The sequence below is a fragment of the Kyrpidia sp. genome (assembly GCF_023512215.1).
GTDB classification, from domain to species: Bacteria; Bacillota; Bacilli; order Kyrpidiales; family Kyrpidiaceae; genus Kyrpidia; species Kyrpidia spormannii.
The window spans coordinates 1-40508 of the sequence record NZ_JAILZZ010000024.1 but is presented as its reverse complement, the minus strand read 5'-3'; the positions used below and the strand labels follow the sequence as shown (position 1 = coordinate 40508).

45 protein-coding genes are annotated in these 40508 nt (G+C 57.5%); 9 read left to right on the top strand and 36 right to left on the bottom strand.

The window, feature by feature from the left end; genetic code table 11:
- Positions 1 to 245, top strand: a 245-nt coding sequence (locus K6T64_RS09950) for a cytochrome d ubiquinol oxidase subunit II (RefSeq protein WP_353737807.1), incomplete at its 5' end; no start/stop codon positions are given.
- A gap of 76 nt (positions 246 to 321) precedes the next feature.
- Here the strand turns inward: K6T64_RS09950 and K6T64_RS09945 are convergent.
- Positions 322 to 1560, bottom strand: a complete 1239-nt coding sequence (locus tag K6T64_RS09945) for a multidrug effflux MFS transporter (RefSeq protein WP_288009956.1) — start codon at positions 1558 to 1560, stop codon at positions 322 to 324.
- Positions 1561 to 1798: 238 nt separating this feature from the next.
- Here K6T64_RS09945 and K6T64_RS09940 point away from each other — a divergent pair, with 238 nt between their 5' ends.
- From K6T64_RS09940 to cynS, 5 genes are all read left to right on the top strand, one after another.
- A complete protein-coding gene (locus tag K6T64_RS09940) occupies positions 1799 to 2428 on the top strand; it encodes an RNA polymerase sigma factor (protein ID WP_288009955.1) in 630 nt (209 codons plus the stop codon).
- Positions 2350 to 2865 carry an anti-sigma factor family protein gene (locus tag K6T64_RS09935; protein ID WP_288009953.1) on the top strand — a complete coding sequence of 172 codons (516 nt, stop codon included), beginning with the start codon at positions 2350 to 2352 and terminating at the stop codon, positions 2863 to 2865. The genes K6T64_RS09940 and K6T64_RS09935 overlap by 79 nt, the downstream gene beginning before the upstream one ends.
- 64 nt (positions 2866 to 2929) lie before the next feature.
- Positions 2930 to 3811, top strand: coding sequence for a DUF8173 domain-containing protein (locus K6T64_RS09930; protein WP_100667077.1), 882 nt, complete (start codon positions 2930 to 2932; stop codon positions 3809 to 3811).
- Positions 3808 to 4395: a phosphatase PAP2 family protein gene (locus K6T64_RS09925; protein ID WP_100667076.1), complete on the top strand. Its 588-nt coding sequence runs from the start codon at positions 3808 to 3810 to the stop codon at positions 4393 to 4395. Before K6T64_RS09930 ends, K6T64_RS09925 begins: the two co-directional genes overlap by 4 nt.
- Positions 4396 to 4641: 246 nt before the next feature.
- A complete protein-coding gene (gene cynS, locus K6T64_RS09920; protein WP_100667075.1) occupies positions 4642 to 5085 on the top strand; it encodes a cyanase in 444 nt (147 codons plus the stop codon).
- 68 nt (positions 5086 to 5153) lie between these two features.
- Here the strand turns inward: cynS and K6T64_RS09915 are convergent, their stop codons facing one another.
- The 33 genes from K6T64_RS09915 to K6T64_RS09755 form a co-directional block, all read right to left on the bottom strand.
- A complete protein-coding gene (locus K6T64_RS09915) occupies positions 5154 to 6263 on the bottom strand; it encodes an NAD(P)/FAD-dependent oxidoreductase (protein ID WP_288009951.1) in 1110 nt (369 codons plus the stop codon).
- Positions 6256 to 7821 (bottom strand): NAD(P)/FAD-dependent oxidoreductase, encoded by a 1566-nt coding sequence (locus K6T64_RS09910; protein WP_288009949.1) that lies wholly within the window; start codon positions 7819 to 7821, stop codon positions 6256 to 6258. The genes K6T64_RS09915 and K6T64_RS09910 overlap by 8 nt, the downstream gene beginning before the upstream one ends.
- Positions 7818 to 8123, bottom strand: a complete 306-nt coding sequence (locus K6T64_RS09905; protein ID WP_288009948.1) for a (2Fe-2S)-binding protein — start codon at positions 8121 to 8123, stop codon at positions 7818 to 7820. Before K6T64_RS09905 ends, K6T64_RS09910 begins: the two co-directional genes overlap by 4 nt.
- Positions 8110 to 8949 (bottom strand): ABC transporter permease, encoded by an 840-nt coding sequence (locus K6T64_RS09900; protein ID WP_288009946.1) that lies wholly within the window; start codon positions 8947 to 8949, stop codon positions 8110 to 8112. Before K6T64_RS09900 ends, K6T64_RS09905 begins: the two co-directional genes overlap by 14 nt.
- Positions 8946 to 9812 (bottom strand): ABC transporter permease, encoded by an 867-nt coding sequence (locus K6T64_RS09895; RefSeq protein WP_288009945.1) that lies wholly within the window; start codon positions 9810 to 9812, stop codon positions 8946 to 8948. The genes K6T64_RS09900 and K6T64_RS09895 overlap by 4 nt, the downstream gene beginning before the upstream one ends.
- Complete coding sequence (locus tag K6T64_RS09890; protein ID WP_288009943.1) at positions 9796 to 10992, bottom strand: ABC transporter ATP-binding protein; 1197 nt, start codon at positions 10990 to 10992, stop codon at positions 9796 to 9798. Before K6T64_RS09890 ends, K6T64_RS09895 begins: the two co-directional genes overlap by 17 nt.
- 19 nt (positions 10993 to 11011) lie before the next feature.
- Positions 11012 to 12091: an ABC transporter substrate-binding protein gene (locus tag K6T64_RS09885; protein ID WP_288009942.1), complete on the bottom strand. Its 1080-nt coding sequence runs from the start codon at positions 12089 to 12091 to the stop codon at positions 11012 to 11014.
- A gap of 24 nt (positions 12092 to 12115) precedes the next feature.
- Positions 12116 to 12925: a GntR family transcriptional regulator gene (locus tag K6T64_RS09880; RefSeq protein WP_288009941.1), complete on the bottom strand. Its 810-nt coding sequence runs from the start codon at positions 12923 to 12925 to the stop codon at positions 12116 to 12118.
- 280 nt (positions 12926 to 13205) lie between these two features.
- Positions 13206 to 13994, bottom strand: a complete 789-nt coding sequence (locus K6T64_RS09875) for an enoyl-CoA hydratase (RefSeq protein ID WP_100667074.1) — start codon at positions 13992 to 13994, stop codon at positions 13206 to 13208.
- A 116-nt stretch (positions 13995 to 14110) separates the two neighbouring features.
- Positions 14111 to 14968 (bottom strand): ABC transporter permease, encoded by an 858-nt coding sequence (locus K6T64_RS09870; RefSeq protein ID WP_288009938.1) that lies wholly within the window; start codon positions 14966 to 14968, stop codon positions 14111 to 14113.
- Entirely contained in the window at positions 14925 to 15905 is a 981-nt protein-coding gene (locus K6T64_RS09865) for an ABC transporter ATP-binding protein (RefSeq protein WP_100667072.1), read from the bottom strand. Before K6T64_RS09865 ends, K6T64_RS09870 begins: the two co-directional genes overlap by 44 nt.
- Complete coding sequence (locus tag K6T64_RS09860) at positions 15902 to 17194, bottom strand: hypothetical protein (protein ID WP_288009936.1); 1293 nt, start codon at positions 17192 to 17194, stop codon at positions 15902 to 15904. The genes K6T64_RS09865 and K6T64_RS09860 overlap by 4 nt, the downstream gene beginning before the upstream one ends.
- Positions 17139 to 17705 (bottom strand): sigma-70 family RNA polymerase sigma factor, encoded by a 567-nt coding sequence (locus K6T64_RS09855; protein WP_288009934.1) that lies wholly within the window; start codon positions 17703 to 17705, stop codon positions 17139 to 17141. The genes K6T64_RS09860 and K6T64_RS09855 overlap by 56 nt, the downstream gene beginning before the upstream one ends.
- Before the next feature lie 169 nt (positions 17706 to 17874).
- Positions 17875 to 19326 carry a HAMP domain-containing sensor histidine kinase gene (locus tag K6T64_RS09850; protein WP_288009931.1) on the bottom strand — a complete coding sequence of 484 codons (1452 nt, stop codon included), beginning with the start codon at positions 19324 to 19326 and terminating at the stop codon, positions 17875 to 17877.
- 26 nt (positions 19327 to 19352) lie between these two features.
- Entirely contained in the window at positions 19353 to 20048 is a 696-nt protein-coding gene (locus tag K6T64_RS09845; protein ID WP_100667068.1) for a response regulator transcription factor, read from the bottom strand.
- A gap of 27 nt (positions 20049 to 20075) precedes the next feature.
- A complete protein-coding gene (locus K6T64_RS09840) occupies positions 20076 to 20861 on the bottom strand; it encodes a lantibiotic immunity ABC transporter MutG family permease subunit (protein ID WP_288009959.1) in 786 nt (261 codons plus the stop codon).
- Positions 20861 to 21628 carry a lantibiotic immunity ABC transporter MutE/EpiE family permease subunit gene (locus tag K6T64_RS09835; RefSeq protein WP_288009929.1) on the bottom strand — a complete coding sequence of 256 codons (768 nt, stop codon included), beginning with the start codon at positions 21626 to 21628 and terminating at the stop codon, positions 20861 to 20863. The genes K6T64_RS09840 and K6T64_RS09835 overlap by 1 nt, the downstream gene beginning before the upstream one ends.
- Positions 21621 to 22322, bottom strand: coding sequence for a lantibiotic protection ABC transporter ATP-binding protein (locus K6T64_RS09830; RefSeq protein ID WP_288009928.1), 702 nt, complete (start codon positions 22320 to 22322; stop codon positions 21621 to 21623). Before K6T64_RS09830 ends, K6T64_RS09835 begins: the two co-directional genes overlap by 8 nt.
- Positions 22323 to 23049: 727 nt before the next feature.
- Positions 23050 to 23526, bottom strand: a complete 477-nt coding sequence (locus K6T64_RS09825) for a GNAT family N-acetyltransferase (protein ID WP_232070052.1) — start codon at positions 23524 to 23526, stop codon at positions 23050 to 23052.
- Positions 23523 to 25037 (bottom strand): M81 family metallopeptidase, encoded by a 1515-nt coding sequence (locus K6T64_RS09820; protein WP_288009926.1) that lies wholly within the window; start codon positions 25035 to 25037, stop codon positions 23523 to 23525. Before K6T64_RS09820 ends, K6T64_RS09825 begins: the two co-directional genes overlap by 4 nt.
- 12 nt (positions 25038 to 25049) lie before the next feature.
- Positions 25050 to 26303, bottom strand: coding sequence for an NAD(P)/FAD-dependent oxidoreductase (locus K6T64_RS09815; RefSeq protein ID WP_170085115.1), 1254 nt, complete (start codon positions 26301 to 26303; stop codon positions 25050 to 25052).
- Positions 26293 to 26601, bottom strand: a complete 309-nt coding sequence (locus K6T64_RS09810; RefSeq protein ID WP_288009923.1) for a (2Fe-2S)-binding protein — start codon at positions 26599 to 26601, stop codon at positions 26293 to 26295. Before K6T64_RS09810 ends, K6T64_RS09815 begins: the two co-directional genes overlap by 11 nt.
- On the bottom strand, positions 26598 to 26876 hold the full coding sequence (locus tag K6T64_RS09805; protein WP_170085112.1) for a (2Fe-2S)-binding protein: 279 nt from the start codon (positions 26874 to 26876) through the stop codon (positions 26598 to 26600). The genes K6T64_RS09810 and K6T64_RS09805 overlap by 4 nt, the downstream gene beginning before the upstream one ends.
- Positions 26877 to 26883: 7 nt before the next feature.
- Positions 26884 to 28164 (bottom strand): NAD(P)/FAD-dependent oxidoreductase, encoded by a 1281-nt coding sequence (locus K6T64_RS09800; RefSeq protein WP_288009921.1) that lies wholly within the window; start codon positions 28162 to 28164, stop codon positions 26884 to 26886.
- An 11-nt stretch (positions 28165 to 28175) separates the two neighbouring features.
- Positions 28176 to 29627, bottom strand: a complete 1452-nt coding sequence (locus K6T64_RS09795; RefSeq protein ID WP_288009919.1) for an aldehyde dehydrogenase family protein — start codon at positions 29625 to 29627, stop codon at positions 28176 to 28178.
- A 39-nt stretch (positions 29628 to 29666) separates the two neighbouring features.
- A complete protein-coding gene (locus K6T64_RS09790; protein ID WP_483306140.1) occupies positions 29667 to 30389 on the bottom strand; it encodes an amino acid ABC transporter ATP-binding protein in 723 nt (240 codons plus the stop codon).
- 51 nt (positions 30390 to 30440) lie between these two features.
- On the bottom strand, positions 30441 to 31094 hold the full coding sequence (locus K6T64_RS09785) for an amino acid ABC transporter permease (RefSeq protein ID WP_197945557.1): 654 nt from the start codon (positions 31092 to 31094) through the stop codon (positions 30441 to 30443).
- 15 nt (positions 31095 to 31109) lie between these two features.
- On the bottom strand, positions 31110 to 31934 hold the full coding sequence (locus K6T64_RS09780; protein WP_170085107.1) for a transporter substrate-binding domain-containing protein: 825 nt from the start codon (positions 31932 to 31934) through the stop codon (positions 31110 to 31112).
- 2 nt (positions 31935 to 31936) lie between these two features.
- Positions 31937 to 33277 (bottom strand): aspartate aminotransferase family protein, encoded by a 1341-nt coding sequence (locus K6T64_RS09775; RefSeq protein ID WP_288009916.1) that lies wholly within the window; start codon positions 33275 to 33277, stop codon positions 31937 to 31939.
- A complete protein-coding gene (locus K6T64_RS09770) occupies positions 33274 to 33927 on the bottom strand; it encodes a 3-oxoacid CoA-transferase subunit B (RefSeq protein ID WP_288009915.1) in 654 nt (217 codons plus the stop codon). The genes K6T64_RS09775 and K6T64_RS09770 overlap by 4 nt, the downstream gene beginning before the upstream one ends.
- Positions 33920 to 34585 (bottom strand): CoA transferase subunit A, encoded by a 666-nt coding sequence (locus tag K6T64_RS09765; RefSeq protein WP_170085103.1) that lies wholly within the window; start codon positions 34583 to 34585, stop codon positions 33920 to 33922. Before K6T64_RS09765 ends, K6T64_RS09770 begins: the two co-directional genes overlap by 8 nt.
- A 44-nt stretch (positions 34586 to 34629) precedes the next feature.
- Positions 34630 to 35463 (bottom strand): IclR family transcriptional regulator, encoded by an 834-nt coding sequence (locus K6T64_RS09760; RefSeq protein ID WP_170085102.1) that lies wholly within the window; start codon positions 35461 to 35463, stop codon positions 34630 to 34632.
- Positions 35464 to 35474: 11 nt separating this feature from the next.
- Positions 35475 to 36770, bottom strand: coding sequence for an aminotransferase family protein (locus K6T64_RS09755; protein WP_288009911.1), 1296 nt, complete (start codon positions 36768 to 36770; stop codon positions 35475 to 35477).
- Between the two features lie 264 nt (positions 36771 to 37034).
- Between K6T64_RS09755 and K6T64_RS09750 the strand changes: the two genes are divergently transcribed.
- The 3 genes from K6T64_RS09750 to K6T64_RS09740 all read left to right on the top strand — a co-directional run bounded on the left by K6T64_RS09750 (position 37035) and on the right by K6T64_RS09740 (position 38053).
- On the top strand, positions 37035 to 37370 hold the full coding sequence (locus K6T64_RS09750; RefSeq protein WP_288009910.1) for a DUF4004 family protein: 336 nt from the start codon (positions 37035 to 37037) through the stop codon (positions 37368 to 37370).
- Positions 37371 to 37440: 70 nt separating this feature from the next.
- Positions 37441 to 37818 (top strand): polymer-forming cytoskeletal protein, encoded by a 378-nt coding sequence (locus K6T64_RS09745; RefSeq protein WP_288009909.1) that lies wholly within the window; start codon positions 37441 to 37443, stop codon positions 37816 to 37818.
- Positions 37819 to 37873: 55 nt separating this feature from the next.
- Positions 37874 to 38053, top strand: coding sequence for a hypothetical protein (locus K6T64_RS09740; RefSeq protein WP_288009907.1), 180 nt, complete (start codon positions 37874 to 37876; stop codon positions 38051 to 38053).
- Positions 38054 to 38285: 232 nt separating this feature from the next.
- On the opposite strand, the gene K6T64_RS09735 is transcribed toward K6T64_RS09740, so the two are convergent.
- Both K6T64_RS09735 and K6T64_RS09730 read right to left on the bottom strand, forming a co-directional pair.
- Positions 38286 to 39236, bottom strand: a complete 951-nt coding sequence (locus K6T64_RS09735) for a hypothetical protein (RefSeq protein WP_288009906.1) — start codon at positions 39234 to 39236, stop codon at positions 38286 to 38288.
- A 132-nt stretch (positions 39237 to 39368) separates the two neighbouring features.
- On the bottom strand, positions 39369 to 40508 hold a 1140-nt coding region (locus K6T64_RS09730), incomplete at its 5' end, for a class I adenylate-forming enzyme family protein (protein ID WP_288009904.1).

Genomic DNA, 40508 nt, shown 5'->3' with positions numbered 1-40508 from the left:
CCGTTCTGCAGTACGCCTTTGCCCACTGGGGATACGGTCTCGCCCATCTGCCGTTTCTTCTCGCCCCCAGCCTGACGGTAGAAGGAGCCTTTGCGGGGCCCGCCATGTTTCGCACCCTTCTCGTGGTGCTTTTGGTCGGGTTGGCTCTGTTTTTCCCGGCCTTTGTGTGGTTTTGGCGCCTGTTCATGGAGCGGCCGGAGCCGGCCCCCTGGGATCCGGAAACTCCGGATCATCCGGGATTTTAATGGGGGCTGCTTCCAGGGCCTATTTGGGTAAAATTCACGATACCAACCACCTCCCGCACGTTCGAACAACCGAACATTAAGCACCCTCTTGCCCCGTTTCATCCGTCACCGCCCGCCGACTGGACAGAAGCTTGTACACCACGGCGGCGAACAGGTGACAAATCATGATCAAACCCGCCATGGTGATAGCAATGCGGCCGGGCCCCAACCCGACCAGGGGGGTAACTAAACCGCCGATCAACTGGCCGCTCACCCCAAGCCAAGCCGCCGCACTGCCGGCAACTCTCCCGTGGTTCTGCAGAGCCAGAGAACTGCACATGGTGCTGATCGCCCCCACCACTGCAATCGCCACAAACAGCGTGGGAAGCACCAACGCTAACCCCGCCCGGGCCATCACCCCGCCGAGAAGAAATAGGCTGCCCAACACCGCCACGATCAGGGAAACGCCCAGAACCCGGCGCTCCCCCCACCTGACAGCCGCCCGGGCGGCGATCTGCCCGGACAAAACAATCCCGATGCCATTGACGGCAAAAACCGCGCTGAACCCCTGGGCCGACACCCCGTATTCCTGTTGGAGAACAAAGGATGAACCGGAGATATAACTGAACATGGCCGCAAAAGCGAACCCCTGAGCCAATACGTAGCCCAGGAACTCCGCATTTTTGAGCAACTGACCCAGTGTCCCGATGGTTGCCCGGACGCCGCCCCGGACCCGCCGGTGAGGAGGATGAGTTTCCGCAAGCAACCCCCACACCGTCAACCAAAGAAGAATGCCCAGTCCCCCCAGAACCAGGAACACCCCGCGCCAGGAGGTCACCCGGAGGATCTGCCCGCCTATGACCGGGGCCAACACCGGGGCCGCCCCGTTCACCACCATCAGCAAGGCGAAAAACCGTGTCAATTCCGGCCCTTCGAAGTGGTCCCGGGCAATGGCCCGGGCGATGACGATTCCCGCCGACCCCGCCATCCCCTGCACAAACCGCAGAGCAATGAACCCCTCGATCCGCCCCACCCAAGCTGCCATCACCGACGCCAGCGCGTAGATCAACAGACCGACGAGGACCGGACCCCGGCGCCCCCGGGCATCACTGATGGGCCCTGCCACCAGTTGTCCTGAGGCCAATCCCAACAGACACGCCATGAGGCTCAACTGGACCGTCGACGCCCCCACACGAAAATCCTCCGCCAACACCGGCAGCGATGGCAGATACATGTCCACGGTGAAAGGCCCCAGCCCCGTTAAACCGCCCAAGACCAGGGCGAGAATTCCCCGACGCGGGCGAAGGATCTCTTCTTTGACGATTGATGGCTCCAACTCTAACCTATCCTCCCCCCGCTGGAAACTGGGAATCTGCCTGCCGCATCCCATATCCTATATGATTCGACGGCCTGGGTCAGATCCCTCCCGGCATGGCGGGGTGCCAAATGTGATACAACATGAAGTAAGCCTTTGTGTCGGTTCGGAAAAATTGTTGCAAAAAATCTTCATCCACGATGAACTTCTGTCCTGTCCAGACAGTCTTCTTGTATAGAGGGCAAGGGAGGAGCGCTCCTTGGACGACGACGTGCAGCTCGTTCGACTGGCCAAATCCGGGAACCGGAAGGCATTTTCCACGCTCGTGCGCCGATACCAGAATATGGTTTTCCGCACCGCCCTGGCCATCGTGCGGAACCCCGAGGAAGCGGCGGATGTCGCCCAGGAATCGTTCGTCCGGGCTTTTCTCTCCCTTCGCGCGCTGAAAGATGATGGCGCCTTCCCGGGGTGGCTGGCGAGAATCGCCACCCGACAAGCCCTGGATGCGGTGAAAAATCGCATCAGGGAGGGGGAGCAAATCCGTTCCGCCGCTGAGCAAGGAGAAGGGGGAGCCCCCGGCAACGCTTTCGCCCAGGACCCGGAGGGACGGACGGTTCTGCTCGACGCCCTGGCTCAACTGAGCCCGGAACACCGGGCAGTCCTGGTGCTGCACGAGGTTCATGGATTTCAATATCAAGAGATTGCGGACATCGTGGGCATTCCCGTGGGAACGGTTCGTTCGAGGCTCCATCACGCCCGTCTGCAGCTTCGTCGCTTGTTCATCAACGACTCACCCGAGGAGGAATGGTCGTGGAATGCCGGGAAGTCCAGGAACGCCTCTCCGCCCATCTCGACGGAGAGCTCCCAGAGGAAGAGGAGACGGCCGTAGCGACACATCTGGCCCATTGCCCGGTCTGCAAGATCCGCCTCGCGGAGTTGCGATCGGCGTCCCTAGGCGTTCACGAAGCTCTCGCCGCATGGAGCGCCCCGCCAGACTTTGAACATGCGGTAAACCGGCGCATCGCGGCTCTCCGCCGGGCTAAACAACGGTTTGACACCGGAATCGTCGCCTTGGTGACCACCGGGCTTCTCGCCCTCCTGGCGGTCGCAGCCCCGGTGGTCGCTTATCCAATCGACCACTCCTTCATCCGGCTGGCCGGCCACCTTCTGCGGGGTATGAGGATTTTGCTAGGGCTGTGGTGGAGTTCCGCGACAATCGGGGCCCCGGTGATGACAGCTATGGGAATCGGGATTGCCCTCCTGTCCTGGATCGCAGCCCGGGAGATCATCCGCCGAACCTGGCGGTCCTCGTCCACACCCGGGTAAGAATTCGGCCGAAGACGGTACGACCGGCGGGGAGGGCTACGAGACAATGTTGGGAGGCTGCAGGATGCAGCACATGGAAGTCAAACAGAAAACGCTTCTGTCGGCGGTGCTCCTTTCCGCCTTGGTGACCTTTTTCTTCGCAGGTTCGGCTCCCCAGCGCCTGCTGGCCGCCGTCCCGGATCGGTCCATCGTCGCCCAGAACCCGGTCACCATCCCGTACGGAGATACGGCGGAAGTCGTACTCGTGGTAGGAAACCCGGCAGACGTGGCCGGCACCGTTCGAGATCTTTTGGTCGTCACCCGGGGCGACCTGCATCTGCGATCGACGGCCCGGGCGGGGATCGTGGTCACTTGGGGAGGCCAGACGGTCATCGACCCCGGGGCCCAGGTCGAGGCCTTGTACCATATTCCCGCCGGCGCCAGATGGTTGGACAGCGTCGCCCTTGGAGCCGCCCTCGCCGCCGGCCTCTGGGCTTTGCGCCTGGCCGGGAGTGTGCTCTTGGTCGTTCTTCCCACCTTGGCGGTTCTGATTTTGCGCCGCCACCTGGACGGAACCGTGTCCTACATCGAAGACTCCTTTGGACGCACCACCCTGGTGGGAGTGCTGGGGTCCTTGGCGGTCGTCGCCCTGAGCGCCGTCCTGGCGGTGACGGTGATTGGCGCCCCCATTGCGGCGTTGATTTTGGTCGCCTACGGGATCGCCGGGCTCATCGGCCTGGGGGCAGTGTCGGTCTGGGCCACTCGACTGCTGCAACCCACAGGTGACGGTCCCGCCCTTTCTTCGCCGGGCCTTCAAGGACTGATCGGCGCGGTTCTCGTCATGGCATTCGCCAATATTCCCGCTGCGGGGCCGGTGCTGCTCGCCCTGGCGTGGTGCGCCGGGATCGGCGCCGTTCTCGCAACGATGACCAACCGCCGGGTCGGTTGGATAAGGAGGAACCCATGAATACCTTTGATGCTGCGTTGTTTCACATCGTGAACAGCCAGGCGGGACATCACACCTGGCTGGACGGTTTGATGAGTTCCGTCGCCCAGTACTCCGTCGAGATCTATGCCATCGCCTTTATCGCCCTGTGGCTGCTCTTGCCCAAACGGGAGGAAGGGCCCCGGCACGCCTTGGTGGTGGCAGTTTTCGCCGGCATCCTGGCCTTGCTGGTGAACCTTGTCATCTCCCACATATGGTTTCGCCCGCGTCCGTTCACGGTCCTGGCGGCGGGCACCTTCACCGAGCTCATCCCCCACGCACCGGACGCCTCGTTCCCCAGCGACCACGCATCGGGCAGCTTTGCTCTGGCTTCTGCAACTTGGGGGAAAATCAACCGCTGGGTGGCTGCGGGATTGACAGCCCTGGCGGTCCTGACGATGATCGCCCGGGTGTACACCGGGGTACACTGGCCGACGGACGTGTTGGCCGGAATGGTGATCGGCGTGTTCGCCGGCCGCGTCATTTGGAAAATCGGTGCACCCATTCTTTCTTTGACCCGCATTGGACTGCGGATGTTCCATTTTGGCCGCTATGCCCGGGGTTAAATCCCGGGCGGCCCCGGCCGGGCCGGATACACCGGTCACCGTCTATTTACCAGAACTTTCGAATCTTTTCATACGCGTCGCACTTCGTTCTCACACATGTCACCTATTGTTTACGTGTGCCCATTGATTTCGGCGATCTGTGTCGTATAATTTAACGCGAATCTGGTATTTGTCCCGGTGCAACTTCTGTATGTTAACGTTTACTTCACATTTTCTTCACACACATTCGGGAAAGGAGTCAAAAATATGGAAAAAGCCGAGGTCACCCGGCAGGTGATCGAAGCGAAACAGCGGTTGGGCCTAAAATGGAAGGATATTGCCGGCGCGATTGGCCGCTCGGAGGCGTGGACAGCCACCGCATTGCTCGGTCAGGCACCGCTTTCCCCGGAAGAAGCACAAAAGGTGGGCAGTTTGCTGGAGCTCCCGGAAGACGCGGTGCAGGCGCTGACGGTCATCCCGTACCGCGGAACAACGGTTCCCATGCCCCCCACGGATCCCGTTCTTTATCGATTTTACGAGATTTTGCTAGTCTACGGGCCGGCGCTCAAAGAGTTGATCCACGAAAAATTCGGCGACGGCATCATGTCCGCCATCGATTTTGAAATGAGCGTGCGCCGGGTCGAAGATCCCAAAGGGGACCGGGTACAAGTCGTGATGAACGGCAAATTCCTTCCGTATCGAAAATGGTAACAGCTTCCTCCCCCAAAAGATCCCTCCCTGGTGGCTTTAGCCAGGGAGGGGTTTGCGTAGACGGCTACTCAAGCATCAAATCGCTTCAGGCTGTACGCGTCAATGGGGATCGACGTCTCTCCGTCCACGATCAATTCTGCCATCAGCGTACCGAGTAAGGGCGATAACGTGTACCCGCTGTGGGTAGCAGCCACATAGAGACCTTCGTGGCCCGGGACCCGCCCGAGGATGGGAAGCTCGTCCCGAGGCATAACCCGCAGGCCAGAGAAGGTTCGGACTACTTGCGCCTTGGCTAACTTCGGTACATATTGCAAGGCCATGTTCACCGTCTGGCGTATCACCGGCAGCCGGGTTCGCCGGTCAAACCCGACATTTTCTTTAGAATAGCCAATCAGGATCTCTCCATTTTGAGTCTGGCGCATCCCACTCATCGTATAACGTAGAAGCGGTTGCAAAGGCTCGGTCACAACGATCTGCCCTCGCACGGGGTCCACGGGGATCGATACACCTAACAGGCGCCCCACTTGGGCCGACCATGGCCCAGCCGCCAACACCAATTTTTTCGATCGCACCCGGGCACGCTCGGTCCGGATAACGAACCCACCCGTTAGCTCCTCGATCTCCAGCACAGGGTTGTAGAAACTGTACCTCGCCCCGTGCCGCACCGCCGCCCGCCGGTAGCCATCCACCAGTCGAAACGGGTTGACGTTCCCGTCCACCCGGCTGAAGGTGGCTCCCACCACGTGCGGTGAGAGGTGAGGTTCTTTATCCAACACCTCATCCCGGTCGAGCAGCTCTACAGGAATACCGTGGGTGCGATAGGTCTCGACAAACCGCTTGGCCCGTTGCAGGTCCTTCGGGTCGAAAATCGGAGCAATCCCGCCTGTTGCCTGGTACTCCACGTCCCCGATCCGCTTCTTGAGATAGGGATAGAGTTCGGCGCTCAGGAGGCTGAACTCCGCGTAAGAAGCCGGAGATTTCGTGTGCACCCATACCCAGGCCTGGGTCGATCCCGACGTACCGGACAGGGGATAGTTCTTATCGATCACCAGCACATCCCGCCCACGTTCGGCCAGGTGAAAAGCAATGGAATTCCCCACCACCCCTGCCCCGATCACGGCAATTTCAGCATCTAAGGCACTTGGCGTATCTTCCACCAGAATTCGCCCTTCAGTCATCTTCTTTCACCTCACTCAGCACCGACCGAACGGTCCCATCCCCTGCATCTGCCCCGGCCAGGAATTCCAGGAGGACTGGGCGCACAGGAAATCGCACATTGGGAAGTGGAATTTCGTCCACGGGTTTCCCCAAAGCCTGAGACATCACCTCCGCCACGAGGCTCCGGCATTCCCGTGCTTGGCAAAGCCCCATGCCGCAACGGGTGAGCCGCTTCACATCATCCGGGCTGCGGGCCCCTTGCTCCACCGCCGTGACAACATCCCCCACCGTCACATCTTCACAGCGACACACCACGGTCCAAGGTTCCACGCTACGCTTGCCAAAGCTGTACACCCCTGCCCTGCCATTCGCAGACAGCCCCTCTTCGCTCCAAACATTGCTAAGAGGGGCGCTGTCGGGACACTCCGAGGCAGTGGCCAATCGTAATCTCGCCCCTGCCCGAACCGGACCAGACGCTCGGCTCCACGCGACGATCAACCGCTCGACGCTGTCGTCATCAACACCTTTTTCCGGCCTCAGCCGACGAGCCACCGCAGTCCCCGCAAGTCGGCCGGAAAGCCACTCCGCCGTCGTGGTGTCCGCCCCCGCGGTCCCCCCCGCCACATAGAGTCCCGGCTGGGTCGTCTGCATGTCCGGACCGCAGATCGGTACCCAACCACCCAAAGCTTCCGCATACCCAAATCGCACCCCGGCCAGCTGAACCAGCTCCACAGCAGGAATCCGACCATGGGCCAAGACCACAAGATCCGCTTGTAGCGTGCGTACCTGCCCAGTAGCTTGGTTCACGAGGGTTACGGTCTCCACCCCCGAAGTTCCTGTGGCCGCTCCCATCACCCAATCGATCTCCACATGGATGTCCCCCGGAATTTCCGACAGAGACCGTTCGCTCAAGGCGTCCCGAGTACCCTCCGGCCACCTTTCTGCATACCCCTTCAATAACTCGGCCACTCCTTCGATCTCCTCGACGGGGTGGTCTGCACGCACCACCGTTACCTCAGTGGCACCGGCAAGTTTTAGTTCCCGAGCGGTCCACAAGGCTTCGTCCACCGCACCAACCACCACCGCCTGCCTCCCAGGCAGTACCCGGTCTCGAAAGATCATCCGCCGGGCGGCATCCGCTGTGATCACTCCCGGTTTCGCCCAGCCGGGAAATAACAGCCCCTGACCCCGGGCTCCGGCAGCTACAATGACCGACTGGGCCGACACCTCCTCCACGTCGCCCCCCATCAGCACCGCTAGCCGCCAACCTTCTGGACCTTCTTCCAGCCCCAGTACCGGCGTATCCGCATACAACCGGCCGCCCGCGGATCGCACCCCTTGTTCCAGCCGTGACACCCATCTCCACCAACGGTCCGGACCTTCCGGTGTCTGCACCCACTCCGTGCGGTTTGCCGCTTTGCCGCCGAACACCGCCGACTCCTCGAACACAGCTACCGTGAGCCCGGCTTCCAACAATTCCTTCGCCGCAGCCAAACCGGCGATACCGCCGCCCACTACCGCCACATCCAACACGTCTGCTGTCCCGTGCTCTTCCCCCACTGCCATTTCCTGCCTCACCCCAAATCCGGATCTCCTAACTGCATCTCCACCCGCATCCCTTCCCTAACCCGGGTGCTGCAGGCCCTCACGCGATGCCGGCCATCCACGACAACAAAACAGTTTCCACACCAACCGTCCCCGCAAAAGAGCCCCCTCGGCTCCGCCTTACTTCTACTGGTCCCCAATTGCCGATATCCGGCCGCCCACAAAGCTGCCGCCAAGCTTTGATGCGCGTTGGCGACCACCATTTCGCCATTGAAGGTAAAAGTCACCCGTTCCCCAGAAATCGCGGGTATCCGTACATCCTCATTCGTAGACACGCTGCTTCCCTCTCTTCCCTGCCTGTTGACCGGACACTCCGAACACCTGGCCAATTCCCATGGCCCGTTCCATGACGACCATCATGACCACACTTAGTAAAACCATGAGAGAGGAGATTGCCGTCACCACAGGGTCGTAATTGTATTGCATGTAGTTAAACAGGCGTACCGGCAAAGTCTGAACGTCGGTGCTTACCACAAACAGGGCAACCGTTAAGTCGTCAAAGGATGTAACAAAGGCGAACACCGCTCCAGCAATGATCCCAGATCGAATCATCGGCAGGGTGATTTTCCAAAAGACCTGCCACGGTGTGGCGCCAAGATTGGCGGCAGCCCTCTCGACATGGCTTTCACGAAAATCGATCAACTTCGCCGTCACTAGCCGTACGACATACGGAAAGGCGATGATAAAATGACCAATGATCAACGACAGAATACTGGTAGCGATCCCAAGGGCCGAATACCACTGCAGGAGGGCCACCCCCAGCACCACCGACGGGATCACGAGGGGCGATCCAAACAGCTCCTGGAGCGCCCTGCGACCAGGCACCGGGTACCGCTCCAGGGCCAGGGCCGCTAAAGTGCCCAGCGCCGTCGCCCCGAGGGCCGTACCCAAGCCGACGGCAATGCTTACCCCAAGGGACGCTAGAAACTCCGGGTGGTTCTGAACGAGTTCCCCGTACCAACGCACCGTAAATCCCTTGGGAGGAAAAACGATATAATTGGTCCGGGTAAAGGAAGAGGCCACCACCACAATGATGGGGGCAAGAATAAACAGGTATAGCAGGCCGAGATATACCCCCCGAAGTACCTTGCCGATTGTCATCGCACCGGCACCGCCCCTCCCCGACCGCCGACGATCCGGCTATACAGAAGCAAGAGCGCCAGCGTCACTGCAATGAGAATATACCCCACCGCCGATCCGTACGGCCAGTTGAGAAGCACCGCCGTCTGATCGTAGGCCAAATCCGACATCACCGGTACCCGGGGGCCTCCGAGAATCATCGGTGTAACAAAGGAACTGGCAGTGAGACTGAATACCATCACCGACCCCGCCGAAATTCCAGGCAGAGAGAGGGGAAGCAGAATGCTGCGAAAAGTCCTCCATCGCCCGGCGCCAAGACTCTGCGCCGCTCGCACCACCGATGGATCGATGCTCTCTAGACTACCAAGGATCGGTAGCACCATGTAGGCCAAAAATACATGTACCATCCCGAGCTCCACAGCAAATTCGTTATAGAGCATAGATGGCGGGTGAATCCCGACAAGGCCGAGCAAATCCGCCACAGGCCCCCGGTTGCCAAGAATAATCACCCATCCGTAAGCGCGGATGACCATACTGATCAACAAGGGTGACAACAGAAACAGTACGAGGTAGTTCCTCGTCCGCCCCCGGGTACTCATCAGGATCATCGCCAATGGATACCCGAGGAGGAGGGTCACCACCGTGGTCACCACGCTAATTCGCATCGTTCGCCAGAGAATCCCGAGATAATATGGATCCCCTAGGAACTTACTGTAATTCTCCAAGGTCCAACGCGTGCCAATCCCCGTCGTCTGGCTATAGTTGTGAAAGCTGGTTATCAAGACATTCACAAGGGGAATCACAAAAAACACGACAAACACAGCTAGGGCGGGTAGCACCAACAGAACGCCCACGCGGCCGCGGGCCTCACCCGGACGCTTCAACGGGACCACCTTCTTTCCCCATTCGAGCCGCCCCCCCGGGGAACTCCTGCTTCGGAATCACAAAGGCCCGGTCCGGATCCCACTGCACCACCACCGCACTTCCAGTCTCGAGCCCCACCGGTGGCTCTGCAGTTTGTACGGTGATCACCCCGGCCGGTGTATCCACCACGTACCGAGTCCTGACCCCGAGAAACACAATTCTGTCCACCCTTCCCCTCAAAAGCCCGGCACCCGGATGTTCGGCGAGGCCAGACCCGCTTGACGTACCCGACCCTCCACCATCCCCCGAGTCCAGAAACGCCCTCTCCCCCTGGATTCGCATGTGTTCCGGACGCACGTACAACGTCACCTCAGCGCCCACCGGAAGCTCGGCCCCTGAACTCCGACCTGAAAACCGCTCCCCGAAATCTGTCGCCACCGACACCCAACCACCTGACTCATTCCCGGCCACGCGCCCGGACAGGGCATTCACCTCTCCGATAAAGGTGGCAACAAAATCTGTACGAGGCTCTTCATAAATCTCCCGGGGTGCGCCAACCTGCTCGATCACCCCATTGTGGATCACGGCGATCCGATCAGAGATCGCCATGGCCTCCTCCTGATCATGGGTGACGAAAATCGTCGTGATGCCAATCCGCCGCTGAATTTCGAACACTTCTTCCCGCATCTCCTGGCGCAGCTTCGCATCCAGGTTGCTAAAAGGCTCATCCAGCAGAAGAACGTCCGGGCGAATGACTAGCGCCCTGGCCATGGCCACCCGCTGTTGCTGTCCGCCGGATAATTGGCGCGGGTAGTGATCTTCGTAACCCGTTAACCGAGTTAATTCCAACACCCGGCCCACCTGCTCCCGAATCGCGGCCTTGTCCACTTTTCGCAATTTCAGCCCGAAGGCGATGTTCTCAAACACCGTCATGTGAGGAAAAAGAGCGTAATTTTGAAACACCATGCCCATGTTACGCTTGTGAGGAGGCCGTTTTTCCACTGATACTCCATCCAGCCGAATCTCCCCGGCGTCCACCGCTAAAAAACCGGCAATCATATTGAGGATTGTGGTCTTCCCGCATCCCGAGGGACCGAGGAAACACATGAGCTCTCCTCGCTCTACACTGAGGTGAACCCCGTGAATCACCTCGCGGTCATGAAATCGCTTGACGACACCGTCGAGAACCAAATGCGACACGTTCCGTCACCCTTCCCGACTAGTGCTGGGTATCGATCTCTTTGTTCCACCGGTCTGTCCATGCGGCACGGTTGGCGTTGATCGTTGGCCAGTCCATTTTGACGAGCTTGTCGATCTCCGAGGTCCCGTAGATTACATTTTTCGCGGCGTCCTCCGGAAGCTTTGTGGTCTTGTTCGTCGGTCCTAAAAACGCGCTCTGAGCAATAGCGACCTCGGTTTTAGGATCCAGCAAATAGTTGATGAATTCCTGAGCCAGTTGCGGATGTGGCGCGTTTTTTACCACGCTTCCCATACTTAGCAACGCCACGGCGCCCTCTTTCGGAAAAACGAACTCGATGGGAAAGCCTTGGGATTTCAACGTGTTCACCCGGCCCTGCCCCCAAGCGGAGGCCACTGCGGTTCCCTGCAGGAAATAATTCGATACGTCCGCGGTTTTATCGAAGGTCACTGAACTGGGCGCAATGGCTTTCATAGCCGTAAATCCCGGTTCAATGTTCTTCTCGCTCCCCCCGTTTGCTTTGGCTTCCATAACCAACATGTGCACCCCATAGGTATTCACGATGGCTGGCAATACCAACTTTCCTTTCAATTTTGGGTCGGCCAAATCTTTCCACGACGTCGGCGGTGTCCAATGATTGTCGGCGTATACTTTTGTGTTGTAGGCCAACCCTGTGGCGGTCACGCCCACCCCCACTCCGATATTGTCCGGATCCTTGGCGATGTCGTACACATTCTTAAGATTCGTGACCACCGAGGGATCCAGAGGCGCGAGTAACCCCAGTGTCTTCGCCTGGGCCTGGGGCCCGTCGTCCATGATCGCCACATCAATCTCTGGATGGGCCTTTTGCGCCTGTAGCTTGGACAAGGTGTCCGTGGAGGCTCCGGCGACATAGGTGACCTTACAATGAAATTGTTTCTCAAAATCCGGAATTACTGAACTGGTGATCGCCTTCTGAAACGACCCCCCATATCCGGCTACCACCAGCTGCTGTTCCCCGCCCGCTGTGGAGCCTCCGGATCCCTGGCTTCCACATCCCGCCATCGCCGTCGCCAGGGCTGTCACCACTCCCAGCGCGGTCCACCTTTTCCATCTGATCACTCCAACCACCCTTTCGCTCCATTTCTACTCTTCCAGGGAAAATTCCACGAAAAACCGCCGCGTGTCACTGCGAAGGATAAACCGCGTCAATTCCACCAGGCTGCGGTCCTGGGTGAAGGAGGCGCGCTCCCACAAGAACACGGGCATGCCTGATGGCATCTCCAGAAGATTCGCCTCCTGATCGGTCAAGGCGTGAGGCTTGACGTACATCTTGGCATAGGCCAGGCGGATTCCCCGTTCTCGAAAAAACGGATAAAGAATCAAGTTTTCCAGATCAGCCTCTGGAATCCCCGTTGCATAGCGCATAGGGATCAGGGAGATCTCCAAGGCAAAGGGCCGATCATCCACGATCTTGAGGCGCTCCAGCCGGAGAATCTCTTCCCCTTCCCTGAGCCCGGCCCACTCGGCGTCCGGATCCTTCCACTTTTCCGGTGTTACTGCAATCAGTCGGTGTGGACCCTCTACCGCCGGTCGGCGCTTGGCGAAATTGATAAACTGACTGAGATCATCTTCCGCCACCGCATCGGTCACAAAGGTTCCTTTGCCGGCCCTTCGGACCACCAGTCCCCGTTTCACCAGCTCATTGACCGCCCTCTGGGCGGTAATTCGACTGACTCCATAAAGGCGCTGCAACTCGTCTTCGGTGGCAATTTGATCCCCGGGTTTCCACTCCCCGGAATAAATGCGCCTCTCCAATTCATCTCGGATTTGAATGTAGAGCGGCCTCCCCGAATGCCTGTCCAGCAATTGTGTCGACCCCCGAGTCTTCAGCAGGTTCGTTGAAGATTTCGACTTACAAACGCGGTGACTCCCCTCCTCCCCCTGCACTGGCACTGCGTCCCCCTTCTCGCAAAACACCTGCGATTAAAAACTTACGGCTCGGCAACCACCCTCTCCCACATCGACGTCAGGCCAGAGCGATGTATTTCGATTCTGAACCTTTATATCGATCATGTGGGATTGATATATTGATATCACATTTAGAGTTGGTAATCAAGATAAAAATAGGCCTGTCACAGCCGCTACACCGTGACCAGGCCTCAAAACCCAAGAACATCTTTCTCCATCGCCCATGGTCTTGCACATCTTAGGTAATTTAATATCCCATAAAACGTCAGGATTGTTTCACGCCTTCCTCTGCACGCCAACTCGGCGGGCGTTTCTCGAAAAAGGCGCGAATGCCTTCCACAGCGTCGGGATGGGCGCTGTTGAGCGTGATGACTCCGCTGGCATACTCCAGGGCCGACGCGTCGTCCATGGAAAGCTGCTTATAAAACATTCGCTTGCCAATCTCCAGGGTGGACAAGCTGTGCCGGGCGACCCGGTCAGCCAACTCCTCCACCGCCGCATCCAATTCCTCGGGCGGAACCACCCGATTGACCAGCCCGTGAAGCAGCGCCTCTTCGGCCGAGATAAAATCCCCGGTGAACAACATCTCCGCCGCTTTTTTACGTCCCACGTTCCGGCTTACAAATACCGCCGGCGTACTGCAAAACAGGCCGATGTTGACCCCCGGGGTTGCGAACTTGGCGTCCCTGCTGGCCACCGCCAGATCGCAGGCCGCCACCAACTGGCACCCCGCCGCCGTGGCCACCCCGTGCACCTTCGCCAGGGTCACCTGGGGCAGGCGCTGCAGACCCAGCATAAAGGTCTGGCAGACATTGAACAACTCCAGCACCTCATCCGATGGCTGACCGCCGATCTCCCGCAGATTGTGTCCGGAACTGAACACTTTGCCTTCCGCCTGAATGATCACCACATTCAGATCCCGCCGCGGCCGGATCTCCCCGAGCACCTGGTTGAACTCTTCCAGAACCGCCCGGGACAACGCATTGCGCTGACGGTCGTTGTTCAGCGTCACATAGGCTTTCTTGCCCGATTCCCGATAGGTGATATATCCCATCCTCCCCGCTCCCCCTTCTCGACACAAACTGGATCCGTCCCCGAGCACCCGCATCGGGGCCGCGCTCTATGATCCACTATAAACGAATTGGGCCAATTCCGCCAAATGCAAAAGAATTAAATATCCCGCCAAGTAAACCGAAGGCATCCCCAGAGGAGCACCGCGACAATATAAACGCCTACGTACACCAGAAAGGCATCGCTCGGCGCGTTGAGACTGGCAAAGGGCCCCAGCATCCGGGCGGCGCTGTCACCGACGGGAATGCCACTTCCCGCCGTCACCTCGTACACCATCCGGCGATACAGCGCATCCGAGGGCATGAGAAGACTGGTGACCAGGCCAATTCTCTCCCCCGCCGAGCTGGAGGACCCGACACTCATGAACTGCTCCATAAGCCCTCCCAGCAGCGCCAGACCATACAAAAGGGTCACGGCCACGCCATTTCCCAAAGTCGGCAAATACGCGGACCCCAGCAGCGTCACGGCGCTGAGCACCAAGGGCATCAACTCCAAGGCGACGAAAGCGCGGAGAAGGGAAGTCATGTCAAGAGGAAAGTCCAGGAAGAGATGGACCATCCACACCAAAGCCCAGAATAGCACGCCGGCGTACAACAGCCCCCAGATCGCAAGCCCGGCCCATTTTCCCAAATACACCTGCCACCGCTCCACCGGCCTGGGGAGTATCGAATAGAGAATGCCGCTCTCAATCTCGCCAGAGATCGTCCCGGCCGACGAAAAAATGACCAAAAAGGCCACCATGAAGTTTGCGAAAAACACCCCGGCGACGAGAAGACCCGCCCCTTGCAGATATTGATCCAGCAAATTGCTCACAGACGGCGCCCGTTCGCCCACCCGGGCCACATAGGAAAGCCCCCACCCATACAGAATCAGGAACACGGCGGTCAGCAGCACCGTCACCAGGAACACGCGTCTACGCAGGATCTCTCGCCAAGTCAGCAACATCACGGGAACCACGGGTCTCTCCCCCCTCTCCTTCCGCCAAGGCGAGAAACCACTGCTCCAGGTGGGTCTGCACGGGGCCCGACGCATATACAGTGATCCCCTGCTCCACCAGCAGGGCGTTGATCCACCCCGCCTGCTCCCGATCTGTCACAACGGCCTGAAGGCGGGCAAAGCCACGGTCATCCGCCTCCACCACCTGGATAGAAATCCCCGCGGGATCGGTGAATCCCTCAAGGATTCCCGGTTCCCACCCTCCCACTTCAAACTCCCACCTGAGTTCGGGGTGCAACAGCGCTTCCACGGTCCCTTGGGCTCGGATCCGCCCGTTCACGAGAAAAGCCACCTCGTCGCACACCGACTCCACATCTTCTAATAAATGGGTGTTTAGGAAAATAGTCTTTCCCTCCTGCCGCAGCCGCAGCAACAACTGGCGCATGTCGTGGCGGCCCATGGGGTCCAAGGCCGAGGAGGGCTCGTCAAGAAACAGGAGCGGCGGATCGAGGAGAAGGGCGCAGGCCCATCCCAGGCGTTGCTGCATTCCCTTGGAAAAATGGCGCACCCGTTCCTTTGTCCTCCCCGCCAACCCCACGTCGTTGAGCACCCGGCGGATTCGCTTCTCACGCCTTTCACCACCCAGTCCCCCGAGTTGGGCGTGAAAGCGCAGGACCTCCTCCGCCGTCAGCCAATCCTGGTACCGGAATAACTCCGGCAGATAACCGATCTGGCGCCGGATCTCCCGGTGGCCGAGGGGCAGGCCGAGAATCTCCGCCCGCCCCGCATCCGGCCGGATGAGGCCCACGAGCATCTTCACAAAAGTGCTCTTACCCGCCCCGTTCGGGCCGAGGAAACCGAAGATCTGGCCGGACTTTACCGACAGGGTGATCCCCCGGCACCCGGATCCGGGCCCGTACAGTTTTGTCAGCCGATCGGTCTGGATCGCCACACTCATCGATCGATCGCCTCAGCCATCTGTATCAAGGAGGCATCGGTGGGAAAATCGGCCGCCGTGCCGCCCAGATTGTAGAGGACCCCGTTGTTATACCACAAAATCGACCGGAATTTGCCAATTGTATCCCGCACCAGCACCGCCTCATGCCCGTTCACCGTCGTATTTTCCGCACTTCCGGGGCCCGACGGCACGAACAGAGTGTTTTTCCAATCCTCGGACTGACTCAGCCGCTGGCGCATGTCCTGGGGCAAAATGGGCAGGTCGAGCAAGACTTGGCGCACCTCTTCCATGTTCACCCCTTGGGGAATGTCGATCCGGGGCGACTGAATTTGCGTAAAGAAGATCGTTCCCTGGCCCGGCTTGAGACTCTGGCTCACCACGGCGGGAAAGTGAATCACGATGGCCTGACCTTCCAACTCGGCCGGGAGAGAGCTTTTGCCCCCAAGCCGGTGGATGAGCTCGTTGATCGTCGCCACGTGGGGCCGCAGGGTGATGTCTTGGGCACCCTGTACGTGGACCTGATCGCTCGGCGATGTGCCCGGGAGCGCTTTCAGCGGGTAACCGGCCAATTTCTGCGCCTCGGCGAAGGACACGTCCTGATAGGTCCCGCCCCCTTTGCGGTCCAACTGCCCATACTGTTTCAGATCAATATGCGTCACCCCGGCCTGTTCAAGAGCATTTTGAAGCTGGGTGAAGTCGTTGGGCTGCAGAGCCACCAGGTGTTCGATCCGAAAGGTCTGCAGCATCGCCGCCCACGCCTTCCCCGCCCAGGGAGCTTGGGCGCCCACCACGAGGACGGCGACGGCCGCAGCGGACACCGCCGCGCCGATCCATTTCCTGCGCTTCTTTGCAGCGCGCCACCGGGACGGGTCTGTTTCAACGGGCGGTTCCTGAGAGAAGGCTTGCCTCATGATCATCGGCTCAGTTACGACAGTCTGAACCTGCGCCGACGGGCCCGGGACGCGGGACGGGCGATCTGCCACGGCCATCCCGGCAATACCAGCAGGTTCGTCTTGGACCCGCTTTTGAAATCTTTTCCAGGCCTCATCGATGTCTAGAGACGGGGTCTGGGGTTTGCCGCCGGACTCGGTCGCCAAGGGAAGGGGGGCTTCCAAGAACCCCAGGCGATTTTCCACAAAACGGGTGAGGTCGATGGCTTCCCGGAGCTGTTGCCGGCAATCGGGACACTGGATGACATGCTCCAACCACCGCAGGCGTTGTTCCCTCGTCCCCTCACGGTCGATCAGCGCCTGAACTGCGGATGGATCGCACGGACGATTCTTCTCCATGGACGGAACCTCCTTCTTGGTATAATTTTTTGAAACGGGCGGCCGCACGGATCAACAACGTCCCGACCTGCTCTTTCGGCACCTGTAAATAATCCGCGATCTCCTGATAGCTGTAACCCGAGTGGCGAAGCCAAAGGGCCTTGCGATCCCGCTCCGACATCTGGCGCAACACCCCTTGCACCCGGGCCCGCTCCCAATCTTGAAGAACCACATGCTCGCTGGAGGGGGTTTGCTCCTCGGTCCGCTCGACGTGCTCCATTTGCTCCAAGGCCCGCTTGCGCCGGCGCGTGGCGCGCAGGTAATCATAGGCCATGCGGGTGCAAGTCCGATGCAGCCACGGCCCCACTTTGGACATATCATCCGGGGGATGCCGATAGAGACGAACGAACACCTCCTGGGCCAAATCCTCCACCACATCCGGGGCGGAGATCAGGAAGCGGAGGGTGCGCACCACCCGGGGATAATGACGCCGGAAAAGTTCCTGAAAATCGGCGGGGATTTCGTCAGTCAAACTGCCACCTCCTTCCCCGTGTCTATCGGGAGAACTTCATTTAGGAAGACGTCCAACAAGGGTTAAATGTATCATATCTCGGCGAAGCCTTTGTACAGGAGCTGGGAAAATGTGGCCTGTCGAAAGGGGAAAGGGGGTGTTGTCCACCTTTAGCCGGCAGCACATGTAATCAAGGGAAAAGTTTCAAAAGAAATTCGATGCACGCCCCGCCGTCCTTTGCATTGTAGGCCTGAATCCTTCCACCGTGCATTTCCACCAGTTTTTTTGCGATATAGAGGCCGAGTCCGGCATGGCCGTCTTTGGTTGGACGTGACTCATCCCCTCGGTAGAATTTGTGGAAAACATGGGCCAGATCCTTGCCGGTGAAACCCTTTCCCGAATCACATACCGTGATCCGGATGTTGTCACGGGAAACGCCGGCATCGATGGCGATTGTCCCGTGTTCCGGCGTATAACGAATGCTGTTCGAGAGAATGTTGTCAAGGATGCGCTCCAGTTTTCCCACATCAACCGACAGGATCTTCTGTTCTCGGTTCTCATATGTGACCTGCACTTTGATGCTGACCTTTTTTTCCCTTCCCATCAGCTCATAGTTTTCTTTTTTCTGTGTTAAAAAAGCGGAGAGATCAACCGGGACGAGCTCAAGCGCCCCGCCGGCATTTTCAAGTTCTGCGGCATAAAGCATGTCTTTGATGAGCTTGGAACCCTTATGTGCATTTTCCTTAATAGTTTGTAAATACTTTTCGATCTTCCGCTTGTCATCTTTTCCTTCCTGAAGCGCTTCAGCGTATCCCGCGATGGTGGAAAGAGGGGTTTGCAGGTCATGGGCAAGCGCCGCCACCATGTCCTGTCTTTCCCGCTCTGCTTTCCACTGGGACAGCAAAGACTCCCGCAGTTGGTTTTTCATCTCGTTAAAAGCTTGGCAAAGCCTCCCCAGTTCATTGTCTGCCTCATAAGCGAGATGAAAATCAAGATTTTTCTCCTTAATCTTTCTCGCCGCGTCGGCAAGCATATTCAGCGGTTCGCCGATATTGCCGGCAAACTTCTTCGCAAAAAGCCATGTAAAGAATACGACATACACAAACGGGGAAAAGAGGATTGCCGTAAACAATGGCACCACCCATATTTTATCCGTTATGTTCCTGTAATGAAGCGTCAATGGCGTCAATTTATATGCCAGCGCGACGCCGCCTTCGATTTTCCCGCCCGCATCGATCAACGGAACGAGTTTAACATATTTACCGTTTGTTGTAAAAGTAGCATTGATCTTGCGGAACAACTCTTCCTGATTTTGTATGGTCCTTTGGTCCATCGACCCATAGATCGGCGTGCCATGCACATCCATCACCTGGTATGAGATCCCTTCCAAAGGAATGAACTGCTCCAGTTCCTTTCTTTCTGAAGGATGAAGCAGGTCCGCTCCTTTGCCCCTCACATAGGCTTCAATTTCCGGTATTTTCTTTTCATAATAATTGGCGGGATAGATTTTTTGGTGTTCGATCATCTTGATAAGAATCATATATCCCACACCATACGAAGCGATCGTCGCCATCACGCTCAATGTGAGGATGAGAACAAACATGAGGACAAATTGGGATTTGAGAGGCTTTTTTGCCAGCATGTAAACAACCTCGCCATCATTTCGTTTCAGATGATTTTATTAAAGCGATAGCCGATCCCCCATACGGTTGAAATATACTCTGTATCGGGATCCCGCGCTGAAATCTTGGCCCTGATGTTTTTCACATGTTCGGTCACGGTCGCCGCATCTCCCTCCGCATCATACCCCCAGACCTTTTCATAAATCTGCTCTCTGGAAAAGACCTGTCCGGCATGAAGGGAAAGCAACTCCACAATATCGAATTCCTTTTTTGTCAAAGGGATGAGATGGCCATCGATCTTCATCTGTCTCGCCCTTAAATCGATCGCCATTCTGCCCGAGCGAATCCATACGCGCTGAAGGGATTCATTCAGGAAAGCAGCCCTTTTCTCCCTCCGCAGATGCGCGTCGATTCTGGCAAGCAGTTCTCTCAGGCCAAATGGCTTGACGATATAATCATCCCCGCCCAGGGCGAGCCCCCTGATTTTGTCCGTTTCCGACTGTTTGGCGCTGAGAAAGAGAATAGGGCAGTGAACCGCATCCCGGATTCTTCGGCACAGTTCATATCCGCTCATGCCGGGCATCATGATGTCCAGAATGATGAGATCCGGCTGTTCGTGAGCCATTTTCAAACCGTTGTCCCCATCGTAAGCCACGGACACAACATGGCCCCTGCTCTCCAGGGAGTCTTTCAAAAGTGCAACCAAATCTTCCTCGTCATCAATGATCAGAATCTTGCTCATCCTGTCACATACCCCTCGCTTCTTTCCCTATTCATGGATTGTCCTGCCTTCCCACCTGTTGAACCAGATCATCCCCCCAACCAGCATGATCACAAATAACACGGCGGCCGGAATCAGCCCTCTGATAATTTGACCGATCACGAAACCTGAGGATACGATTTCGGGCGGGAAATCCATGCCGGGCAAATCGAGCAAATACGCTCCCGCCAACATGGACAAACGCACGGGCCACGCCCACGGCACAAATGGCCACACCTGATCGCCGAGACCGGTGGCCATCAGGGCGGCGATCAATAAGCCGACGCCGCCAATCCCGATTGAGGCGCCAAATCCCCAGGCGAAGCTGATCCAATAATGAAAGGCGAGTAGCGGAAGCGCCCCGATCATGGCCAGGATGGCTGCCGTCACAAAAATCGGCCAAGCAATCGCCACACCGGACATGCAATCGAATCCGACGATCAGTGCCAGTGTAGCCATGAACGTACTGGTCGATGCCAGGAAAACGAGAATGGAGAATTTACCCAAAAACAAATGGCGTCGCGGCCATTGACTTCCGAGAAAACCGTGAAAGCTGCCGGCAAGTGCCTCCTGATGGATCATGAAGCCCGAAAGGATACCGGCTCCCAACGGAATCGCCAGGACCGTCCATGTTTCAAAAAATACCTCGAATATGGAAATTTGAACATTTGCCGCCTGCGCCTTCAATGAAAAATACCCCATCATCAGCGCCACAAACAGGAAGGGTGTGAAAAACGTCAGCCAACGTATCGGCGTGCGCTTCGTTTTCAGCCATTCGGCTCTGAATAGGTTCATCATTGTCCCTGGTTGGCCTCCCTTCTCTCAAACCATAAGGATGTTATCCACGTAAACAGGACGAATGCGGTGATGGCGAGGACGATCCCGATGGGAATGACGGCGGGATCCTTAAGGGGAACCGATGCTTCCAACAAAACCCCGTTGGGGTGCACGCCGACAACAGGGCACATGAGCCTGGTCGGCCAGCTCCACGGTACACACATCCAGTAGGGTCCAGGTGCTGCTGCCACGCCGACAATCATCCCCAGAAAACCAACGGCCATACTAAAAATCGTCCCTTTCCACACCGCTGCGCAAAGCTGAAGCGGGATCAATGAAAGGGAGGTTAACCAGATGAGGAGACCGCCTGGGAGAATGATTGACCACGGGATCGTTCCGCCCGCTGTGATCAGGCCGGATACGACGATGGCGATGATAAGAACCAATGTGGAAAGCAGGGAATAATAGGCCATTAAGATGATTTTACCGGTCCATATGGCCGCTGTCGAAACAGGGTGAACCCGTAAATTGCGATAATTGCCCGCCTTCTTTTCCTGCAATGCCACCAATGAAGCAAATAAAGCCGTGCCGAGTGGCATGAAGATGACCGGCCACCAATTGTACACTTGAGAAAGCAGAAGCCGCCAAGGCCTGACATAATCAGGCGGCATGAAGAGTTTTTGCGGCAAGGCGATCAGGATAAAAAAGAGCGGTGCAAGCAAGATCAGCCTTCTGGTCAATGTCCGCTTATATTTGAGATGCTCAGATTGAATGATATTAAGCATTCGTGCGCCCCCTGACCGTTTCCATGAACAATTCCTCCAGATCCTGATCATGACTGATTTCGCCCTGAAACTTGAGCTCTCCATCGCTGATGATGCCGATATGGTCAACCAACCGGGACACTTCTGTTAAAATATGGCTGGACAAAATGACGGTCATCCCTCTTTCTGGCAATGAATGGATGAATTCCCGAAACGCCTGAATTCCCAACGGGTCGAGTCCGTTTGTCGGTTCGTCAAGAATCAATAATTCCGGATACCCGAGGAGCGCAATGGCAATGCCGAGCCTTTGCTTCATTCCCATCGAAAATTGCGATGCCGGCTTTTTGCCCGTATGTTTAAGATCGACTTGTTCAAGCACTTCATCAATCCGTCCTTTCGGAAGCCCCAGCAATGTGGCGTGAACCAGAAGATTCTCAAATGCCGTCAGGTTGCCATACAAGGCCGGCGTTTCGATCAACGCCCCGATTCGCTCAAGGTGCTTCCGCCGCCATGGTTCGCCAAAAACAAGGATATCGCCGGCCGATGGACGCAAAAGTCCTGTGAGCAGCTTCAATGTCGTGGATTTTCCCGCGCCGTTCGGCCCAAGCAGTCCGTATACCGAACCTTTGGGGATTTGGAGCGAAACGTTTTTGACTGCAAGTCTCCTCCCGTAAGCTTTCGTTAAATTTTTCGTTTCCAGGATATATTCCTTCATCCCCGCTCCATCCTTTCAGGAATCCATTTGCCCTTCGGGGTAAACCTTAACAGGAAATGATCAAGAATTGATAAAGCTTCATGTTGTGGGGCTGTGATATGGTCGGGGTGTCACGGGTCCGAGAAAATGACGGTATGAGCAAGGAGCAGATTACCTTTATCTTTACGAAGTGAACGCGTACGGAGAGAGGTGAAACCTGGATATGCGTATTTTAGGGACGACCCGTCCATCGGTTCGATCACCCAGAAAATTGAAAGCAAACCCGCCCAGTACTCAGTCACACAGAGGGCTTTAAAAGAATGGGCAGAGGCTTGCTTAGCGAGCATTCACGAAATCATGGAGATTCTTGCAGGCTTGCGATTGCCTATCTCGGAGGAAGGGGTGAACATCTTACCTTGGGAGATCGACAAGACCTATCGCGAAGCCATCAGCCGCAAACATGTCCGATGTGCGTGCAACTGAATGCGAGGCTCCTGCCCGGCGTTTCCCCCGCCGGGAGTGTTCGATCCCCGGACCGCGGCGCCGGGTCCTGCCTTTGCAGGTACTGACAGTCCTCTTCCGTCCGCGGCTCCGGCGGTTCCTGCCTGGATCGCCGGGGATCGTCCCGATATATCGACTCCCAGTACTCCAGGTCTCTTGCCTCCGGCTGACTGAGAAAATAGGGCAGATGGTGTTGGTGGGGCTCGATGGGTACGAGGTGGATGACCGAGTCGTCTCCCGTGGAAGCCTAGTCGCCGACCAGCGATTTCACCATATAATACCGGTCGGATCCGACCCCATATTCATCTTTCCGAATCTCAGCGACACGGAACCCCATCCGTTCGTATAGTTTTACCGCCGCGACATTAGAGGGTTTTACCGTCAAACTGATCTCTGAAAACTGATCTTGTCGTACAAGATCAAACACATGGTTCATAAGGATCCGTCCGTAACCGCGCCCCTGTTTGTCGGAGCGCACATAGAATCCAAAGATATAAGCCAGGTCACATTGTTTGTAGTCGCGCATCAGTTCACAGACGGCAACGGGGCGGTTGTCCCCTTCTTCACGAAGCCAAATCAAACGTCCGTTCCTGACAATGGCAATGATCCCGTACTCATCCACCGAGCCGTCTGAACCGAAAGCGTCGATCTCGAGTTCGCACATCATTTTCAACTGCTCCGGGGATAAGCACTCCGGTACTTCTATATACAAGTTGGGATTCACGCAGTATGGCCTCCCTTTCTCCACGGAAGATCGCCTTTCCAATCATCAATCGGCCATATCGGGCGCGGAATGTGACGATACAGAAAATTACGCAGTTTATTGGAGGCAAGTCCCGGGGCGTCCACATTGATGATCCGCCCAACCAAGGGTTTAAAAGCGGCCCGAAAATGGTTTTTGACCTTTAAGGCGAGGATCCGTTTCTCCGTGGGCTCAATCCCGATGTGCCGAAACAACTCCGGATCATTCGCCGACAGAGCTCTGCCGGTGATGAGAAGATCAATCCCTTCAACGCGGATATGGGCGGCACCGTTCGTATCCACCAGAAGCCCCGTGTTCATAGGCCCTTGATTCCGGAACCGCCCGTCCGACAACCGGATAACCTTGGCCGGGACTTCCACCGGAGCGCCGAATTCGGGGGAATGTTTCCCGCCCAACCACAACGTCAGCTCCGCCCCTTCCCCCGCCCGCCTGCAGGCATCCAGGGTTTCCGGATCATAGAGCGCCCCGAACAATGCGTTTCGAACCCGCCGGGACAACAGTTCCGAGAGTAACCCGGTCGTATCCCCAGTTCCCCCGCTCAGGGGGTTGTCCGACACATCGGCCAGCACAATCGGCCGATCCCCTTCCCATCGCAACGCCTCATCAACGGCCTCTTGAATGCCCGGGAGGGACAGGAGAAACCGCTCGCGCTGATCCCACATCTTGTCGGCCAGGAAGCGGGCCACCCGGTCGCCGGCCGGCTTGTCAGCAGCAATCACAAGGATACTGGCGCCGACGTCCGGAATATCCGAATACGGGAAACCGCCGAACACAGAGACATTGACGATCCCTTCCCGCTCCTCCGCCGCCCGGGCCAACTCTACCAAATCGTGCATCGGACCTTCTTGGGTCAGCATGTTGATACTTGGGGGCATCATCGGCAACTTGATAAACGAAGCGTGATATACCTGCTTCGCGGCAAGGCTGTGCAACAGCAGGGACGCCGCACGAACCCCCTGTTCGTACATGTCCACATGGGGATAGGTCTTGAACCCGAATTGCATGGGAGTCTGCTCGACCATTTGCCGAGTCACATTGGCATGAAGGTCCAAGGTTGTGGCGATCGGCAGGTCGGCGCCGACGATAGCCCGGATTCGGGACAATAACCGGCCCTCCGGGTCGGCCAAGCCCTCAACTACCATGGCTCCGTGCAAAGCAAGCAAGATGCCGTCTAAAGGTTGGGCCCTGCCGATGGCCGCCAGCATCCGTTCCTCAATCGTTTCGTAAGCCGAAGCCGTAACAGTTCCGGAAGGGATGGCGGCGGCGCAAACCAACGGCACGACGGCAGCGCCGTTCTGCTCTAAAACATCGATGAATCCTCCCACTTCCGTGCGGGTGCCGCGAAATGTGGAAAGGATGTCGTCTCCTTCCACGAGGCACTCCTGCTCAAAAGCGCGGATGTCGGTTTTTACCGGGCTAAACGTATGCGACTCATGGTAAAAAAAAGCGATCCCGATCCGATGGTTGGTCATGAGGTAGCCCCCTTACACCGTCCGTGGTACAAACTCTTCGCCCTTCGCCTTGTCCCACAATTCATTCAACACCCGTCGACCTTCTCTGATCCTGGGGTGAAATTGAATGTCGGCACGATCGCGTATGGACGCCAGTTTTTCCTGGGCCTCGCCAACCTCCTGTTCCGTGACGCCCCCAATCCCCAATCTGCGACAAATACTTATCCCGGCGAGTTCTCCTTGAGCCATCGCCACCTTGGCACCTTCGATCCCCGTAATATTCCCCGCCACAAAGATTCCGGGAACTGTGGTTTCGAGTTCGGGCCCGTGTAACGGGACGGCTCCGTTCAAACCCTCCACCCGGACAAACTCGCATCCGACGGTGGCGGCCAACTCCCCCAAAGGCGTCAGACCGCCGGACAAGCAAACGGCGTCCACCGCCAGGACTTCCGAGGTACCCGGAACGATCCTGCCCCGGGAATCGATGTCTGCGATTTCGGCCCCGGTGACCTGTTCTCGTCCATGGATCGCGACCAAGGCTTTTCGCAATTGAATGGGAATGCCCCACACCTTCAGACCTTCCGCCGGATAAAAGCGAGCGGCCAGTTCGACACCCAGCGGGTGTTCGAGCATCAACCTGCCCATCCGCAGCAACGCGCTCGGAGCAAGGTGCGCCACCGCCCGCAAATCGGTCAGAATGCGGCGAGGATCGCCCTTTCCCCAGGCCAAGCGATTCGCCGCAGGCAAGACAATCCCCAGGACGTCGACACCGGCCATGGCCATGGCCCGACCGATGGTCAACGACAACACGTCCACCCCGGCAATGAGCACTCTCCGCCCCGGTTTGACTCGATATACATTGGTCAACACCTGTGCGGCTCCGATGGTCATCACGCCCGGCAGGGTCCATCCCGGGAGCGGCAAAGGCCGTTCTACGGCTCCGGTGGCCAGCAGCACGGCCCCGGCCCGAATTTCCCGTTCTGTACCACCGGTTCGATTGGCCGCGTCCGCCGTATAAACGGTCCAGCCGCTCTCGATCGCCCATACCTGGGTTCGGGTCAGCAGGACAGCCCCAGCCTCGGCGGCTTCTCCCGCCAATGTTTGGGCCACCTCATAACCTTTCCACCACCAGTTTCCCGATGGTTCTTCATGCAATTGTCCGAGCAACTTGCCGCCAAGGCGGGGGTTTTCGTCGATCACAACCGCCCTGCCGCCGTTTTTCGCAATTTCTTTTGCGGCGGACAAACCGGCCGGACCTCCCCCGATCACAGCGACATCAACGTTCATGACCTGGGTCCCCTCCCTGCGTCCTCAAGCGCATACCGTCCTCAACCGGCGTCAGGCAGGCACGAACTTCCCCGACTCCTTCCCAATAAACCCGACACTCGTAACAATGTCCGATGCCACAGTAAAGGCCCCTCGATTCTCCATTTTTTTCGGTTCGACGCAACACCCTGACCCCGTTGGCGAGCAGAGCGGACGCAATGCTGTCGCCGTCGATCGCCTCGTAGGTCACACCGTCGAACTGGAAGGTGATCATCGCTCCCCTCGGATCAGGCAGAATGGGGTGGTTGTGGATTCTCATTGCGTCTCCCTCTCGGCAACCTGACCTAGATGCACCGGGCGAACAGGCTTGTGATAGGTGAGCCGACTCGGCAGAACCGGGAAAGTCTCCAAGTCTTCCTGAGTCAACGTCTCCAAAAGGGCCCGGCACACTCGCCCCTGACAAGGCCCCATACCCGCGCGGGTCATCATTTTGATCTCCTGGGACGTACCGGCGCCTTCCCGAACCGCACGCTCCACTTCCCGAAGCTCCACCTCTTCGCATCGACAGACGATGATACGGTCGGACCTGTCCACAGGACCATCAACTCCTTTCTACCGCGGCCGGGGAGTCAGAAAACCGGGACGGGTCGACCAGGCGGGTCAGTTGTCGGATCTTCTTCGGCGCCTGCGCCCCGTGGCGGTCGTCATCAATCATGCGAGCGAGCAACTTGCCGGCGACGGCCGACATCCCGTAGCCGTGCCCGTTATAACCCGCGGAAACATATACATTGTCCAGCCCCGGCACGGCACCGAGCAGCGGCAAATGATCCGGAGTCAGTTCCACCGTTCCGGCGAAGGCGCGGATCAACTGTCGTTCGCGGTAAGAAGGGAACATTTCGACCAAACGTGTCGACAACCGCCTGATCGCCGCGACCGTATTGGAGGTATCATACCCGGTCACTTCCCAAGGTCCGCCTCCGCCGTACAACAGGTTTCCGGCGTGGGTCTGTCGCAGATAAAGCCCGTTGCCCGAGACAAAGGGGTGAATGCGCCTCGACCCCAGTTTTTGGGTGGCCAAAATCTGCGAGCGCCTGGGTTGGACCGGGAGAAACACGCCGAGCCTGTTCCCGAGCTCCGAGGTCCACGGCCCGGCACAGAGCACCACCGCGTCCGCCTCGATGAAACCCTGAGCACAATGAACTCCCGTCACCCGCGCTCCGGCAAGCTCAAAACCGGTGACAACACAGTGGTCCACTGCCTTGACCCCATCCCGGCGAAGTAAGGAAACCATGTCGTTCGCCGCAGAGAACGGATAGCCCTGGGCACAAGACGGGCTGAACAAGCCGCCTTGGTTATCGCGGTTTAGATCGGGCACGTGCTCGGTCAACTCTTGGGGGGACAGGTAGCGGACATCCAATCCGGCCAAGGCATAAAGACGCATGGCTTTCTGGAGCTTGTGCGCCTCCGCCTCGTTCATAGCCACCATCAAATGTCCGGAACGGCATATTTTTGCATCAACCCCGAGCTCGGAGATCTGCTGCCACAGGTCGATGGAAACCCGGACAAACGGAATCTCCGGCAAATCGCGGCCCAGCGCCAGGATTCCTCCCCCATTGCGGCCGGATGCAGCACCCACGAAAGACTCTCTCTCCAGTATGGTTACTTCGTACCGCATGCACCTCAGATAAAAAGCGGTCATGATGCCGACGATACCACCGCCGACGATCACAATGCTCACTGCCTTGGTCGTTTTGCGTTTCGGTGTGGCAAGCAGATAGTTGCGGAGATCCTCGTAAGCACCTGCCATCGATTCGGCCGTGTGTGCCGGTGTACGGTCCGGATCCAGACTCAACATGGTTAACCGCTCGGTTGAGTTTCGCATGCTCTTGACCCCTAATAGCTGGTGTAGATCGTTTTCCATTCCGTCATCACGTCGAAAGCGTGATATGAAACTTCTCGGTGGCCGTTCCCCGAATCCTTGAACCCTCCGAATGCCGCGCCCATTTCCGCATTGGACGTCCCGCTGTTGATATAGACGAGCCCCGACTCGCATTCCCGGGCCGCGCGATTGGCGTAGTGGAGATTATTGGTGTAGACGGCGGTGGATAGCCCGTACTGCGTCTCGTTGTTGATTTCGACAGCCTCGTCAAAATCCCGGGCGGTCAAAATGGCCAGCACAGGACCGAATACTTCTTCCCGGGCGATGCGGTGGTGCCGCTGTACGTTCGTGATCACCGTCGGAGCGTAAAAGAATCCCTCCTCAAAGCCCTCGACCGACACCGGATGTCCTCCGAAGAGAACACGCCCTCCCTCATCTTTTGCGGTCAGCACATAGCGGCTGACGGTCGAAAACTGTTTGGCGTTCGCAAGAGGCCCCATCTGCACCTTCGGGTCGAGCCCGTATCCCACCGTCAGTTTCTCGGTCAGCTGAACAATGCGTCTTTCCAGTTCCTCCTGCACCGAAGCCTCGACAATAACCCGTCCCGCAGCCGTACAACGCTGCCCGGAGGTGGCAAATGCCGATTGCACAATCCCCGCGGCCGCTTTGTCCAGATCCGCATCCGCCAGCACCAGCACGGCGTTTTTCCCGCCCAATTCCAATGAAACCCGTTTCAATGTCCGGCCGGCCATCTCTGCCAGACCTTTCCCCACTTCGGTGGATCCGGTGAAGGCGATGGCGCGAACATCCGGATGCCGGGCCAATAGGTTCCCGACCCGAGCGCCGGATCCGAGAACCAGGTTCAGGACACCCGGCGGCAAGCCCGACTCTTCGAACACCTCGGTGAACAACTTTGCGCAGACGGCGACTTCTGAGGAAGGTTTCCAGACCACGGTATTGCCGGCCACCAAGGCGGCAAAGAGCTTGTACGCAGCTAAAGACAGAGGGAAGTTCCACGGTGTGATGCATGCCACCACGCCGATCGGCTCCCGAACGGTCATGATCGTTCGATTGTCCATTCCCGAGGGAAGAGTGTCGCCAAACATTCTCCGTCCTTCACCGGCCATATATCTGCACGAGGCGATCACAGTATCGACCTCAGCCAGTGATTCAGCCAGCACCTTGCCCATCTCGAGGGTCATCATCCGAGCGAGGTCCGGTTTTCTCGTCTCAAGGATTTCAGCGACTTTCCATAGATAGGTGGCCCGCTGCGGTGCTGGAACCCGCCGCCAACGCCTAAAAGCGTTCTTGGCGGCGGCAATCGACTCTTCGACGTCGCCGTCCGGGGAGACCGCACAAACGGCCACCGTCTCCCCGTTTGCCGGATTGACGCTTTCAAACCATTCCGGTTGACGAGGATTTCTCCATTGCCCGTCAATGTATTGGATCACCGTCGTTGGTTCCACTCGATCGTCTTCCCTCTCTTTCACTAAGCCCATTGGCACTTATTTAATCAGCCGCAGGAATCCCCTCAACCTTTCACTCTTTGGTTCCGTTAGGACCTCCTTTGGATCCCCCTGCTCTTCAATCACGCCATTGTGCATAAAAATCACGCGATCCGCGACCTCCCGGGCAAAGGACATCTCATGGGTGACGACCACCATGGTCATCCCTTCGTTTGCCAACTGCCTCATGACTTGCAACACCTCGCCCACGAGTTCCGGGTCCAGAGCGGATGTAGGTTCGTCGAAAAGCATAATTTTGGGATTCATGGCCAGAGCTCGCGCAATCGCCACGCGTTGTTGCTGACCACCGGACAATTTGCGCGGATAAACATCCTTTTTGTCCAGCATCCCTACCTTTTTCAACAAAGCGAGCGCTTCTCTTGCGGCTTCTTCTTTTTTCTTTTTCAGTACATGAATGGGCGCCTCCATAATGTTTTGCAGGACGGTCATGTGCGGAAACAGGTTGAAGTGCTGGAAGACCATGCCCACTTCTCGGCGAATGTGATGCACATTCTTCAAGGAATCGTCCAGCACGATGTTGTCGATCACAATCCTGCCTGCCGTGACCGTTTCCAGTCGGTTCAAACAGCGCAGCAGGGTGCTTTTCCCCGATCCACTGGCTCCGATGAGGGCAACCACTTCGCCCTTGTGGATTGTCAGATCGATTCCTTTAAGGACCTCTAAATGCCCGAAACTCTTATGCAGGTTCTCGATTCGGATGATCGGTTCCGCACTTTCCGGTTTTTTGTCGTTCATCAGCACATGGCGCGCCTCCTAGTGGTCGCTGATGGAGAGCCGACCTTCGATCTTGTTCAGAATAAACGTAAATACCGTGGTCAGTATTAAATAGATGACCGAAGCCGTAATATAGAATTCGATGAACGCAAAATTCGTTGCCGCAAAACGCTGAGAAACCATCATCAACTCGGATACCGTAACCAGAGAAGCCAGGGAGGAGTCTTTGAGCATCATGATCGCCTGGTTGCCCAGCGCGGGGATGCTGACTCGAAAAGCCTGCGGGAGAATGATCCTCCGCATAATCAGGAAGTAGTTCATCCCCAAGGACTGTGCCGCTTCACGCTGCCCTTTGGGCACAGATAGGATCCCGCCTCGGTAGATTTCCGCAATATACGCTCCCGCATTGACCCCGAGGGCAATCAGGGCGGAACTGAACGGGCCGATTTGGATCCCGAGCTGCGGGAGTCCAAAGTAAACAAGGAACAACTGGACCAAAACCGGTGTGCCGCGAATCACCCAGATATAAAAATCCGCAATCCACACCAGGGGTTGGATTTTCGAGATTTTCATCAGGGCTGCAATCAGCCCCAGGACCAAGCCCAGGGCAGTCGCCAGCACAGAAACTTCAAGCGTGATCACCGTTGCCTGCAACAGGAACGGAATGTATTGCACCACTAAAGAGAAGTCCAACATTTCAGCCACCCGTTATCGAATGTCTTTGTCAAACCATTTTTGGCTGATCTGGGTATATGTCCCGTCCGTCATCATGGCCTTGAGTTGCTTGTTGATCTCATCCCGCAGCCCAGTCTCGCCTTTGTTCAGGGCGATGCCGATCGTTTCGGTATATAGTGGATCACCGACAGATTTAATAGGATATTTCTTGTCCTTAATCATCCAAGAGCCTACGCCTCGATCCGTGACCACCCCTTGGATCCTGCCGTTGGCAAGATCGGTAAACGCCAACTCGTCGCTTTTATAAGTCACCGGGATCGCTCCAAGATCAGTCACTTTCGTTTCATAAGTCGTACCCACAGTCACCCCGATTTTCATCCCTTTAACCTTTGTCGGATCGGTAACCGTCGAGTTATTCGGAACAAACAGTTGGGCACCCGTATGATAGTAGGGGTCCGTGAAATCCACCTTCTGCATCCGCTCCGGCGTGATGGCCATGCTGGAAAGGATAATGTCGTATTTTCTTGCCAACAAGCCCGTGATAATGCTGTCCCAGGGAGTGGGAACGAAATTGACTTTTACGCCCATTCGTTTTGCAATCTCGTTGGTGATATCGACGTCAAAGCCTTCCAACTGGTTATTGCTGTTGAAATAGTTGAACGGCGGGAAGGCTCCTTCGATCCCGACGTTGATGACGCCTGACGATTTGATTTTTGCCAGGGTCGGGTCCTCGGCTTGGCTGCCGGCCGATGAACCGCCGGATGCGGGCTGCGATGGCGACTGCGCACCGCAGGCGGAAACCAAAAACAGGCTCAACATGAGCAACCCAGCAAAAAATCGTTTGCTTTTTACACGCATGTTCAAGACACCTCGCCTTTGCATGATCTGGAAGCCACGCTGAGAATCGCTCGCTCCAGGATGGACAACCCCCGGTCTAAGTCTTCCTCCGGAATGTTCAGCGGCGGCATCAGTCGAATGGTTTGCCCATGAGCACCGCAATTGGTGACAAGCAGGCCCCCCTGCAACGCTTCATCCCGGATGCGCGAAACAATCCGGGTACCGGGATCGCCATGTTCATCCTGAAACTCGATACCGATCATAAGCCCCAGCCCCCGAATCTCCGCCACTGTGGGTAGATGGCCCACCCGTTCGCAGAGACGGGCGAGAACTTGACGGCCCAAAACAGCGGAGCGCTCAACCAGCCCATCTCTCTCAATAATAGAAAGGCTCGCACAGGCGGCTGCACAGGAGACCGGATTGCCTCCGAACGTTGAGCCGTGGCTTCCAACCTGCCATTTGTCGTGCAGACTCCGGGGAGCGATCACCGCACCGAGCGGCATTCCCCCGGAAAGGGCTTTGGCCGCCACCAGAATGTCGGGTACGACACCGGAGTGTTCCGCGGCAAACATCTTACCCGTCCGGCCGAAACCGGTTTGCACTTCGTCAAAGACGAGCAGAATCCCATGTTCGGCCGTCATCTCCCGTAATCGCCGGATAAAGTCGATTGGCGCGGGTACATACCCGCCCTCCCCCAACACGGGTTCTATGATCACCGCGGCCACCTGGGACGGATCCACCCGCAATAAAAACAATTGCTCCAGTGACCGCAAACAATGTTCTACAACCTGTTGTTCGGTCATTCCCTTGAACAGGCGCACATAAGGGTACGGGACGTGATACACGCCGCCCATGAGCGGCTCATAGCTCTTCCGGTACTTCGCGCTCGACGCCGTCAAAGACATGGCACCGACGGTCCGCCCGTGGAAACTGCCTTCAAAAGCCACAACCGACGGCCTGCCAGTCGCTGCCCGAGCCAATTTGATCGCCCCGTCAATGGCTTCCGCTCCGGAGTTGCTGAAAAACACGGTGTCCAATCCACCTGGAGTGATGGCTGCAAGCTTGGCGGCGAGCCGCACGACACTCTCGTAATAACCGTAGTTCAGTCCCAGGTGAATCAACTGTTCCGATTGTTGTTGAATGGCGCGCACGACCTCGGGATGGGTATGCCCGACCGCATTCACCGCCACACCCGATACAAAATCCAGGTATTCCCGACCGTCGGTGGTCCAGAATTTTGCACCGTGCGCGCGCCGGACCACGAGATCTGTGACGCGCGTCATCACAGGTGATAGGTGCCTGTGTGCCAATTCCCGCAGTTCGACTCGTTCCTGCCGGTCTGCTCCCCTTGCTTCCAAATTCAACGATCCCTCCTCAGCCCCGGGTCCACCACGAACGGCGCGGCCGTTTTCCGACGCACCGTCTCCAAATCAAGCCCCTGCGCCAGTTCGGTCAACACCAACCGGCCGTCAACGACGCGAAAAACGGCAAGCTCAGTGACCACCACATCGACACTGCGACTCGATGTCAGCGGCAGTGTGCACTCCTCCACAATTTTCGGGCGACCGTCCCGGGTCATGTGCGTCATTGTGACAATCACTCGCTTGGCGCCGGTCAACAAGTCCATGGCTCCTCCGACGCCCAACACCGTCTGCCCCGGGACCGTCCAATTCGCCACCCGGCCGTGTTGATCGACCTGTAATGCACCGAGGACCGCCACATCGATGTGTCCGCCGCGTATCATCGCAAAGGAATCGGCGCTGGAAAAAAAGCTGCTGCCCCGGATCGCCGTGACCGGAAGTTTCCCTGCGTTAATGACGTCCGGATCCACTTCACCCGGGTTGGGGGTGGGGCCGACACCGAGAAGACCGTTCTCGGTATGGACATGGACCTTCACCCCCGGAGGCAGATAATCCACGACCAATGTCGGTATTCCGATCCCGAGGTTTACCACATCACCGTCGCCAAGTTCCCGGGCGGCCCTGGCCGCAATCGCTTGTCTGGGGTCAGTCACCGGCTTCCCCCCTGGGGACGATCAAATCCACATAGAGATGCGGAGTAACAATGGTCTCCGGGTCCAACTCTCCCACCTCCACAATCTCGTCCACCTCTGCAATGACCAGGTCCGCCGCCGTCGCCATCATGGGGTTGAAGTTACGGGCGGTTTTTCGGTACACCAAGTTCCCCAGCTTGTCCGCCCGATGGGCGCGAATCAACGCCACATCGGCCCGAAGAGGTCTTTCCAAAACAAATTCCCGACCGTCCATGACCCGCGTTTCTTTTCGTTCTGCCAACAAAGTGCCGACCCCGGCCGGGGTATAAAAACCGCCGATCCCCGCACCGCCGGCCCGAATCGCCTCGGCGAAAGTGCCTTGGGGCAACAACTCCACCTCGAGCAAGCCCATCCGGTAATACGAGCCCACCGTCGGATTGGTACTGAAATACGATCCAATGACTTTGCGGATGCGACCCGCTTCCAGTAAACGGCTCAGTCCCTTGCCGGGCTCCCCGACATTGTTGCTGATCACCGTAAGATCCGTCTGCCCCTGCCGGAGCACCTCGTCAACCAACACGAGGGGGCATCCCACCAAGCCGAAACCGCCCACCATCAGGCTCATGCCGGAGTGAATACGGCTGACGGCAGCTTCCTTTGATACAATCTTCGCACTCATCGCACGTCCCTCCACGCCTCGACGTCCCGATCCCCCATCCCACCTCAGTTCTCGTCCCGGTATCCCAAGGTATATGAAATTCGCTTGCTGGACAAAAGCAATTCCCGCACGATCAGTTCCGGCCCGCCGGAGTTGTGACCGTCCGTGGACACGTTGATGGCGCCCACAACCTCCCGCTTGACATTGAAGATGGGGGCTGCAAAAGAAACCAAGCTGTAGCGATATTCTCGGTTGGAGGTCGAATATCCCAGGCACCTGATTCTCGCCAATTCTTCTTGAAGTGCTGTTAACGATTTGACGGTATTATCTGTAAACCGTTCCAATGTCCCGTTCCCGTAAAGTTGCTGCATCCGTTCTTCCGGGAGAAACGCCAGGATCGCCTTCCCCAGCGACGTGGCGTGGGCAGGTAACGTCGACCCCACGTGGAGGTCGAATTCAAGGATTCTCGAACCAAAGGCGACTCGGTTGAGATACAAAACCTGGTCGCCGTACAGAACCGCAAGGTTCGTGGAACGGCCCGTGGCATGGGCCAATCTTTCCAGTTCGGAATAGCTGTTGCGCACGAGCACATGATGATCCAGATACTGCCCCGCCAGGGCGACGACAGCCGGTGTCGGGAAGAATTTCCGACCTTCCTCATACAAAAAACCACTGTCCCGCAACGTCAACAGCAAACGCCGAGCCGTCGCTTTGTTCAACCCCGTCGCCGCCGCCACTTCCTGAAAAGAGCGCGCGCCGTTGGTAACTGCTACCAAAACCCGAAGTCCCCGCACCAAGGACTGAACCAGATAGCCCTCCTGCTGCGCCTGCCCGGGACCGTCCTTCGCACACTTGTCCTCTTCGCCATAGGGGTCGTAAACTCGGGGATCTGCAGTCATGGCATCACTCCTCAGGTTGAGATCCTGCGGTCGACGACCGCCAGCACCTCGGCCATGAGATCGAGAAATTCTCCCATTTCGGTGTCATTGATGATGAGCGGCGGAGCCGCCAGCAGATGCTCACCGTCACCCCCTTCGGTTTCCCCGCTGCCGAGGTATAGAATACAGCCGTGTTCCCAGGCCGTATCCACCACGAGTTTGGCCAGCCCGGGAATCGGTGCGAACAGAATGCCCTGCATGAGGCCCCTGCCCCGGATCGTTGAAATCCACGGGTACCGGTCGCATAGCTCCTCAAGGCCGCGACGCAGCGCCGCTCCCTGTACCGCCGCGTTGTCGATCAAGCCTTCTTCCTGGAGGATTTCGATCACCCGGGCGCCCACCGCCGCCGCCACCGGATTCCCACTGTACGTGAACCCGTGGACAAAGTGTCCGGATCCGGCTCGTATAGCTTGGTAGATGTCCTCGTTTGCGATGACCGCTCCCAAGGGGGCGTATCCTCCTGAGAGGCCTTTTGCCACCACCACGATGTCGGGGAGGACGCCTTCATAGTCAGCAGCCAAGACTTTGCCGGTCCTTCCAAATCCGCTCATGACTTCGTCAAAAATGAGGATAATACCATACCTGTCGGCAATCTCCCTGAGCGACTTCAGGTAACCCTCGTGGGGAACAAATCCGCTTCTGGCCGATCCGCCGATGGGTTCGACCATCATCGCCGCAATGCTCTCCGCACCGTACTGATCAATTGCGGCTAAGAAGGGAGCCACGCAATCACAAGATTCTCCGGTGCCGAGTCCTGGACAGTGCGCCTTTGGAGCATCCACCAAGATGAACGCATCCGACAAAAGAGGGCTGTAGGGTTTCCGTCGTGAAGCGTGACCCGAAGCGGACAGAGCGCCGATGGAATTGCCGTGATAACTCGACCGGCGGGTGAGAATACGGTAGCGTTCGGGGTGACCTCGTTCGAGTTGAACCTGCCGGCTCAGTTTGATCGCCGTTTCAACCGCTTCCGAACCCCCGGACGTCGGATAAACATACCACCCCTCGCCTTGCAATACGGCATTGATATTCCGCCCCAACCTCTCCAGTGGTGCCGATGTAAACCGCATCGTGTGGGCAAAAGCCACTTTTTCAACCTGTGCGCAAATGACCTCGGCTATGTCCTTGCGCCCGTGACCCAGGTTGGCCACCAGCGCCCCCGAAGCGCCGTCAAAGTACCGGTTTCCCCCGGAATCCCAGAGATAGACTCGGTGGCCGTGAGAGATTTCTGGATATTTGTTATGAAAATTCCTATAAAATACATGCGACAATGCCGTCCCTCCCACATAATCCGATCTATCCTCGTACCCCCGGCCATATTTGGTTGACACACCATAACGTTCAATGTCTCGTTTTCTATCACACCCCCTCCAAGGCTAGTTTAATTTGAATTATAACCTGGCTTCCAAAGAGGCTCAATACAAATTTGAAAATAAAGTACGCATTGCGTACGTCCCTAGGACGGGATTGCCGACCCTCTTCTCCCCTCATCCCGAACTGAGCTTTTCCCTGGAGGACGTCCGGAAAAAAACATTGTGTCGAAAGAAAGCCTGGACATTTGCCTTAATTTTCATCCGGGACGGGAGGCAATGTCGTTCAGAGACATCCTCTACACCTATGTTCTGGATCAGTTGCTCTGGGCGGGAGACATCAGTGTCTCCGAAGGGCCGGTGGTGATCCAAACCCTGGAAGAGCATCACCCAGGGTTCGCCGGCAAACCTTGCGATCTGGTTTTCATCCGTAAACTTGGCATCTCCACCTGCCTTCTCACCCCGGATGCCGACGAGGTGCATTTTGAAAGCGGGGCCAAGATCGTCAGCATGCTCAATCTCCAGGGATGTGTCGAGGAATTGAGGACCAAGCTCCTCTGATTCCGGAGGGGACAAACCGGCCCCACCGAAAGGCCGATCACCACATGCATCGAAACGGAGGTCTTTGTTCATGCCGAACAGTCCGCAAAACGGCAGGTTGGACATCAACGGCGTGGCCCGAACCACCGGCGACGTATATGAGGTCGTGAACATCCACGGTACCGCCCGTGTGAACGGCGATCTGGCATGTACCCGGATAGACGTGCACGGTGTGGTTCCGATCCACGGCGGTCTCCACGCCGAACAGGTCAACCTACGCGGCACCTGCGACGTCGAAGGACCGATTCAAGCCCAGGACATCACTGTGAGAGGAGGGGCGAAGTTCCGGGGAAACTGCAGCACCGAGGCCTTCCGGATCGACGGAGGATTCCAGACCGATGGGCTCCTCAACGCCGGTGGGATCCGCTCACCGTTGGGCGGCCCCAGCCGGGTGCGGGAGTTGGGATAGGCAGGATGTACGATGCGGCCCGGCCATCTCCCGCTTGCACAAGGTTCGACTCGACGTGGAAACCATTGAAGGAGACGACATTTATTTAGAAAATACTCGTGCCCGGGTGGTGCGCGGCACCCGGGTGCAAATCGGTCCCGGGTGCCAGATCGGCCTCTTGGAATACAGCGAAGATTTCAGCAAATGGACGGAGCGACGGTGGGACAACATCTACGGGTCTAGACAGGTGACGTAACGACCGCACGACCGCCGGGTACTCCGGCCGTGGGGAACGAAGACCGCAACTGGACGGTTTCCGACAGGATCAGCGCGCGGCTGTGACAGAACATCGTATCGCCTTCACGGACAAGCCCGTCAGTCGCTCCGCCTCGCCGATAGCATAGAGCCCGTTCATCATCATCCGCATTAACCTCACGGTAACTCTAGAGTCTCGCCCTGGAGGAGAGTCAAGGAGTCACCAGGTACAATTATGGGCGTACTCTGGGGTATGGAAGCAGGCGAGCCTGTTTGTTCCCGAGGAAATCCCGCTCCCTGCGGTCACCTCGTAACCATCCGCCTGATACAATGCGGAACCGGCCGGACTGAGGACCCTCCCGGCGGATCTGATCTGCAGTGTCCGCATCCGGAATTCCCATGCGTCGGAGGGTAAGGTACAAGATGTAGGCAAAGTTGAGTGTATTCTGGGAGCCGATCATTGATTCACTGACGAAGCCGGCGGAGCGGATGATCATGATGAATCGTTTAAAATGGGTTTCGTTCATGAACTGGAGAACGCCTTGCCTGAGCTGGCGACAGGACGACTCGATAATCCCTTCTTCATATTGCTTCGTTTCGAAATTCCTTCCGGACAGGAGGGCCACCAAATCCTCCAGTCGGCCCCGCCGGAACTCAGAAGTGAATGCCACCCGCAGAAGGTCCGTGTATGATGGCTTGTACAGGTCTTCCATGTCTTTGCGGAGCCAGGCCATGGTTTTAAAATATTCCGTACCCGCAAACTGCGGATCGTTTTTTTCGACCAATGAATAGAATTCCGGCGACACCGCCATGTGGCAAAAGTAATCGATGGCCTTGCGAAGCGTGTTCCCTCCGTAGGATTCATTGACCGCAATTTTCGACATGGCGAAATCCGCCTGGCTGAGGGGCACCCCTTCGGAGTTCACCCGGATGAAAATCTCGGTCACCGTTTCTATATCGAGATCGGAGGCCAATTCAATCAGGCCGATTTGGTTGCTGGTAATCCCCCGAAGAAGTTCCAGGCTCCGGAAAACCTCTTGATGCGATGTCCCTTGGTTTTTCTCACAGTAGCCGTTCACCAGGTCAAACAGGCTCGTGTCGGGGTCAAAAATATGAGCGATGTCCGGAATCCACGCCACATCCTTGGCAATGGCCGAATTGTACACTTCGAACCGTTGTTCCACGGGATGAAAAGCGCCGCGTGTCCTGCGCCATTATTACAAAGAAAAACCCGCTTTTGAAGCGGGCGCAAGCGAGATGAGCCATGAGACTAAAAGGGCCCGAATCTCCTAAACTCTTCTGACGCTCTCTAGGTTTCACCCCTCGGTCCCCGCCAGAGGCACGGATGGACTCTCCTCACCCGCCCCCATCTTCGCCCGTAGATCCTCGCGGAGCTCCTTCTTCAAAATCTTCCCGACCGGATTGCGGGGAATCGCCTCGATCAACTCCAATCGTTCCGGCCACTTGTAGACGGCGACTCCACGGTTTTTCATGAACTCCACCAGTTCCTCCAAGGTCGGGGGATCCCCCGGAGCCCGGGGCACCACGTACACGCAGGTGCGTTCACCGAGCACCGGATCGGGCATCGCCACCGCCGCCACATCCGCCACCTTCGGGTGACCAAGAAGGGTATTTTCCACCTCCTGGGCGCTGATGTTGAACCCGCCGCGGATGATAATATCCTTTTTTCGATCAAAAAATCCGATAAAGTTCTCTTCTTTGCGCTGGAACAGGTCGCCCGTATAAAAATATCCGTCCTCGTCGAAGGCCTTGGCGGTGAGGTCCGGCCGCCCGTAATACCCGGCCATCACGTTGGGCCCCCGGTAGGCCAGTTCCCCCACGGCGCCGACTTCGGTGAGCACCCCCTTGGTGACGGGATCCACCAGTTTCGTCCGCACTCCCTGGACCACCCAGTCCACGCCGGACTTCCCCCAATCCGGAAACCGGTCCGCCCGGCGCGCCAGATCCGGCACATCCACCGGCCCGGCCACCAGCCCCGTCCCCTCGTTCTGCCCCCAGATGTTCACGATCTCGCTGCCCCATCGCCGTTTGAACTCCTGCATCGCCCACAGCGACGGCGGCGCCGACCCCGTGGTGATGGTCCGCACCGCCCGGAGGTCAAACTGATCCACATTGGGGTGCTTGGCGATCATATTGATAACCGCCGGAACCAAGATGGTGAAATTAACCTGCTCCTGCACCATTTGGCCGATAAAAATCTCAGCGTCAAAAGGATGGTGCAACACGAAAGTTCCGCCAAAGGTCAGCCAGGGGATAAAATTCACCCCCACCGCCGTCATGTTCACCAAAGGTGCGACACACAACTGGGTCTGGTGTGGCCCAAAGCCCGTGGCCTTGGATAGCATTCGGGCCAGAAACAGCCAGTTGTTGTGGCTGAGGGGACAGCCCTTTGGCTCCGCCTCGGTGCCCGAGGTCCAACAGATGGTGAAAATATC

Excerpts from the sequence above, each read along its gene's own strand:
- K6T64_RS09930 (WP_100667077.1), top strand. The coding sequence starts at position 2,930 with ATGCAGCACATGGAAGTCAAACAGAAAACGCTTCTGTCGGCGGTGCTC.
- K6T64_RS09925 (WP_100667076.1), top strand. The coding sequence starts at position 3,808 with ATGAATACCTTTGATGCTGCGTTGTTTCACATCGTGAACAGCCAGGCG.
- cynS (WP_100667075.1), top strand. The coding sequence starts at position 4,642 with ATGGAAAAAGCCGAGGTCACCCGGCAGGTGATCGAAGCGAAACAGCGG.
- K6T64_RS09915 (WP_288009951.1), bottom strand. The coding sequence starts at position 6,263 with ATGACTGAAGGGCGAATTCTGGTGGAAGATACGCCAAGTGCCTTAGAT.
- K6T64_RS09900 (WP_288009946.1), bottom strand. The coding sequence starts at position 8,949 with ATGACAATCGGCAAGGTACTTCGGGGGGTATATCTCGGCCTGCTATAC.
- K6T64_RS09875 (WP_100667074.1), bottom strand. The coding sequence starts at position 13,994 with ATGGGATATATCACCTATCGGGAATCGGGCAAGAAAGCCTATGTGACG.
- K6T64_RS09865 (WP_100667072.1), bottom strand. The coding sequence starts at position 15,905 with ATGAGTGTGGCGATCCAGACCGATCGGCTGACAAAACTGTACGGGCCC.
- K6T64_RS09860 (WP_288009936.1), bottom strand. The coding sequence starts at position 17,194 with ATGGAGAAGAATCGTCCGTGCGATCCATCCGCAGTTCAGGCGCTGATC.
- K6T64_RS09850 (WP_288009931.1), bottom strand. The coding sequence starts at position 19,326 with ATGCTGGCAAAAAAGCCTCTCAAATCCCAATTTGTCCTCATGTTTGTT.
- K6T64_RS09845 (WP_100667068.1), bottom strand. The coding sequence starts at position 20,048 with ATGAGCAAGATTCTGATCATTGATGACGAGGAAGATTTGGTTGCACTT.
- K6T64_RS09840 (WP_288009959.1), bottom strand. The coding sequence starts at position 20,861 with ATGAACCTATTCAGAGCCGAATGGCTGAAAACGAAGCGCACGCCGATA.
- K6T64_RS09835 (WP_288009929.1), bottom strand. The coding sequence starts at position 21,628 with ATGCTTAATATCATTCAATCTGAGCATCTCAAATATAAGCGGACATTG.
- K6T64_RS09830 (WP_288009928.1), bottom strand. The coding sequence starts at position 22,322 with ATGAAGGAATATATCCTGGAAACGAAAAATTTAACGAAAGCTTACGGG.
- K6T64_RS09820 (WP_288009926.1), bottom strand. The coding sequence starts at position 25,037 with ATGACCAACCATCGGATCGGGATCGCTTTTTTTTACCATGAGTCGCAT.
- K6T64_RS09815 (WP_170085115.1), bottom strand. The coding sequence starts at position 26,303 with ATGAACGTTGATGTCGCTGTGATCGGGGGAGGTCCGGCCGGTTTGTCC.
- K6T64_RS09810 (WP_288009923.1), bottom strand. The coding sequence starts at position 26,601 with ATGAGAATCCACAACCACCCCATTCTGCCTGATCCGAGGGGAGCGATG.
- K6T64_RS09800 (WP_288009921.1), bottom strand. The coding sequence starts at position 28,164 with ATGCGAAACTCAACCGAGCGGTTAACCATGTTGAGTCTGGATCCGGAC.
- K6T64_RS09780 (WP_170085107.1), bottom strand. The coding sequence starts at position 31,934 with ATGCGTGTAAAAAGCAAACGATTTTTTGCTGGGTTGCTCATGTTGAGC.
- K6T64_RS09765 (WP_170085103.1), bottom strand. The coding sequence starts at position 34,585 with ATGAGTGCGAAGATTGTATCAAAGGAAGCTGCCGTCAGCCGTATTCAC.
- K6T64_RS09760 (WP_170085102.1), bottom strand. The coding sequence starts at position 35,463 with ATGACTGCAGATCCCCGAGTTTACGACCCCTATGGCGAAGAGGACAAG.
- K6T64_RS09745 (WP_288009909.1), top strand. The coding sequence starts at position 37,441 with ATGCCGAACAGTCCGCAAAACGGCAGGTTGGACATCAACGGCGTGGCC.